At 68.4% G+C, this 48,859-nt stretch carries 34 protein-coding genes and 1 pseudogene; 21 read left to right on the plus strand and 14 right to left on the minus strand.

The genetic code is table 11. The features are described from left to right. Nucleotides 1–56 precede the first annotated feature (56 nt). Nucleotides 57–509, minus strand: a complete 453-nt coding sequence (locus QPK27_RS22855) for a CBS domain-containing protein (protein WP_290420473.1) — start codon at nucleotides 507–509, stop codon at nucleotides 57–59. 229 nt (nucleotides 510–738) lie between these two features. Between QPK27_RS22855 and QPK27_RS22860 the strand changes: the two genes are divergently transcribed. After that, nucleotides 739–2,049 carry an O-acetylhomoserine aminocarboxypropyltransferase gene (locus tag QPK27_RS22860; protein ID WP_290420474.1) on the plus strand — a complete coding sequence of 437 codons (1,311 nt, stop codon included), beginning with the start codon at nucleotides 739–741 and terminating at the stop codon, nucleotides 2,047–2,049. Between the two features lie 2 nt (nucleotides 2,050–2,051). Then, the gene (locus QPK27_RS22865; RefSeq protein ID WP_290420475.1) at nucleotides 2,052–2,873 is read left to right on the plus strand and encodes an alpha/beta fold hydrolase; all 822 of its coding nucleotides are present in this window, start codon (nucleotides 2,052–2,054) and stop codon (nucleotides 2,871–2,873) included. On the opposite strand, the gene QPK27_RS22870 is transcribed toward QPK27_RS22865, so the two are convergent. Then, the gene (locus tag QPK27_RS22870) at nucleotides 2,866–4,278 is read right to left on the minus strand and encodes a YihY family inner membrane protein (protein WP_290420476.1); all 1,413 of its coding nucleotides are present in this window, start codon (nucleotides 4,276–4,278) and stop codon (nucleotides 2,866–2,868) included. The two genes, QPK27_RS22865 and QPK27_RS22870, sit on opposite strands and share 8 nt — an antisense overlap. Before the next feature lie 80 nt (nucleotides 4,279–4,358). Here QPK27_RS22870 and wrbA point away from each other — a divergent pair, with 80 nt between their 5' ends. The 14 genes and pseudogenes from wrbA (at nucleotide 4,359) to QPK27_RS22940 (ending at nucleotide 26,343) form a co-directional block, all read left to right on the plus strand. Beyond that, entirely contained in the window at nucleotides 4,359–4,991 is a 633-nt protein-coding gene (gene wrbA, locus QPK27_RS22875) for an NAD(P)H:quinone oxidoreductase (protein ID WP_290420477.1), read from the plus strand. Further along, nucleotides 4,991–5,389 carry a DUF2069 domain-containing protein gene (locus QPK27_RS22880; RefSeq protein ID WP_290420478.1) on the plus strand — a complete coding sequence of 133 codons (399 nt, stop codon included), beginning with the start codon at nucleotides 4,991–4,993 and terminating at the stop codon, nucleotides 5,387–5,389. Before wrbA ends, QPK27_RS22880 begins: the two co-directional genes overlap by 1 nt. Beyond that, entirely contained in the window at nucleotides 5,382–6,803 is a 1,422-nt protein-coding gene (locus QPK27_RS22885) for an FAD-binding oxidoreductase (RefSeq protein WP_290420479.1), read from the plus strand. Before QPK27_RS22880 ends, QPK27_RS22885 begins: the two co-directional genes overlap by 8 nt. Nucleotides 6,804–6,817: 14 nt before the next feature. Next, the gene (locus tag QPK27_RS22890) at nucleotides 6,818–7,267 is read left to right on the plus strand and encodes a DUF4124 domain-containing protein (RefSeq protein ID WP_290420480.1); all 450 of its coding nucleotides are present in this window, start codon (nucleotides 6,818–6,820) and stop codon (nucleotides 7,265–7,267) included. After that, on the plus strand, nucleotides 7,255–9,816 hold the full coding sequence (locus QPK27_RS22895; protein ID WP_290420481.1) for an FtsX-like permease family protein: 2,562 nt from the start codon (nucleotides 7,255–7,257) through the stop codon (nucleotides 9,814–9,816). The genes QPK27_RS22890 and QPK27_RS22895 overlap by 13 nt, the downstream gene beginning before the upstream one ends. Next, nucleotides 9,816–10,898 (plus strand): carotenoid 1,2-hydratase, encoded by a 1,083-nt coding sequence (locus tag QPK27_RS22900; protein WP_290420482.1) that lies wholly within the window; start codon nucleotides 9,816–9,818, stop codon nucleotides 10,896–10,898. Before QPK27_RS22895 ends, QPK27_RS22900 begins: the two co-directional genes overlap by 1 nt. Before the next feature lie 46 nt (nucleotides 10,899–10,944). After that, the gene (locus QPK27_RS22905) at nucleotides 10,945–12,783 is read left to right on the plus strand and encodes an ABC transporter transmembrane domain-containing protein (protein ID WP_290420483.1); all 1,839 of its coding nucleotides are present in this window, start codon (nucleotides 10,945–10,947) and stop codon (nucleotides 12,781–12,783) included. 176 nt (nucleotides 12,784–12,959) lie between these two features. Then, nucleotides 12,960–14,747, plus strand: coding sequence for a methyl-accepting chemotaxis protein (locus QPK27_RS22910; RefSeq protein ID WP_290420484.1), 1,788 nt, complete (start codon nucleotides 12,960–12,962; stop codon nucleotides 14,745–14,747). Beyond that, a pseudogene (locus QPK27_RS22915) lies at nucleotides 14,639–15,106 on the plus strand (methyl-accepting chemotaxis protein); the annotation flags it as partial. The gene QPK27_RS22910 and the pseudogene QPK27_RS22915, both read left to right, overlap by 109 nt. A 129-nt stretch (nucleotides 15,107–15,235) precedes the next feature. Beyond that, a complete protein-coding gene (locus tag QPK27_RS22920; RefSeq protein WP_290420485.1) occupies nucleotides 15,236–16,324 on the plus strand; it encodes a low specificity L-threonine aldolase in 1,089 nt (362 codons plus the stop codon). Nucleotides 16,325–16,378: 54 nt separating this feature from the next. After that, nucleotides 16,379–17,173, plus strand: a complete 795-nt coding sequence (gene thyA, locus QPK27_RS22925; RefSeq protein ID WP_290420486.1) for a thymidylate synthase — start codon at nucleotides 16,379–16,381, stop codon at nucleotides 17,171–17,173. 181 nt (nucleotides 17,174–17,354) lie between these two features. Next, nucleotides 17,355–23,306 carry a DUF3320 domain-containing protein gene (locus QPK27_RS22930; protein WP_290420487.1) on the plus strand — a complete coding sequence of 1,984 codons (5,952 nt, stop codon included), beginning with the start codon at nucleotides 17,355–17,357 and terminating at the stop codon, nucleotides 23,304–23,306. Between the two features lie 81 nt (nucleotides 23,307–23,387). Continuing rightward, nucleotides 23,388–23,906: a dihydrofolate reductase gene (locus tag QPK27_RS22935; RefSeq protein ID WP_290420488.1), complete on the plus strand. Its 519-nt coding sequence runs from the start codon at nucleotides 23,388–23,390 to the stop codon at nucleotides 23,904–23,906. Between the two features lie 175 nt (nucleotides 23,907–24,081). Then, nucleotides 24,082–26,343: an arginine/lysine/ornithine decarboxylase gene (locus QPK27_RS22940; RefSeq protein WP_290420489.1), complete on the plus strand. Its 2,262-nt coding sequence runs from the start codon at nucleotides 24,082–24,084 to the stop codon at nucleotides 26,341–26,343. 86 nt (nucleotides 26,344–26,429) lie between these two features. On the opposite strand, the gene dcd is transcribed toward QPK27_RS22940, so the two are convergent. The 4 genes from dcd to QPK27_RS22960 all read right to left on the minus strand — a co-directional run bounded on the left by dcd (nucleotide 26,430) and on the right by QPK27_RS22960 (nucleotide 29,319). Next, on the minus strand, nucleotides 26,430–26,996 hold the full coding sequence (gene dcd, locus QPK27_RS22945; RefSeq protein WP_290420490.1) for a dCTP deaminase: 567 nt from the start codon (nucleotides 26,994–26,996) through the stop codon (nucleotides 26,430–26,432). A gap of 65 nt (nucleotides 26,997–27,061) precedes the next feature. Beyond that, nucleotides 27,062–27,871: an alpha/beta fold hydrolase gene (locus QPK27_RS22950; protein WP_290420491.1), complete on the minus strand. Its 810-nt coding sequence runs from the start codon at nucleotides 27,869–27,871 to the stop codon at nucleotides 27,062–27,064. Nucleotides 27,872–27,937: 66 nt separating this feature from the next. Further along, nucleotides 27,938–28,801, minus strand: a complete 864-nt coding sequence (locus QPK27_RS22955) for an intradiol ring-cleavage dioxygenase (protein ID WP_290420492.1) — start codon at nucleotides 28,799–28,801, stop codon at nucleotides 27,938–27,940. Between the two features lie 23 nt (nucleotides 28,802–28,824). Beyond that, nucleotides 28,825–29,319, minus strand: a complete 495-nt coding sequence (locus tag QPK27_RS22960; protein ID WP_290420493.1) for a Spy/CpxP family protein refolding chaperone — start codon at nucleotides 29,317–29,319, stop codon at nucleotides 28,825–28,827. Between the two features lie 132 nt (nucleotides 29,320–29,451). Here QPK27_RS22960 and QPK27_RS22965 point away from each other — a divergent pair, with 132 nt between their 5' ends. Both QPK27_RS22965 and QPK27_RS22970 read left to right on the plus strand, forming a co-directional pair. Continuing rightward, entirely contained in the window at nucleotides 29,452–30,138 is a 687-nt protein-coding gene (locus QPK27_RS22965) for a response regulator transcription factor (RefSeq protein WP_290420494.1), read from the plus strand. Between the two features lie 15 nt (nucleotides 30,139–30,153). Further along, nucleotides 30,154–31,551, plus strand: a complete 1,398-nt coding sequence (locus tag QPK27_RS22970) for an ATP-binding protein (RefSeq protein ID WP_290420495.1) — start codon at nucleotides 30,154–30,156, stop codon at nucleotides 31,549–31,551. A gap of 51 nt (nucleotides 31,552–31,602) precedes the next feature. Here the strand turns inward: QPK27_RS22970 and QPK27_RS22975 are convergent, their stop codons facing one another. The 8 genes from QPK27_RS22975 to QPK27_RS23010 form a co-directional block, all read right to left on the minus strand. Next, entirely contained in the window at nucleotides 31,603–33,969 is a 2,367-nt protein-coding gene (locus tag QPK27_RS22975) for a DNA internalization-related competence protein ComEC/Rec2 (RefSeq protein WP_290420496.1), read from the minus strand. 102 nt (nucleotides 33,970–34,071) lie between these two features. Beyond that, a complete protein-coding gene (locus QPK27_RS22980) occupies nucleotides 34,072–35,796 on the minus strand; it encodes a T6SS immunity protein Tli4 family protein (RefSeq protein WP_290420497.1) in 1,725 nt (574 codons plus the stop codon). After that, a complete protein-coding gene (locus tag QPK27_RS22985; RefSeq protein ID WP_290420498.1) occupies nucleotides 35,793–37,499 on the minus strand; it encodes a triacylglycerol lipase in 1,707 nt (568 codons plus the stop codon). The genes QPK27_RS22980 and QPK27_RS22985 overlap by 4 nt, the downstream gene beginning before the upstream one ends. Further along, on the minus strand, nucleotides 37,496–40,363 hold the full coding sequence (locus tag QPK27_RS22990; protein ID WP_290420499.1) for a type VI secretion system Vgr family protein: 2,868 nt from the start codon (nucleotides 40,361–40,363) through the stop codon (nucleotides 37,496–37,498). Before QPK27_RS22990 ends, QPK27_RS22985 begins: the two co-directional genes overlap by 4 nt. A gap of 139 nt (nucleotides 40,364–40,502) precedes the next feature. Next, on the minus strand, nucleotides 40,503–41,300 hold the full coding sequence (locus QPK27_RS22995; RefSeq protein ID WP_290420500.1) for a TatD family hydrolase: 798 nt from the start codon (nucleotides 41,298–41,300) through the stop codon (nucleotides 40,503–40,505). Between the two features lie 3 nt (nucleotides 41,301–41,303). Then, entirely contained in the window at nucleotides 41,304–42,020 is a 717-nt protein-coding gene (gene lolD, locus QPK27_RS23000; protein ID WP_290420501.1) for a lipoprotein-releasing ABC transporter ATP-binding protein LolD, read from the minus strand. Beyond that, a complete protein-coding gene (locus QPK27_RS23005) occupies nucleotides 42,013–43,296 on the minus strand; it encodes a lipoprotein-releasing ABC transporter permease subunit (RefSeq protein WP_290420506.1) in 1,284 nt (427 codons plus the stop codon). The genes lolD and QPK27_RS23005 overlap by 8 nt, the downstream gene beginning before the upstream one ends. Nucleotides 43,297–43,303: 7 nt before the next feature. After that, nucleotides 43,304–44,587, minus strand: coding sequence for a lipoprotein-releasing ABC transporter permease subunit (locus QPK27_RS23010; RefSeq protein WP_290420502.1), 1,284 nt, complete (start codon nucleotides 44,585–44,587; stop codon nucleotides 43,304–43,306). A 198-nt stretch (nucleotides 44,588–44,785) separates the two neighbouring features. Here QPK27_RS23010 and QPK27_RS23015 point away from each other — a divergent pair, with 198 nt between their 5' ends. From QPK27_RS23015 to QPK27_RS23025, 3 genes are all read left to right on the plus strand, one after another. Beyond that, the gene (locus QPK27_RS23015) at nucleotides 44,786–45,793 is read left to right on the plus strand and encodes a hypothetical protein (protein WP_290420503.1); all 1,008 of its coding nucleotides are present in this window, start codon (nucleotides 44,786–44,788) and stop codon (nucleotides 45,791–45,793) included. 44 nt (nucleotides 45,794–45,837) lie between these two features. After that, a complete protein-coding gene (recJ, locus tag QPK27_RS23020; RefSeq protein WP_290420504.1) occupies nucleotides 45,838–47,541 on the plus strand; it encodes a single-stranded-DNA-specific exonuclease RecJ in 1,704 nt (567 codons plus the stop codon). A 156-nt stretch (nucleotides 47,542–47,697) separates the two neighbouring features. Beyond that, nucleotides 47,698–48,807 carry a metallophosphoesterase gene (locus QPK27_RS23025; RefSeq protein WP_290420505.1) on the plus strand — a complete coding sequence of 370 codons (1,110 nt, stop codon included), beginning with the start codon at nucleotides 47,698–47,700 and terminating at the stop codon, nucleotides 48,805–48,807. Nucleotides 48,808–48,859: the final 52 nt, after the last annotated feature.

Raw genomic sequence — 48,859 nt, forward strand, 5'->3', positions numbered from 1 at the left:
TTGCGATGTAGGGCTTGACGGCCGAGACGGTATCTACGCGAAACCGCCTGGCCCGATCAATCCGGCGCGTTCTGCTCCGCCGGCCAGTCGCGGATATAGGCCTTGAGCATGCGGTTCTCGAAGCTTTGCGCTTCCAGCACCGCCTTGGCGACGTCGTAGAACGAGATCACGCCCAGCAGCGTGCGGGCGTTCATCACCGGGAGGTAGCGCGCGTGCTTCTCGAGCATGATGCGGCGCACTTCGTTCACCTCGGTGTCCGGCGTGACCGTGATCGGGCTGTCGTCCATGTGGCGGCGCACGGTGCCGGAACCGACCGAACCGCCGTTCGCGTGCAGCGCCTTGAGCACTTCGCGGAACGTCAGCATGCCGACCAGGTCGCCGTACTCCATCACCACCAGCGAGCCGATATCGTTCTCGGTCATGGTCATGGCCGCGTCGACCAGCGGCGTGTCCGGCGTCACGGTGTACAGGATCTCGCCCTTCACTTGCAGGATCTCGGAGACTTTCATGTTCGCCACCCCCGCTTCGTCAATGTTTTCAACACTGTTCGTGATACTGGATAATTTTGTATAAGGCATAACAACGACTGTAGCCTATGCCACGCGAAAAATCCAGCATTGCACCATACCTTTGCGCCACATCATGGTGCAGTCGTGTTTGCATCATGGTGCAGTGCAGATTGCGCAATAGTTCAACGATGCTACGATGCCGGCCATCCCAACCCTTCCAGAGCCCAGCATGAGCGGTCCCCGACTTCCCGGTTTCGACACCCTGGCCCTGCACGCCGGCGCTGCGCCCGACCCGGCTACCGGCGCGCGCGCCACGCCGATCCATTTCACCTCGTCGTACGCGTTTCGCGATGCGGACCATGCGGCCGCGCTGTTCAATATGGAGCAGGCCGGCCACGTCTACTCGCGCATCTCGAACCCGACCAACGCGGTACTGGAAGAACGCATCGCCGCGCTCGAAGGCGGGGTGGCCGGCATCGCCACCGCCAGCGGCCAGGCCGCCCTGCACCTGGCCATCACGACACTGGCCGGCGCCGGCGACCACGTCGTCGCCTCGCGCGCGCTGTACGGCGGCTCGCACAACCTGCTGGCCTACACGCTGCGCCGCTTCGGCATCGAGACCACCTTCGTCGGCCCGCGCGACATCGACGCCTGGCGCGCCGCGATCCGTCCCAACACCAAGCTGCTGTTCGGCGAAACCCTCGGCAACCCGAACCTGGACGTGCTCGACATCCCGGCGATTTCCGCGCTGGCCCACGAGCACGACCTGCCGCTGCTGGTCGACGCCACCTTCACCACGCCGTATCTGCAGCGTCCGTTCGACCTCGGCGCCGACCTGGTGTTCCACTCAGCCACCAAATTCCTGTGCGGGCACGGCACTGCGATCGGCGGGCTGCTGGTCGATGGCGGCAGCTTCGACTGGCAGGCGGCGCACGAGCGCAGCGGGCGCTTTGCCACCCTGTGCGAACCCTACGAGGGCTTCCATGGCATGGTGTTCAGCGACGAGTCGACCGTCGCCGCGTTCGCCTTGCGCGCGCGGCGCGAAGGCCTGCGCGACTTCGGCGCCGCCATGAGTCCGCACAACGCGTTCGCCATCCTGCAGGGCGTCGAGACGCTCGGCCTGCGCATGGAGCGGCACCAGGCCAACACCCGGCGCGTGGTCGAGTTCCTGCTCGCGCATCCGATGGTCGCTTCGGTCGCCTATCCCGAGCTGGCGTCGCATCCCGACCACGAACTGGCCAGGCGCATCCTGCCGCGCGGCTGCGGCGCCGTCTTCACCTTCGAGCTGAAGGGCGACCGCGCCGCCGGCCGCCGCTTCGCCGACGGCTTGCAGGTGTTCTCGCATCTGGCGAATGTGGGCGATGCGAAGTCGCTGGTGATCCATCCTGCCTCCACCACCCACTTCCGCGTCCCGCTCGAACAGCTGGCGGCGAGCGGCATCGGGCAAGGCCTGCTCCGACTGTCGGTCGGACTGGAAGATCCGGACGACCTGATCGACGACCTCAAGCGCGGCCTGAAGCTGGCGCAGAAAGGGGCTTGAGCATGCTGATCGACGTCCATGGCCAGAAAACCTGGTGCTACACCGGCGGCAAGCCATTCGATCCATCGCTGCCGGTCGTCGTGCTGATCCACGGCGCCCAGAATGACCACTCGGTATGGGCGCTTCAGAGCCGCAGCCTGGCGCATGCCGGCTTCGCCGTGCTGGCGCCCGACCTGCCCGGTCACGGCCGCAGCAGCGGACCGGCGTTGACCACGGTCGAGGCGATGGCCGACTGGCTGCTGGCCTTGCTCGACGCGGCGGACGTCGCCCGGGCCGTGCTCGCCGGCCACAGCATGGGTTCGCTGATCGCGCTGGAAGCGGCTGCGCGCGCGCCCGCGCGCGTGAGTGGCCTGGGCCTGGTCGGCACCACCTATCCGATGCGCGTCGCCGACGCCCTGCTGGAAACGGCACGCGACGACGAACCCACTGCGATCGAAATGGTGGCCAGCTGGTCGCATTCGGCCTGGCTGCCGGGGCCATCGACCGCCGGCCCCGGCACCTCGGTGGTGAACGTCGCGCGGCGCCTGATGCAGCGCATGTCGGCGCGCAATCCGGCCGGCTTGTTCCACACCGATTTCGCCGCCTGCAATGCCTACGCGAACGGCGAAGCGGCCGCCGCCGCGCTGACCTGCCCGGTCACCTTCGTACTGGGCAGGAAGGACATGATGACGCCGCCGCGCTCCACCGCGCTGCTGACCGGGGCCATCGGGCATGGCAAGGTCATCCAGGTCGACGCCGGCCACGCGATGATGGCCGAAGCGCCGGACGCGGTGCGCGCCGCCCTGCTCGACCTGGCCCGCGGCGCCAGCACGGTGCTCAGCTGACGCGCTCGTCCTGGACGGCGCCGAAGTGCGCCGCAAGGGTCTGATCGAGTCCCTGCTCGACGGTTTCCTCGACCTGGCGCGCCAGCGCCGCGCCGTCCAGCGCCAGCACGCCGTCGACGCCCTCCGCACCCGGCGCCCGATCGCGCCCCTGGCTCGCGCCGGCCGCGCAGTCGAACACGAACAGCCGGTACACGTCGGACAGCTGCAGCGCGTTCGGATCGACCAGCAGCACCCAGTGTTCGTCGCTGCCGCGCCGTGTGCGCTGCCAGCCGGCGCGCGCCGGGGCTTCGTCCAGCACCCGGCCGACCCAGCCGGCGGCCACCATCCGTTCCAGCAGTTCGCTCAACTCGTCGTAGCCGATCCGGGTATGGCGGCGGATCATGCTGCTGGTGACCAACGCCGTACCGCTCAAGCGCGCGCCGCCGTACAACACCTTGAGCACCGCCATGGCATCGATAAAGGCGCTGCCAGGCGCCGGCTGGTGCCACCAGCGCTCGTACTTGACCACCGGCAGCGCGGCGGTCAGCACCGCGCCCACCAGCGTGATCATCCAGCTCACGTACATCCAGAGCAGGAACAGCGGCAGTGCCGCCAGCGCGCCATAGATGATGGCGTAGGTCGGGAACTGGCTGATGAACAGCCCGAACACACGCTTGGCGATCTCGAACGCGATCGCCGCGCCCAGCGCGCCGACGAATGCGTCGCGCAGCGACACCCGGCGATGCGGCACGATCATGTACAGCAAGGTATAGCCACCGGTGGTCACCGCCACCGACGCCAGCGTAAAGAACAGCATGCCGAACCAGGTCGCCTCCTGTCCCAGGCCGCCGGTGGCGTCGAACACCTGGGTGGTAAAACTGATCGAGACCCCGAACAGCAGCGGGCCGAGCGTGATCAGGGCCCAGTAGACCAGGATCCGCTGCGCCAGCGGGCGCGGCTGGCGCACGCTCCAGATACGGTTGAAGGCGCGCTCGATCATGCTCATGGTGGCGCTGGTGGTGAACAGCAGCACCACCGCGCCGAGCGCCGACAGACCCTTGGCCTTGTCGGCGAACTGGGTCAGGTTGCCGCTGATCGTGCTGGCAATGGCCTTGGGCATCAGGTTCTGCACGAACCAGGCGTCGATCGCCGTGCGCAGCTGGCCAAAGGCCGGAAACATGGTGAAGATCGCCAGCACGATGGTGAGCAAGGGCACCAGGCCGAGGGTGCTGGTGAAAGTCAGGCTGCCGGCCACCTGCGGCAGCTTTTCCTCGCGCAGGCGGCGGATGGCAAAGCGCACCAGGTCGCGCAGTTCGGGCCAGGTCAGGCCGCGCCCGGGTTCGGCGCCATTGACGTACTCGGCTGCAGTGCGGGCTGCAGTGCGGGCGGTACTGCGCGACAGGTGGTCGACGGTCTTGGTCAGCATTGGGCTTTCGGTGCCCCGGCGTGGCGCAACAGGCCATCTTCGGGCATGTCATTTCAACAAACCGCTCTATAATACCAACGATGAAGCCGACCCTGACCATCCTCGTGTTGTACTACTCCCGTCATGGCGCCACGCGCAAGCTGGCCGAACTCATCGCCCAGGGCATCGACAGCGTGCCCGGGGTGGAAGCGCGCCTGCGCACCGTGCCCGCCATCTCGACCGTGACCGAGGCCACCGCGCCCGCGATTCCCCAGGAAGGCGCGCCCTACGTGGAGCCGGAAGACCTGGCCGAATGCGCCGGCCTGGCGCTCGGTTCGCCGACCCGCTTCGGCAACATGGCGTCGGCCATGAAATACTTCCTCGACGGCACCGCCACCGACTGGGTCAACGGCACCCTGGCCGGCAAGCCGGCAGTGGTGTTCGCGTCCACCGGCAGCCTGCACGGCGGCCAGGAAGCGACCCTGCTGTCGATGATGATCCCGCTGCTGCACCACGGCATGCTGATGATGGGCCTGCCGTACACCCATCCGGAACTGATGAACACCGCCAGCGGCGGCAGCCCCTACGGCGCGACCCACTGGGCCGGCGTCGACGGCAAGCGCGCCGTCACCGACGACGAGCGTACGCTGGCGATCGCGCTCGGACGCCGCCTGGCCGAGGCGGCACGCAAACTTGCAATCGAACTTGACGTGACACCGCATGGAAGTCGCTGATGGATACCGCAAAAGTCTTTCATATCGGCGCCATCACCAGCCTGATCTGGCTGATCGGCTGGCTGATCGCCTGGGAAGCCTTCGTCGCCCCGCTGCAGCCGGGTAGCTGGCTGCTGGCGCTGAAGGTGATACCGCTGCTGCTGCCGCTGCGCGGCGTGATCAAGCGCGACCTGTACACGCTGCAGTGGTCGTCGATGCTGATCCTGATCTATTTTGTCGAGGGCGTGGTGCGCGCCTGGGCCGACCAGTCCGCCGTGTCGCGCCAGATGGCGATCGGCGAGATCGCGCTGGTAGTCGTCTATTACTTCTGCGCCCTGCTCTACCTGCGTCCTTATAAAAAGGCGGCGCAGCGCATGGCCAAGGAACTGCTCGACAAGGTCAAAGTGCCGCATGGCTGACGCTGTAGCCGACAGCTTCATCGGCGCCCTGCGCGCGGCAGTCGGCCCGACCCACGTGCTGGTCGCCGAGCACGACGTCGCGCCGTTCCTGACCGACTGGCGCGGCCGCTTCACGGGCCGTGCGCGCGCGGTGGTGCTGCCGGCCGACACCGGCCAGGTGTCCGCCGTGGTGCGCGCCTGCGCCGCGGCGCGCGTGCCGATCGTGCCGCAGGGCGGCCGCACTGGCCTGGTGCTGGGCAGCGTGCCGGACGCCGGCGGCGACGCCATCGTGCTGTCGCTGCGGCGCCTGAACCGGATCCGCGCCATCGACGCGGCCAATCGCACCATGACGGTCGAGGCCGGGTGCATCCTGGCCGACGTCCAGGCTGCGGCGAGCGAGGCCGGCATGCTGTTCCCGCTGTCGCTGGCGGCCGAGGGCAGCTGCACCATCGGCGGCAACCTGTCGACCAATGCCGGCGGCACCGCCGTGCTGCGCTACGGGAACACGCGCGAGCTGTGCCTGGGACTGGAAGCCGTCACCGCCCAGGGCCAGGTCTGGGATGGCTTGCGCGGCCTTCGCAAGGACAACACGGGGTATGCGCTGCGCGACCTGCTGATTGGGGCCGAAGGCACGCTGGGCGTGATCACGGCCGCCGTCCTGAAACTGTATCCGGCGCCGCAAGCCGCGCTGACGGCCCTGGTGGCGCTGGACTCGCCGCGCCACGCGCTCGAGCTGCTCGGTCTGCTGCAGGCGCGCTGCGGCGCCGCGCTCACCGGCTTCGAGCTGATGTCGGCGTTCTGCCTGCAGCTGGTGGCGACCCATTTCCCCGATCTGCCGCGCCCGTTCGCCGCCCCGCATCCGCAGTATGCGCTGGTGGAATTATCGAGCAACGAGTCCGCCGAGCATGCGCAGGCCCTGCTCGAAGCGGCGGTCGGCGCGGCGCTGGAGAATGGCGTGGCGCGCGACGCCGTGGTCGCCACCTCGACCCAGCAGGCGCTCGGCCTGTGGCGGCTGCGCGAACACATTCCGCTGGCGCAGGCGGCGGCCGGCAAGAACATCAAGCACGACATCTCGCTGCCGGTGTCGCGCATCCCGGACTTCATCGTCCAGGCCGACGCCGCCCTGCAGGCCGCCTTCCCCGGCTGCCAGCCGGTCACCTTCGGCCACCTGGGCGACGGCAACCTGCACTACAACGTGGCGCCGCCCGGCGGCAGCGGCCACGAGGCCTTCCTCGCGCACCAGGGCGCGATCAACCGCATCGTGCACGACGCAGTGGCGGCGTTCGGCGGCTCGATCTCGGCCGAGCACGGCATCGGCGCGCTGAAACGCGAGGAACTGGCGCGCTACAAGTCGCCGGTCGAGCTGGACATGATGCGTGCCATCAAAGCCGCACTGGACCCGCTCGGCATCATGAACCCTGGCAAAATTCTTTGACCGGGAGAGTCACGATGCGCATCCTGTTCCTCTTCATTGCCTGCGTTCTGTGCCAAGCAGCCAGTGCCGGGACCATCTACAAATGCCGTGACGGCGAGCGCGTGAGCTACAGCGACCAGCCTTGCGCCGGCGCCGGCAGTACCCTGGCGGTGCCGGATGCGCCGCCGCCCGACCCGGCCACGCAGGAGCGGCTCGAACGTCAACGCGCCACGGTGCTGCAGCTGGAAAAAGGGCGCCTGACGCAAGCCACGCGCGACGAACGCGAGTTTGAACGCGCGCAGCGCACCTCGCTGGCCGAGCGCAAGCGCTGCGACCGCCTGCGCCTGCAGCGCCAGTGGGCCGATGAGGACCTGGCGCGCCAGCGCCTGGCCGGCAACGATCCAGCCAGGGCAGCGGCGGGCGAGGCGGCGCGGCTCAAGGCCAGGCGCCAGGCCGACACATTGGCGCTCGAATGCCCGGCCTGAACGTCCTGTCGCGCTGGCTGCTGCTCGGCGAATGGCGCGCCCATCCGGTGCGCGCGCTGGTGGCGATCGCCGCCATCGCGGTCGGTGTGGCGATGGGCTTCGCCATCCACCTGATCAATGCCGCCGCCTTCAACGAATTCTCGGCCGCCGTCAAAAGCCTGTCCGGACAGGCCGACATCCAGGTCGCCGGACGCGAACCGCTATTCGACGAAGCGGTCTATCCGCTGCTGGCTGCCGACCCCGACGTCGCGGTTGCGTCACCCATCCTCGAAGTCGCCGCCGGCGTGCCCGGCCAGGACGCGCCGCTGCGCGTCGTCGGCATCGACGCCCTGCGCGCCGGCTTCATCGCGCCCGACCTGATGGGCGTGCCGGGCGATGGCCGCATGCTCGACGTGCTGGCCGACGATGCGCTGTTCCTGTCGCCCGCCGCGCAAAGCTGGCTGGCCAAGTCGCGCGGCGAGCAGCTCCGCCTGCGCTCCGGCACCGCCGAGGTGGTGTTGCGCGTGGCCGGCCCGGTCCAGCGCGCCCGCGCCGGCCAGCGCCTGGCGGTGATGGACATCGGCGCCCTGCAATGGCGCTTCAACCGCCTGGGCCAGTTGTCGCGGGTCGACCTCAAGCTGCGCGACGGCGTCGACCGCGCCGCATTCCAGCGCCGTCTGGGCGCGCAGCTGGAACGCGCCTGGCCCGGCCGCTTCACGGTCGGCCAGCCGAACGACGCCGACCAGGAAAGCCGCACCGACAACATGAGCCGCGCCTACCGGGTGAACCTGACGGTGCTGGCGCTGGTGGCGCTGTTCACCGGCGCCTTCCTGGTGTTCTCGACCCAGGCGCTGTCGGTGATGCGGCGGCGCAGCCAGTTCGCGCTGCTGCGCGTGCTGGGCATGGAGCGCGCCACACTGCTGCGCCAGGTGCTGCTCGAAGGCGCCAGCCTGGGCGTGGCTGGCAGCTTATTGGGCGTGGCCAGCGGCTATGCGCTGGCCGCCGCCGCGCTGCACTTCTTCGGCGGCGACCTGGGCGCCGGTTACTTCCCGGGCATCCGGCCGCAGGTGGCGTTCACGCCCGGCGCCGCGCTGGCGTTCTTCGCACTGGGCCTGGGCGTCGCCCTGCTCGGCTGCCTGGCGCCGGCATGGGAAGCGGCGCGCGCGCGGCCGGCGGTGGCGATCAAGTCCGGCGCCGACGAAGGTGCGCTGGCGCGCCTGGCGCGGGTGTGGCCGGCCATGGTCTGCCTGGCGCTGGGCGCGGCGTTCTCGTTCGCCCCGCCCGTGTTCGAGCTGCCGCTGTTCGGGTATCTGGCGATCGCGCTGCTGCTGATCGGCGGCATCGGCCTGATGCCGCGCGCGGCCAGCATCGCCTTCCGCCTGCTGGAGCGCCTGGCCGAACGGCGTGCAGCGCGTTATCCGGTGCTGGCGCTGTCGCTGGCGCGCCTGGCCAACGCGCCCGGCCAGGCCTCGATCGCGCTGGGCGGCATCCTGGCCAGCTTCAGCCTGATGGTGGCGATGGGGATCATGGTGTCCAGCTTCCGGGTCTCGGTCGACGACTGGATGGGCCACATCCTGCCGGCCGACCTGTACGTGCGGACGGTGGATGCGGGCGGCACCGGGTATCTGAGCAGTCCCCAGCAGGCGGCGCTGGCTGCAGCGCCGGGCGTGGAGCGCATCCAGTTCCTGCGCACCCGGCGCGTGACGCTGGCCCCAAGCCGGCCGCCGGTGGTCGTGATCGCGCGCGACATCGACGCCGCCGACCCGGCGCGCCTGCTGTACCTGGTCGGCCCGAGCGCGCCGATTCCGCCCGGCGCCCGTCCGGCCTGGGTGTCCGAAGCGCTGCTCGACCTGTACGGCGCGCGCGTCGGCGGCACCCTGCGCCTGCCGCTGGGCGGCGCCCAATCCGAATTCTTCGTCGCCGGCGCCTGGCGCGACTACGCCAACCAATCCGGCTCGGTGGTGATCCAGCTGGCCGACTACCGCAAGCTCACGGGCGACGCCACCGTCACCGACGCCGCCCTGTGGAGCGCGCGTGCTCAGGGTCCCGAAGCGGGCGTCGACGCCCTCGAACAAGGCATCCGCGCGCTGCCCTTCGGCGCGGCCCTGAACCTGATGCGCCCCGGCGACATCCGCGCCGCCAGCCTCAGGATATTCGACCGCAGCTTCGCGGTCACCTACCTGCTGGAAGCGATCGCGATCGCCATCGGCCTGTCCGGCATCGCCGCCAGTTTTTCGGCCCAGACTTTGGCACGCTCGCGCGAATTCGGTATGCTGCGCCACGTCGGCGTCACGCGGCGCCAGGTGCTGCAGCTGCTGGCCTTCGAGGGCGGCCTGCTCACCTGCCTGGGCGTGCTGGCCGGTTTCGCGCTTGGCCTGGTCATCAGCCTGATCCTGGTGTACGTGGTCAACCCGCAGTCGTTCCATTGGACCATGGGCTTGCACTTGCCCTGGCCCTTGCTGGCCAGCGTCGCGGCGGTGCTGGTCGCGGCGTCGATCGCCACCGCGCTGGTCTCGGGCCGGCACGCGCTGTCCGGCGGTCCGGTACGCGCAGTCAGAGAGGATTGGTAATGCGTTTTGTCTTTGTGTTTGTTGTCCTGCTGGCCCAGCTGCTGGGCGCTTCGTTCGCGCGCGCGCAGCAGCCGGTGTACGCGCCGGTGACGCCGGGATCCGAACTCTCGTTCCCGCGCGACTACGGCGCCCATCCCGAGTTTCGCACCGAATGGTGGTACGTCACCGGCTGGGTCGACACGCCCGACAAGCGCGCGCTGGGCTTTCAGGTGACGTTCTTCCGCAGCCGCACCGGCGCGGACACCGGCAACCCGAGCGCGTTCGCGCCGCGCCAGCTGGTGATCGCGCATGCGGCGCTGTCCGATCCGGCGGTCGGGCGCCTGGTGCACGACCAGCGCAGCGCGCGCGAAGGCTTCGGCCTGGCCTGGGCGCGGCCCGGCAACACCGACCTGAAACTGGACGACTGGCGCATGGTGCGCGACGCCAGCGGCACCTACCGCGTCACGATCCGCTCCAACGAACTGACGCTGGAACTGCGCCTGAAACCCACGCAGCCGGTGCTGGTGCAGGGCCAGGGCGGCTACTCGCGCAAGGGTCCGAGCCCGCAGCTGGCCAGCTACTACTACAGCGAGCCGCACCTCGGCGTTTCGGGCAGCGTCGGACGCGCCGGCATGGCGCCGGTGGCGGTAACCGGCAGCGCCTGGCTCGATCACGAATGGTCGAGCGAGGTGCTGCAGCCGGACGCCGCCGGCTGGGACTGGGTCGGCGCCAACCTGGACGACGGCGGCGCGCTGATGGCATTCCGGATAAGAAGCAAGGGAGGTGATAAACTATGGGGGCACGCCACGGTGCGCGACGCCGCCGGACGCGTGACGCACCATGGACCCGAGGCGGTCGACTTCACCCCGCACACGCAGTGGAAGTCGCCCCGCACCGGCGCCACCTATCCCGTCGGCGCCACGATCAGCACCGGCGCCCAGCGCTGGCGCATCGTGCCGCTGCAGCCCGACCAGGAGCTCGATTCGCGCCGCTCGACCGGCGCGGTCTACTGGGAAGGCGCGGTCACCGTCGAGCAGGGCGGGCGCCGCGTCGGCCGCGGCTACCTCGAGATGACGGGCTACGTGCAGGCGATGAAACTATAAGCGGCCGCGCGCCGCCCACGACCAGCAACACGATCACCAACACCAGATGACCACCCGCTCCACCAGATCCACCGATATCGACCCCGACGCCGCATCGCGCAAAGGCAGCCTGGCCACGCTGCGCGGCCTGGCGCCGTTCCTGCGCCCCTACCGCCGCCAGTTCGTCCTGGCCGGCATCGCGCTGCTGTTCGCGGCCGGCGCCACGCTGGCGATCCCCGCCGCGTTCAAGAAGATGATCGACCTCGGCTTCGGCGCGGCCGCCGGTGCCGGTGCCACATCGGGCATCGAGCACGTCGACGCCACCTTCGCCGCCCTGTTCGGCGTGGCCGCGGTGCTGGCCGTGGCCACCGCCGCCCGTTTCTACATGGTGTCGTGGCTGGGCGAACGCGTCACCGCCGACATCCGCAGCGCCGTGTACCGCCACGTGGTGCACCAGAGCCCCGCCTTCTTCGAGACCACGCGCACCGGCGAAGTGCTGTCGCGCCTGACCACCGACACCACCCTGATCCAGGCCGTGGTCGGCACCAGCATCTCGCTGGCGCTGCGCAACACGCTGCTTTTCTCCGGCGGCCTGGTGATGCTGTTCGTGACCAGCCCGCGCCTGACTTCGATCATCCTGGGCCTCCTGGTGCTGGTGGTGCTGCCGATCGTGCTGTTCGGCCGCCGCGTGCGCAAGCTCTCGCGCGATTCGCAAGACCGCATCGCCGACGCCTCGGCGGTGGCGGGCGAGATCCTGAACGCGATGCCGACGGTGCAGGCGTTTACGCGCGAAGGCCATGAGGCGGGCCGCTTCGGCGCCTCGGTCGACAGCGCCTTCGCCACCGCGATCCGCCGCATCCGCGCGCGCGCCACGCTCACCATGCTGGCCATCGTGCTGGTGTTCGGCGCCATCGTGTTCGTGCTGTGGCTGGGCGCGCACGCGGTGCTGGCCGGGACCATGACCGGCGGCGACCTGGGACAATTCATCCTGTACGCCGGCATCGTGGCCGGCTCGGTCGGCGCACTCTCCGAAGTGATGGGCGACGCCCAGCGCGCGGCCGGCGCCACCGAGCGCCTGCTGGAACTGCTGGCGGCGCGTTCCAGCATCCAGGATCCACTGCAGCCGAAGGCGCTTCCTGCCCGCACCGCCAACGGCGCCCGCGTGACCCTGGACCAGGTCACCTTCGCCTACCCTTCGCGCCTGGACAGCGCCTCGCTGTCGCACCTGTCGCTCGACATCCGCCCCGGCGAGACGGTGGCCGTGGTCGGCCCCTCGGGCGCCGGCAAGACGACGCTGTTCCAGCTGCTGCTGCGCTTCTACGATCCGCAAGCCGGCAGCATCGCGCTCGACGGCGTCGACCTGCGCGACCTGGCGCTGCACACGCTGCGCGGCGCGGTCGGCATCGTGCCGCAGGATACGGTGATCTTTTCCAGCAGCGCGCTGGAGAACATCCGCTACGGCCGTCCCGAGGCCAGCGACGAGGAAGTGGTCGCCGCCGCGCGCCTGGCCGCGGCGCACGAATTCATCGAGCGCCTGCCGGAAGGCTATGCCTCGTTCCTGGGCGAGCGCGGCGTGCGCCTGTCGGGCGGCCAGCGCCAGCGCATCGCGATCGCGCGCGCCCTGCTCAAGAACCCGCCGCTGCTGCTGCTCGACGAAGCGACCAGCGCGCTGGACGCCGAGTCCGAACGCCTGGTGCAGCGCGCGCTGGAAGCGGCGATGGTCGGCCGCACCACCATCATCATCGCCCACCGCCTGGCCACCGTCCAGCGTGCCGACCGCATCGTGGTGCTGGACGAAGGCCGCATCGTCGAATCGGGCACCCATGCCGAACTGGTGGCGCTCGGCGGCGTATACGCCAACCTGGCGGCGCTGCAGTTCCAGACTCATGCGCCAGTTGCTGCCTGACCAACACCTCTGTACAAAAGTATTGCCTACGTAACATTACGTAGGCAATCGTACGAGTACGTACAGAGTGTTGCGCCAAGTGCCTAAACACGTACCAAAAATCACTAATTATTGCTTGTCGAAAAGTTTGCAAGGTATGATTCGAGGTTATATCTCCTCCCTCACTCAAACCTTACATGACCAATAACAAACTTCACCCAGCCAACTGGGGTGTCGGCACGCGGATCAGCGCAGTCACGTTCGCACTTGCGGGTGCGATCATTGCCATCCTGATCGCCACCATCACGATGTCGACGTCCAGCATGCTCGAGCAACGTGCGATGCAGAGCGTGAGCAGCGAATTGAACGGCGTCGTCAATACGGTCGAGCTGTTCAACAAGACAGTGAACAGCCAGGCGGTGAGTTTTGGGCGTATTTTCCGCGCCGGCCTGACGGGCGAATTCGCGTTGGATGAAGCGGCAACCGTCGATGTCGGCGGGCGCCAGGTGCCAACCCTGAGCGTGGGCGGCAAAGCCCTGAACCTGGACTTCAGTGCCCCCGACGCATTCACTGAACGCACCGGCGGCAACGCTACCGTCTTCGCCGCGGCCGGCGACGACTTCGTGCGCGTGACCACCTCGGTCAAGAAGGAAAACGGCGAACGCGCCATCGGCACCGCCCTCGACAAGACCTCGCCCGCCTACGCCGCCCTGCGCGAAGGCCGTACCTATGTCGGCCTGGCCACGCTGTTCGGCAAGCAGTTCATCACCCAGTACGAGCCGGTGCGCGGCGCCGGCGGCAAGGTGGTCGGCGCGCTGTACGTGGGCGTCGACATCACCAGGGACATCGCCTACCTCAAGGAACGCATCCGCTCGGTGAAGATCGGCGATACCGGCTACTTCTTCGTGCTGTCCGCAGTGCCGGGCAAGACCTATGGCGAGCTGCTGGTGCACCCGGTCAAGGAAGGCGACAACATCCTCGAGAGCAAATCGGCCGACGGCCATTTCTTCATCAAGAAGATGCTGGAAAAGAAGAACGGCACCGTCAGCTATGACTGGAAGAACCCGGGCGAGAGCGTGGAGCGCCGCAAGTTCGCCGCCTACGCCCACATGAAGGACTGGAACTGGGTCATCGCCGGCGGCACCTACAACGAAGAAATCACCGCCGCCGCATCGGCGCTGCGCAACCGCTTCATCGTGCTCGGCCTGCTGGCCCTGGCCGTGCTGGCGTCCGTCCTGTACTTCCTGGTGCGCGCCACCGTCACCCGTCCGCTGGCCGAAGTCCAGGGCGTGGCGATGCGCATCGCCGATGGCGACCTGACCGCGCAAGTGGCCACCCGCCGCGGCGACGAGATCGGCCAGCTGACCGCCGCCATCAACACCATCGGCGCGCGCCTGTCGGGCGTGGTCGGCCAGGTGCGCAACGGCGCCGAGCAGATCGCCAACGCCTCGCAGGAAATCTCGACCGGCAACCTGGACCTGTGCCAGCGCACCGAAGAGCAGGCCGCGAGCCTGGCCACCACCGCCTCGTCGATGGACCAGCTGACCACCACCGTGCGCCAGAACGCCGACAACGCGCGCCAGGCCAACGAACTGGCACGCAGCGCCTCGAACGTGGCCCAGAAAGGCGGCGACACGGTGTCGCAGGTGGTCACGCGCATGGACTCGATCACGCAGGCGTCGCGCAAGATCTCGGACATCACCGGCGTCATCGACGGCATCGCCTTCCAGACCAACATCCTGGCGCTGAACGCCGCGGTCGAAGCCGCGCGTGCCGGTGAACAGGGCCGCGGCTTCGCGGTGGTCGCCAACGAAGTGCGCAGCCTGGCGCAGCGCTGCGCCGCGGCGGCCAAGGAAATCAAGGCCCTGATCGANTCGAAGCCGCGCGTGCCGGTGAACAGGGCCGCGGCTTCGCGGTGGTCGCCAACGAAGTGCGCAGCCTGGCGCAGCGCTGCGCCGCGGCGGCCAAGGAAATCAAGGCCCTGATCGAAGCCTCGAACGGCGAAGTCGACGCCGGCAGCCGCCTGGTGAGCGAAGCCGGGACCACGATGCAGGAAGTGCTGGCCAGCGTGCAGCGCGTGACCGACATCATGGCCGACATCAGCGCCGCCAGCCAGGAGCAGACCCAGGGCATCGAGGAAGTCAACCGCGCGGTGGTCGAGATGGACACCACCACGCAGCAGAACGCGGCGCTGGTGGAAGAAGCCAGCGCGGCGGCGCAGGCGATGCACGAGCAGGCCGATTCGCTGGCGCGCTCGGTGCGTCAGTTCCGGATCGCCGATCATGGCGAAGGCGCACCTGCGGCGCTGGAAGCCAAGCGTCGTCCCGCGTTGACGCAGGGTTGATTGCTTGATATGCGGCCGCCGGCGTTGCTCTGCCAACGCCGGCGGCTGCACGAAAGCTGCATTACCCCTCCACCTTTCCCTCCCCGGCTCCCCAGTGTAGAGTAACCACCTCACACTCAGGAGCGCATTTTGTCCGACCCCGACCTGCAGCGCCGCTGCCACACGATCTTCCCCGGCCATCGCCCACGCCGACCGGCCGAGATGTTTGCCGCCATGGCCAATTGGTGCGAGCAGCACGACGTCGACCACGACGTCTACGGCAACGGCGCCCTGATCCAGGCCTTCGAAGCGAAGGTCGCGCAGTTGCTCGGCTTCGAAGCCGCCGTATTCTGCATCAGCGGCACCATGACCCAGGTCACTGCCCTGCGCCTGGCCTGCGACGACCGCCGCAGCCGGCTGGTCGCACTGCACCCGACCTCGCACATCTTCGTGCACGAACGCGGCAACCACCAGCTGCTCGACCACTTCCAGGCGCTGCCGACGGGTGACCGTCATCGCCCGTGGACGATTGCCGACCTGGCCGCCATCCCGGACCGCCTCGGCGCCGTCGGCCTCGAAATTCCGATGCGCGAGATCGGCGGGCAGCTCTCGACCTGGGAAGAACTGGAAGCGATCAAGGAACACTGCCGCGCGCGCGGCGCCCACCTGCACATGGACGGCGCGCGCCTGTGGGAGGCCGCCGCCGGCTACGGCCGTCCGGTTTCCGAGATCGCGGCCGGCTTCGATTCGGTCTACGTTTCGCTGTACAAAGGCATCGGCGGCCTGGGCGGCGCCATGCTGGCGGGTAGCCATGACTTTGTCGCACGCGGCGCGGAATGGTTCCGGCGCCAGGGCGGCAACGTGATCCATCGATCGCCCTACGTAGTGGCCGCCGCCATGCAGTTCGACGGGCGCATCGCGGCCATGCCGGACTACTTCCGCCGCACCGAATTCCTGTATGACGCGCTGCGCGCGCATCCGCAACTGCGCGTCAACCCGGCCGCGCCACAGGCCAACATGCTGCACCTGCACCTGCCGGTGAGCCGCGAACGCGCGCTGGCGGTGCGCGACACGCTGGCGCGCGAGCACGGCATCTGGATGTTCAACCGCGCCGTGCACGGCGCGCTGCCGCAATCCAGCGTGGTCGAGATCTACGTCGGCGAGAACCTGGTGGCGATGTCCGACGACATCCTGCGCGAGGCGCTGCGCCTGTTCGTGCAGCTCCTGCTCGGTGACTGATCGACAATGATAAAATGGCGCGCTGTTTCACATCAGTTTCATCCACTTACCGCAATGCGCCAATATCTCGAATTCATGCGCCATGTAAAAGAGCATGGCGCCGTCAAGACCGACCGCACCGGCACCGGCACCCGCTCGGTGTTCGGCTACCAGATGCGATTCGACCTGCAGCAGGGCTTTCCGCTCCTGACCACCAAGAAGGTGCATCTGAAGTCGATCATCCATGAACTGATCTGGTTCCTGCAGGGCTCGACCAACATCGCCTATCTGAAGGAAAACGGCGTCTCCATCTGGGACGAGTGGGCCGACGCCGAGGGCAATCTGGGCCCGATCTACGGCTACCAGTGGCGCAACTGGCCGGCGCCGAACGGCGATCACATCGACCAGATCAGCCAGGTGCTGGACCAGATCCGCAACACGCCCGATTCGCGCCGCATGATCGTCTCCGCCTGGAACGTGGCCGACGTGCCGTCCATGAAGCTGCCGCCGTGCCATGCGCTGTTCCAGTTCTACGTTGCCGACGGCAAGCTGTCGTGCCAGCTATACCAGCGCAGCGCCGATATCTTCCTCGGCGTGCCGTTCAACATCGCCTCGTACGCGATCCTGACCCACATGATGGCGCAGCAGGCGGGCCTGGAAGTCGGCGACTTCGTCTGGACCGGCGGCGACTGCCACCTGTATTCGAACCACATGGAACAGGTCGACCTGCAGCTGTCGCGCGACACGCGCGAACTGCCACGCCTCGTCCTCAAGCGCAAGCCCGATTCGCTGTTCGACTACCGCTTCGAGGACTTCGAGATCGAAGGCTACGACCCGCATCCGGGCATCAAGGCGCCGGTCGCAGTCTGACGCAGATGGCACCAAGCGGGACGCATACACGCTGTCCCGCTTGAACACGGGCTCGCGCTCCATTCGTCCTGCGCAAACGGGCCGATCTTTGGTATGCTGATGACAGCATGACCACACCCCACATCTTCTTCCCCATTCCTATCGGCCCGCTTGCGGGTCATTGTTTTTTCAGGACACCGACATGACCCCGGACCCGCTCGCGCAACCCTCGCAACCCGAGGCGGCGGACCCATTGCCGCAGGCGTCGCCGCGGCAGCTGACGCTGACGATCGAGGCCGACCCGACCACCGGCTACGCCGCGATCCAGAACAACCTGCCCGTCATGCGCACCGTCGCCCTCGTCAACACCGGGGCGACCGCGCTCCTGGATGTCGAACTGACCCTCGACTGCACTCCGGCGTTTGCCACCGGCGAACGGATCCGCTTCGAGCGCATCGAGGCGGGCGAGACGCGCACCATCTCGCCGGTCGACCTGAAAGCCGACCATGGCTACCTGTCCGGGCTCGACGAGGCAGAGCATGCGAATTTGCAGGCGACCGCGCGCGTCGACGGCGTCATCGTCGGCAGCGCCACGCGCCCGATCGAGGTGCTGGCCTACGACCAGTGGCCGGGCATGCGCGCCCTGCCCGAACTGCTGGCCGCCTTCTGCATGCCCAATTCGCCGGTGGTCGACCGCCTGCTGGCCAAGGCCTCCAACCTGCTGCGCGGAATTGACCAGCAGGCGCCCGGCCTCGCGCTGAGCGGCTACCAGACCCGCAACCGCGAGCACGTGTGGAAGCAGGTCTCCAGCATCTACAGCACGGTCGCGGGCGAAGAGCTGCACTATTCGAACCCGCCGGCGTCGTTCGGCAACGGCCAGAAGATCCGCACCCCGGAACGCATCCTCGATGGACGCATCGCCACCTGCCTCGACCTGGCCATGCTGTTCGCATCCTGTCTCGAGCAAAGCGGCCTGCACCCGGTGGTGCTGTTCAAGGAAGGCCACGCCTGGGTTGGCGTGTGGCTGGTCGAGCAATCGTTCCCGACCGGCTGCGTCGACGACGTGCAGGCGGTGAGGAAGCGCGTCGCTTCGGGCGAATTCCTGGTATTCGAAACCACCATGGCGACCCAGGCCCGGCACGTCAGCCTGCGCGCGGCCTGCGCCGCCGGCGACGCCCACCTGGCCGATGCCGCCGCCTTCGTGTGCGCGATCGACATCCGCCGCGCGCGCGAACTGCAGGTGCGCCCGCTGCCCTCGCGCGCCGCGCCGGGCACCGTCGCCCTGCCCGAACTCGACACGCTCGCACCAAAAGTCGAGGAGATGCCGGCGCTGCCGCCGCTCGACCCGGCCGCCCTGCCCAGCCGCGACGCCGGCACGCCCGACACGCCCGAAGGACGCCTGGCCAAGTGGAAGAGCCGCCTGCTCGACCTCACGCTGCGCAACCGCCTCCTCAACTTCAAGCCGTCCAAGACCACGCTGCGCGTGCTATGCCCGGACCTGGCGATGTTCGAGGACGCACTGGCCGAGGGCAAGGACTTCAAGCTGCGCGCCGCCCCGCAACTGATGACTGGCGCAGTGACACTCGATGCGCGCGACGCAGCCACCTACACCGCGCGCAATGCCGTCCATCCGCTCGACGCGCTGGCGTTCGATGCACTGAAGCGCGGCGAGATCATCGCCGACGTCGCCGAGGAGGCGCTCGACGCGCGCCTGCTCGACATCTTCCGCACTGCCTCGACCGGCCTGGAAGAAGGAGGCGCCAACACCCTGTACCTGGCGTTCGGCTTCCTGCAATGGAAAGAGGAACCGAGCGCCGAGACCATGCTGCTGGCGCCGATCCTGCTGGTGCCGGTCACGCTCACGCGCCAGTCGGTGCGCAGCGGTTTTCGCCTGACCCGGCACGACGATGACGCCCTGGTCAATCCGACGCTGCTGCAAAAGCTGGCCCAGGACTTCAGCCTCAGGCTGCCGTCGTTCGACGTGCTGCCGGTGGACGACAAGGGCCTCGACGTCGGCCTCATCCTGCAGACCTTCCGCCTGCACGTGGGCGACATCGCCGGATGGGAAGTCCGGGACACCGTGGAACTGGGCATCTTCTCGTTCACCAAATACCTGATGTGGAAGGACCTGCAGGACCGCCAGCAGCAGCTGATGCAGAACGACGTGGTGGCGCACCTGATCAACAATCCCGGCCAGGCCTTCGCCAGCGAGGGCATCGGCTTCGAGCCGCGCACGCTGGACGACACTTTCCGACCGCAGGAACTGTTCGCGCCGATGCTGTCCGACTCGTCGCAGTTGCGCGCGATCTGCGCCGCCAGCGGCGGCAAGAACCTGGTGATCGAAGGCCCGCCCGGCACCGGCAAGAGCCAGACCATCACCAACCTGATCACGCACCTGCTGGCGACCGGCCGCAGCGTGCTGTTCGTGTCCGAAAAGATGGCCGCGCTGGAGGTGGTGCACCGGCGCCTGTCCGGCATCGGCCTGGGCGCGTTCTGCCTGGAGCTGCATTCGTCCAAGGCGCGCAAGGCCGACGTGCTCAAGCAGCTCGGCACTGCGCTCGACGCGGCCGGCGAGCGCGGCGTGCGCGAATGGGAGCGCGAGGCCGAGCGGCTGTGGGCATTGCGCCAGGACCTGAACGGCGTGGCGTCCGCCCTGCACCGCATCTACGACAACGATCTCACCGTGTACGAGGCGATCGGCGCCACGGTCGCGCACCGCGACTGGCAGCCGGCCACGATGGCCTTCGGTCGCCACGACGCGCACACCCGCGCTGAACTCGAGCACCTGCGCGAAACCTGCCGCCGCATGGCGACCCTGGCCGGACGGCTCGACCTTCTGGCCGGCCATCCGTTGGCTGCCATCGGCTGGCGCAACTGGACCCCGGCGTGGGAACAGCAACTGCTGCAAGCCGCTGCTGCGCTGGAAACCTCGACCGCGCAGCTGCAGGACGCCGCGGCCCGGTATTTCAGCCTGCTCGACCTCGACCACGGCAGCTTGTCGCACGCGGATCTGGCGATCCTGGACGAACTGGCGGACATCCTGCTGGCGGCGCCGCGCATGCCGGCCGGCGTCGCCCGCGCCGCCCACGATGAGGCGGCCCGCGCGCGCCTGGCCACGCTGGCGCGCCACGGCGCAGCGCGCGCCGCCGCATGGAACACACTCGGCGGCGCTTACCGCGACGACTTCGCATCGCTGGACGCTGGCGCCCTGCGCCAGGAATGGGCGGCAGCGCAGCAGGCCTGGTGGCCCAAGAAATGGTTCGCCCAGCGCGCATTCACGGCGCGACTGCGCGCTTGCCGGGCTGACGGCGCCGCGGTCGCGCCAGACGCCGTGCCGGGCGTGCTGGATGCGCTGGCGGTGGTCAATACCGAAGACCGTGCCCTCGACCGCATGGCGGGCGAGGCGCGCGAACTGCTGCAGGATGATTTCAGCGGCCACGGCACCGACTGGAGCGCGGTCGACGACGCCGGCCTGTGGGCCGGCCGCTTCGCCGATGCCGTGCAACGCCTGGCCGGCGCCGACGTCGAATTGCTGGTTGCATTGCAGGCGCGTCTGGCGCCCATGGTGGCCGAGCGGCGCGCGCAGCTCAAGCCGGGCATGGCCGCGGCCAGCGTGATGCTGGCCTACCGCAACGCCTGGCGCACGTTCGAAGAACGCAGGGATGCGGTCGAACGTCTGGCCGCCAGCGATTCCCTCGCGGCTGGAACGATGGGCGTCGCCGGCTTCCTGGCACGCCTGCAGGCGACGCTGCAGGGCTGGCGCATGCACGCGCGCCAGTTGCAGCCCTGGTGCCTGTGGCAAGGCGCGCGCCAGCACGCCAGCGAACAAGGCTTGAACGGCATCGTCGATGCGCTGGAAGCCGGCCGCGCGCCACTGGCGCAGGTCGCCGAATACTTCGAATTCAGCTACCGCACCTGGTGGCTGCGCGAAGTGATCGGCGCCGAGCCGGTGCTGCGCACCTTCTCCAGCGCCGACCATGAACGCAAGATCGACGAGTTCCGCGCCGCCGACGCGCGGTTCCAGAAGCTCACCGAACAGTACGTGGCGGCCCGGCTGGCGGCCCAGGTGCCGGCCAGCGGCGGCCTGGCGCCGAGCGCCGATTCCGAAATGGGCAAGCTGCGGCGCGAGCTGCAGAAGCAGAAGCGCCACATGCCGATCCGCCAGCTGGTGCAGAACCTGCCGACGCTGATGCCGAAGCTCAAACCCTGCCTGTTGATGTCGCCGCTGTCGGTGGCCCAGTATCTGGACGCGAATCACGCCCAGTTCGACGTGGTGATCTTCGACGAAGCCTCGCAGATCCCGGTGTGGGATGCGGTCGGCGCGATCGCGCGCGGGCGCCAGCTGGTGTGCGTCGGCGACACCAAACAGCTGCCGCCGACCAGCTTCTTCAACCGTGGCGACAGCGACGATGGCGACGGGGAAGGCGGCGATCTGCAAGACCTGGAAAGCATCCTCGACGAAGCCCTGAGCATCGGCCTGCCCAAGCTCACGCTGCAGTGGCACTACCGCAGCCGCCACGAAAGCCTGATCGCCTTCAGCAACGCGACCTATTACGAGAACGCCCTGATCACGTTCCCGTCGCCGTTCACCGAAGACACCGGCGTGCGCTTCCAGCGCGTGCAGGGCGTGTACGACCGCGGCGGTTCGCGCTCGAACCGCGCCGAGGCCGAGGCGATCGTGCGCGCAGTCGAATCGCATTACCTCGATCTGGTCCAGCGCAGGCGCAGCATCGGCGTCGTCACCTTCAACCAGGCGCAGCAAAGCCTGATCGAACGCATGCTGGACGAGCGGCGGCGCGCCGTGCCGCAGCTGGACGCGGCGCTGGCCCAGGCCACGCAGGAACCGCTGTTCATCAAGAACCTGGAGAACGTGCAAGGCGACGAACGCGACGTGATCTACTTCTCGATCACCTACGGCCCCGATGCGGCCGGCAAGGTAAGCCTGAACTTCGGACCGCTCAATCTCGACGGCGGCCACCGCCGCCTGAACGTGGCGATCTCGCGCGCGCGCCAGAACGTGGTCATCTTCAGCACCCTGCTGCCGGAACAGATCGACCTGTCGCGCGTGCGCGCCAGCGGCGTGCGCGACCTGAAGCACTACCTGGAATTCGCGATCCGCGGGCCGCGCGCGCTGCTCGAGCAGAGCGTGCCGACCGGGCGCGAGCCGGACAGCCCGTTCGAGGCGCAAGTCATCCAGCTGCTGCGCCAGAGCGGCTGGGAGGCGCACCCGCAGGTCGGCGTGTCGGGCTACCGCATCGACATCGGCGTGGTCGACCCGCGCGCGCCGGGCCGCTATCTGCTCGGCGTCGAATGCGACGGCGCCAGCTACCATTCCGGCGCCACCGCGCGCGACCGCGACCGCCTGCGCCAGCATGTGCTGGAGGGCCTGGGCTGGGAGCTGCACCGGATCTGGTCGACCGACTGGTGGCTCGATCCGGACGCGCCGGCGCGGCGCCTGCTGGCGCGCCTTGACCACCTGGCCAGCCTGCCGTTGGAGCAGGAACAGGAACAGGAGCAGGCGCCGGTCGAGCAGATCGTCGAGCCCGAGCCGGCGCCTGCCGCGACTCCGGCCGAAGAACCGCCCGCACCGGCTCAGCCATCGAGCCTACCTACCTACCGCGTCACGCCGCTCGAGCGTGGCGACCCGGACCAGTTCCACGAGCGCGCCGCGCTGGCCACGCTGCGCGCCCAGCTGGTCAACACGATCCAGCTCGAAGGGCCGGTCATGCAGGAGCTGCTGTTCCGCCGCGTGTCCCGGGCCTGGGGCCTGACGCGCATGACGCGCCGCACCGAAGCGCTTTTGAGCCGCCTCGCGCCCTACCCGGCGCGTGTCGGCACGGACGGCATGAGCATCTATTGGCCGCGTGACGTCGACCCGACGCTGTGGGATGGCTTCCGGGTCCCGTCGGACGAGCCGGAATCGCGTCGTGCGATCGACGACATCAGCCTGGAAGAACTGGGCAATGCCGCCGTCTACATCCTGTCGCAGCAAGGCGGCACGGCGCTCGACAGCCTGGCGCGCGCCGTATGCCGGCTGTTCGGCATCGCCCGCACCACGGCCGACGCCGAAGCACGCATCGTCAGCGCCCTCGCGACCGGCCGCGCCGCCGCCTGCGTCACGGTCGACAACGGCGTCGCGCGCTGCAACGCCTGAGCGTCATGCGCCACCGTCCCGGCTTGACACCGGGACGGTGAACGGCCACCATGCGCTGCTTTCATTGATACGGAGTCCGGCATGTCCACGCAGATCGCACAACTTACCCTGGTCGTCGCCGTCGATGCGCAGAACGGCATCGGCATCGACAACCAGCTGCCGTGGCACCTGCCCGAAGACCTGGCGCACTTCAAGCGCGTCACGCTCGGCAAGCCGGTGATCATGGGCCGCAAGACCTTCGACTCGATCGGACGCCCGCTGCCGAAGCGCCGCAACATCGTCGTCACCCGCAACGCCGGGTGGTCGCACGAGGGCGTGGACAGCGCGGCGTCGCTGGACGCCGCGATCGACCTGCTCGGCGGCGAGCCGGCCAGCATCATCGGCGGCGCCCAGGTCTTCCATGAGGCGATGGCGCTGGCCGACAGCATGATCGTCACCCACATCGCCCACGTCTTCGAATGCGATACGTTCTTCCCGCCGATCGACCCGGCCGTATGGGTCGAAACCGCACGTGAAAGCCATCAGGATGCGGCGCAGGGCTTCGCTTACGCCTTCGTCACCTACGTGCGCAAGGACGCCGGCGCGGCCGCATCGAGCTAAAGTGCGCCGCCGATCGCGTTCTGTGGCTAAGCTGGCAAAATAATTGCACCGGAGTCCGCGATTTCTGCGAAAATCCGCTTCTCATTTTTACCCGGTGCCGTGCGGCGGCCGGGCCAGTGCCGGCCGGACCGGCGCCGGCCGGCCGCCGACACGGCGCTTCGCATTGGAGCTGTCGATGAAATTTCGTTTCCCCATCGTCATCATTGACGAGGACTTCCGCTCGGAGAACACCTCCGGTCTCGGCATTCGCGCGCTGGCTGCCGCGATGGAACAGGAAGGCATGGAGGTCGTCGGTGTGACCAGCTATGGCGACCTGTCCCAGTTCGCCCAGCAGCAGTCGCGCGCGTCCGCTTTCGTCCTGTCGATCGACGACGAGGAATTCGGCGGCGGTTCGCTCGAAGAGACCGACTTCGCGCTGCTCAACCTGCGCGCGTTCGTGAAGGAGATCCGCCACAAGAACGCCGACATCCCGATCTACATCTACGGCGAGACCCGCACCAGCCGGCACATCCCGAACGACATCCTGAAGGAGCTGCACGGCTTCATCCACATGTTCGAGGACACCCCGGAATTCGTGGCGCGCCACATCATCCGCGAAGCCAAGGCCTACCTGGACAGCCTGGCGCCGCCGTTCTTCCGCGCGCTGGTCAACTACGCCTACGACGGTTCGTACTCGTGGCACTGCCCGGGCCATTCGGGCGGCGTCGCTTTCCTGAAGTCGCCGATCGGCCAGATGTTCCACCAGTTCTTCGGCGAGAACATGCTGCGCGCCGACGTCTGCAACGCGGTCGAGGAACTTGGCCAGCTGCTCGACCACACCGGCCCGGTCGCCAAGTCCGAACGCAACGCCGCGCGCATCTACAGCGCCGACCACTGCTACTTCGTCACCAACGGCACCTCGACCTCGAACAAGATGGTCTGGCACTCGACCGTCGCCCCGGGCGACATCGTGGTGGTCGACCGTAACTGCCACAAGTCGATCCTGCACTCGATCATCATGTGCGGCGCGATCCCCGTGTTCCTGATGCCGACCCGGAATCACCTCGGCATCATCGGCCCGATCCCGCTGGAAGAGTTCACGCCCGAATCGATCGCGCGCAAGATCGAAGCCAATCCGTTCGCGCGCGACGCGGTGAACAAGAAGCCGCGCATCCTGACCATCACCCAGTCGACCTACGACGGCGTGGTGTACAACGTCGAGACCCTGCGCGAAATGCTGGACGGGAAGATCGACACCCTGCACTTCGACGAAGCCTGGCTGCCGCACGCGACCTTCCACGACTTCTACAAGAACATGCACGCGATCGGCCAGGACCGCCCGCGCGCCAAGGAGTCGATGATCTTCTCGACCCAGTCGACCCACAAGCTGCTGGCCGGCCTCTCGCAGGCATCGCAGGTGCTGGTGCGCGAATCGGAATCGGTCAAGCTGGACCAGGACGCCTTCAACGAGGCCTACCTGATGCACACCTCGACCTCGCCGCAGTACTCGATCATCGCTTCGTGCGACGTCGCCGCCGCGATGATGGAAGCGCCGGGCGGTACCGCCCTGGTCGAGGAGTCGATCCTGGAAGCGCTGGACTTCCGGCGCGCCATGAAGAAGGTCGACGCCGACTACGGCGACGACTGGTGGTTCCAGGTCTGGGGACCGGACAAGTTTTCGGAAGAAGGCATCGGCACCCAGGACGACTGGATGATCCGCGCCGAAGAGAACTGGCACGGCTTCGGCAAGCTCGCGCCGGGCTTCAACATGCTCGACCCGATCAAGGCCACCATCGTGACCCCGGGCCTGGACCTGTCGGGCCAGTTCGGCGAAACCGGCATCCCGGCCTCGATCGTGACCAAGTACCTGGCCGAACACGGCGTGATCATCGAGAAGTGCGGCCTGTACTCGTTCTTCATCATGTTCACCATCGGCATCACCAAGGGCCGCTGGAACACCCTGGTCACCGCCCTGCAGCAGTTCAAGGACGACTACGACCGCAACATGCCGATGTGGCGCGTGATGCCGCAGTTCGCCGCCGCCAACCCGCGCTATGAAACCCGCGGCCTGCGCGACCTGTGCACCGAGATCCACCGTTTCTACGCCGAGCGCGACGTGGCGCGCCTGACCACCGAGATGTACCTGTCGGACATGATCCCGGCCATGAAGCCGTCGGACGCCTTCGCCAACATGGCGCACCGCAAGATCGAGCGCGTGGCGATCGACGAGCTGGAAGGCCGCATCACGGCGATCCTGCTGACGCCTTACCCGCCGGGCATTCCGCTCCTGATCCCGGGCGAGCGCTTCAACCGCACGATCGTGGACTACCTGCGCTTTGCGCGTGACTTCAACGAGCGCTTCCCGGGCTTCGAGACCGACGTGCACGGGCTGGTCAAGCGCGAGGTCGATGGCAAGCGCGGTTACTTCGTCGACTGCGTGAAGCAGGACGAGGCGTGATCGTCGTTCGCTTGATGTAAAAAAGGCCCGGAGCGATCCGGGCCTTTTGTTTTTGCGGCCGTTATCGAAACGACCGTTTGCAGGACTCAGGTCTTCGGCAGCGTCACGCCATGCTGGCCCTGGTATTTGCCGCCGCGGTCCTTGTACGAGGTCTCGCACACTTCGTCGCTCTCGAAGAACAGCACCTGCGCGCAGCCTTCGCCCGCGTAGATCTTGGCCGGCAGCGGCGTGGTGTTCGAGAACTCCAGCGTCACGTAGCCTTCCCACTCCGGCTCGAACGGCGTCACGTTGACGATGATGCCGCAGCGCGCGTAGGTCGACTTGCCGAGGCAGACGGTCAGCACGTTGCGCGGGATGCGGAAGTATTCGATGGTGCGCGCCAGCGCGAACGAGTTCGGCGGGATGATGCAGACGTCGCTCTTGACGTCGACGAAGGAGTTCGAATCGAAGTTCTTGGGGTCGACGATGGTGCTGTTGATGTTGGTGAAGACCTTGAATTCGTCGGCGCAGCGGATGTCGTAGCCGTACGAGGAGGTGCCGAACGAAATGATGCGGCGACCGTCCTGCTCGCGCACCTGGCCCGGCTCGAACGGCTCGATCATGCCGGTGCTCTCCGCCATGCGGCGGATCCATTTGTCGCTCTTGATAGTCATTGTCGGTTTCCAGGCAGGGATGAAAATCCCGCGATTTTACGCGAAGTCGCTGTTCCCGCGCCAGATTAGCCGGTTGCCAGCAGCTTGCCGATCATCGCGTGCGCCAAGCGCGCCGTCTCGTCGGGTTTCTCGAGCGGGTACAGGTGGCTGCCCTCAATCATGACCAGGTTCTCGCCTACCAGCTTGCGCGTCGGTCCCAGCGTGGCCTGGCGCAGCTCTTCCGAGTCCGTGCCGGCGATGAAGCCGACCGGCACCGGGAACGGCTGCTTCAGCACCCCTCCCATGCGGTGCGGCAGCGTGGCGTAGATCGCGGTCTCGACCTCGCGCGTGAAGCGCAGCGTCACGCCCTGCTCGTGCGGCGCCAGGCCGTGCTCGAGATAGTCGTCCAGCGCGCCCGGGGCCCAGGCCTGGAAGATCGGTTTGGCCATGAAGTGGCTGTAGGCAGCCTCGCGGCTCGGCCACAGGAAGCGCCGCCTGTGCGAGAAACGCGCCGGCGACAGGCGCTCGCCGTAGCCGAAGCGCTTGGCCAGGCGCCACACCAGCGCGCGCCAGCCGGCCACCACCGGCGAATCGAGCATCACCACGCAGCGCGCCAGGTCGGGGCGGCGCGCCGCCGCCATCGCGCACAGCATGCCGCCCAGCGAGTGGCCGACCAGGATCGCGGGTTGTCCATAACCCTCCAGATGCGCCACCAGTTCGTCGACCAGGGTCTCCCAGCCGTCGCCGACCGGATAGCGCGGATCGTGGCCGTGCATGTCGAGCGTGCGCACCTCGTAGTGTTCGCCGAGCGCCGCCAGCAGGCGGCCGTAGGTGCCGGCCGGGTAGCTGTTACCGTGGGCGAAGTGCAGCAGCGGCTTGGATGCGTTCTGGGTCATGGATGCGGGACGGTGGCAAAATGCGTCGGGCCATTGTAATGGCTGCCACCGTCCCGCGAACCGGCATTAGAGTGAAACGCCTACTACCAAAGTCGCGACATAGCCCTGCGTCGCATTGCCGGTCACGCTTGCCATCTGCAGCGACGTGCCGTCGCTGAAGACGTTGTCGTTGGCGTAGCTGATGCGCGACAGGTTGCTCACGCTGCTGCCGTAGCCGCTGGCGGTGTAGGCCTCGTTCAGGGTCGCCAGCGGGAACGTGAACTGCGAGGTCTTGACCCGGTTGGCGGCGCTGCCGGCCTTGGCCAGGCTCGGATACACCTCGAAGTGCACGTGCGGCATGCGCCCGTCGTAGCAGCCCGGGAAGATGGTGGTGAAGGTCACCCAGCCCTCGCTGTCGGCTTCCTGCACGCCGCGCAGGTAGTTCTCGCCCACGATGCCGTTCGAGTACATCGAATAGCCGCCTTCGCGCGTGCAATGCCACAGGTACAGCGCGGCGCCCGGCGCCAGCGTGCAGCCGCCCGCCACGTTCACCAGCTGCAGGCGAATCGTCAGCGGCACACCGGCCGCGACGCCGCTGGCGCCGGCGATGCTGGCGCGGATGTCGCTTCTCACGATGCCCGACAGGACCAGCGCGTTGGCCACGCCGTTGGCGTTGCGGTTGGTGCCGTCGCCCGGATACGGGCCGCCGGTTTCTTCGGGGATCACCGCGCACGAGGCGCTGGTGCTGCCGGTGCTGCCCGATCCGGTGGTGCTGGTGGAGGTCGAGATGCCGTAGCTGCCGTCGCTGCTGCCGCCGCAGCCGGCCAGCGGCAGCAGGCCAGGTCCGGCAACGGCGCCGGCCAGCAGCCAGCGCAGCGACTGGCGCCGGCTGGCCGGCTGCGCCAGCATGCGTTCGAGGTCGGCGCCCAGGCCAAGGTCATGGTCGTGCATGTGGTCTCCTTCGATGGACGGGTTCACTGGCGCGTCCCCTCGTCCTTGTCTTGCCGGCGTTCGCGGCGCTCCTTGCCGCCGCCACGCGGCGGACGGCCTTCCGCTCCTTCGCGCAGCTGGGCGCGCTGTTCGGGGGTCAGCAGCGCCATCAGCTGGGCCTCGGTGCGCAGGTGCAGCAGTTCCTGGGCGGCGATCGCCTGGCCCAGCGCCTGCGCCTGGGTGCGCGCCGCAGCGCCGTCGAGTTGCGCGCTATCGGACATGGCGTGCAGCGCATCGTGCGCCTTGCGCTCGGTCTTTTCGAGTTCGCGCCGCTTGGGCGCCTGCTCGTGCAGGATCGCGAACACGCGGTCCTGCTGCGCTTCGCTCAGGTCGAGATCACGCAGGAACGGGGCCACACCGGGGCCGCGACCGAACGATTCGGGGTCGCCGGGCGGCATCGGTTGCGCCTGGACGGCGGGGGCAAGCAGGCAAGCTGCAAGAATCGCGGCAACGGCGCCGCGGATGGGATACAAGGTCATGGTGTCCTCCAGTGTTTCGACGGCGTCCATTCTGTTGCGCGCCGATGTAAAGCGCGGCCAAGCGGCGTAAATTGGCGTAAAACCCGCCACGACGGAGCGGACCGGGGCGCCGCGGTTTGCTATCCTGTCGCCATGACTCACGTATTACTCATCGACGACGACGTCGAACTGGTCGGCATGTTCGCCGAATACCTGGAACAGGAAGGCTTCCAGGTCACGGTCGTGCACAACGGCGAGGACGGCGTGCGCGAAGCGCTCACCGGCCGCCACGCCATCGCCATCCTCGACGTCATGATGCCGGGCATGAGCGGCATCGAGGCGCTGCGCCAGATCCGCGCCGCCAGCCGCATCCCGGTCCTGATGCTGACCGCGCGCGGCGACGACGCCGACCGCATCCTGGGCCTTGAGCTGGGGGCCGACGACTACGTCCCCAAGCCCTGCACCCCGCGCGAACTGACCGCGCGCGTGCGCGCCATCCTGCGCCGCACCCACGCCGCCCGGGACAGCGGTCCGGGCGTGACGCTCACGGTCGGCAAGCTGACCATGATCCCGGAGCAGCGCCGCGCCACGTGGGACGGCAAGCCGCTCGACCTGACCAGCACCGAATTCAACCTGCTCGAAGTCCTGGCGCGCAACGCCGGACGCCCGGTCAGCAAGAACGAACTGTCGGAACAGGGACTGGGCCGGCCGCTGGCGCGCTTCGACCGCAACATCGACGTCCACCTGAGCAGCCTGCGCCACAAACTGGGGCCCTTGTCGGACGGCCGCTCGTGCCTGCAGACGATCTACCGCCAGGGCTACCAGCTGATCCGGGAATGAGGACCGGCCTTTAGTATGGGACGCTTGTTCTGGAAATTCTTCCTGTCGATCCTGCTGGCCCAGGTGGCGGCCACGATCGGCATCGGCGGTGCGTTCTGGCTGCGCGACCAGGCGCGCCAGCGCCCCGCCGCCATCCTCGACAGCGGCCCGCCGGCCGCGATCGCGCTCGACGCCGCCTCGGCGACGCTACGCCACGGCGGCCTGCCTGCCCTGCGCGAGATGCTGGGCGAAGTGCGGCGCCCGCAGATCTGGGTGCTCGACGCCGCGCGGCGCGACCTGCTGGGCCGCAGCGTGCGCCCCGAACTGTTGGCCCAGGCCGAACGGATCCTGGCCGACGCCGATGGTGGCGACGAAGGCGCGGCGCGGCGCCTGACCGGGCCCGATGGCGCCCGGTACGTGGCATTCGTGTCGCGCACCTACGGCCGCCCGGAAGGCGCGCGCGGCCGCCGTCAGGGCGGGCCGGGACCGGGTCCGGGCCTGATGCCGGGCATGGACCCGGGCTTCGGGCGCCGCATCGGCCAGATCGCCGGGATCGTCGCCGCGGTGCTGGCCAGCCTGCTGTTCGCGGCGCTGCTGGCCTGGTATTTCTCGCGCCCGATCCGCGCCCTGCGCAGCGCCTTCGAGGCCGCCGCCGCCGGCGACCTGGCGCCGCGCTTCGGCCCGGCGCCGAAAGGCGGCGACGAACTGAGCGACCTGGGACGCGACTTCGACCGCATGAGCGGCCAGCTGCGCGCGCTGATGGATGGCCAGCGGCGCCTGCTGCACGACGTCTCGCACGAGCTGCGCTCGCCGCTGGCGCGGCTGCAGGCGGCGGTCGGGCTGGCGCACCAGCAGCCGGACAAGGTCGCCAACTCGCTCGAGCGCATCGAGCGCGAAAGCATCCGCATGGACAAATTGGTCGGCGAGCTGCTGACGCTGTCGCGCCTGGAGGCATCATCCGGCGTGGTGCGGCGCGAGCCGCTCGACCTGACCGAGCTGGTCGACGCCATCGTGGCCGACGCCCGCTTCGAGGTAGCCCAGGCCAGTGGCGGCGCGCAGCCGCGCATCGTGGTCGATGCCGCCGCGCCGCTGCCGGTCGAGGGCGACCCCGACCTGCTGTGGAGCGCGATCGAGAACGTGGTGCGCAACGCCGTCAAGCACGGCGCGCATGGCGGCCTGGTCGAGGTGGTGCTGCGCGCCGAGGGCGCGACGGCGCTGGTCGAGGTGCGCGACCGTGGGCCGGGCATCGCGCCGGACGACCTGCCGGCGGTCTTCGAGCCGTTCTTCCGCGCCGGCGCCTCGCGCAGCGGCGTCGACGGACACGGACTGGGGCTGGCCATCGCGCGCCGCGTGGTGCAGGCGCACGGCGGCGAGATCGTGGCGGCCAACCGTCAGGATGGCGGCTTACGGGTGACCATGACGCTGCCGCGCTGACTCGCCGCCGTATGCCGAAGCGCGACAAGGTCGGCGCGGCCGGCGATATGGTCAGCGGCCGTGCCAATAGCGGGCGTTGCTGTCGCGCCAGGCGCTGGTCTCGATCGCCGCGCCGGCGCCGAAACGCAGCGTGATGGCGCCGCGCTGGTCGGTGCGCATGCGCGCGATGCCCATCGCCGCGTAGCGCGCGTAGATTTCTTTCTTGGGGTGCCGGTAGCGATTGCGGTGCCCAACCTGGAAGATGCCGATCGACGGCGCTACCGCGCGCAGGAAACCGGGCGTCGACGAGGTGCCGCTGCCGTGGTGCGGCGCCAGCAGGACGTCGGCGCGCAGCCGTTCGCGGTCCGCTTGGAGCAACGCCGCTTCCTGCGCCGCCTCGATGTCGCCCGCCAGCAGGATCGCCTGGCCGGCGGCGGCGATGCGCAGCACGCAGCTGCGGGCGTTGGCCTTGAGCCCCGGGTTGGCGTAGCTGGCCGGCTCCGGGGCGAGCATCGCGAAATCGACGCCATCCCAACGCCATGACTGGCCCGCGGCGCAGCGCCGGTGCGGCGTCGTCCCGTGCAGCAGCGCGTGGCTGGCCGGCAGCGACGATGTCAGCATCCCCACCTGCACCGCGTCCAGCAGTTCGGCCGCGCCGCCGACGTGATCGAGGTCGCCGTGCGACACCACCAGCGCATCGAGCTGTCCGATGCCGCGTCCGCGCAGGTAAGGCAGGATCACGCGCGTGGCGCCGCTGGCGCCGGGCGCGTAGTGCGGGCCGGTGTCGTACAGCAGGCGGTGGCGCGGCGTCTCGACCAGCAGCGCCATGCCCTGGCCGACATCGAAAGCGGTGACGCTGAACTGGCCCACCGGCGGTGCGCTGGGCAGCTGGGTCAGCAAGGGCGTCCACGCCGCCAGTCCGGTCCAGCGCCGCGGCCAGCCGCGCGGGGCCAGCATCCACGCGGTGCCGGCCAGCGCCAGCAGCAGGATCCAGCCGGACGGCGCCGGCGCGGTCCATACGGCCAGCGACGGCGCGGCCAGCCAGGCCAGCAGCCGCGCCAGCAGATCGATCGCCAGGTGCGCCGTGCCCAGCACCAGGCCGGCCAGCGGCGCCGGCAGCACGCTGCCGATCAGGGCCAGCGGCGTGACGAACAGGCTGATGACGGGAATCGCCATCGCGTTGGCGATCGGGCTCACCAGCGACACCTGGCCGAACAGCAGCAGCGTCAGGGGCGCCAGGCCCACCGTCACCGCCCACTGGGTGCGCGCGCCTTGCGCCAGGCTGGCGCGCCAGCCGCGCGCGGCGACGCCAACGCGGCCGCTGCAGGCGTACAGGATCGCGGCGACCGCGCCAAACGACAGCCAGAACCCGGGCCACAACATGGCCCAGGGGTCGAGCAGGACCACCACGCCCAGCGCCAGGCACAGCACGTGCGAGGCGGCGGCGATGCGCCCGCACCAGAGCGCGAGCGCGACCACCGCCAGCATGTAGAAGGTGCGCTGGGCCGGCACCCCGAAACCCGCTAGCAGCACGTACAGCAGCGCGGTGACCGCGCCGGCCAGCGCCGCCGCCTTCTGCGCCGGCAGGCGCAGCGGCAGCAGGGCCTCGGTCCAGAACGAGCGGCGCCACAGGAAGGACATGGCCCAGGCGGCCAGCCCGGCCACCATCGTGATGTGCAGGCCCGAGATCGAGACCAGGTGACTGATGCCGGTGCGGTTGAAGACGTCCCAGTCGTCCTGGTCGATGCCGCGCTGGTCGCCGATCACCAGCGCGACGATCACGCCGGCGTAAGGTTGGCCATCCAGCGTATCGAGGATCCGCGCGCGCAGCAGGCCGCGTGCGCGTTCGACCGCGTAGCCGACGCCGAAGCGCCAGTCGTCGAGGCGCGTATTCCGGGCGCCGGCCGGACGCACGTAGCCGGTGGCGCGCACGCCCTGCTCCAGCAGCCAGGCCTCGTAGTCGAATCCGTAGGGATTGGCGTTCCCGTGCGGGCGCTGCAGGCGCACGACCAGGCGCCAGCGCTCGCCGGGGTGGATGTGGGTGGGGTCGCTCGCCTGTTCGCCATACCAGGACAGGACGATCTTCGGCGGAACGCCGGCGCCCTTCGTCTCGACCCGGTCGACGTCGAACTGGAAACGCACGCCGCCGTCGAAGCGGTGCGGCAGGCTGGCGACGATGCCGGTAACGGTGATGTCGCGCCCCTCATCGGCGTGCGGCAGCGCGTCGGCCAGCGCCAGGTGGGCGGCGGCGGCGGCCCAGCACACGCCGCACAGGCCGCACACGACGCCGATGCCGATCGACCTTGGCCAGCCGCGCAGCAGGGGCGCGGCCGCGCAGGCGGCGACAATGCAGGCCAGCAGCGCCGGCCATGTGGGCAATGCCGGCTGCAGCTGGATCCAGGACGCGCCGGCGCTGAAGGCAAGGATGGCGCGGCGCACGGGTCGGGACCAGGGTCGAGGCGCGACTGGGGAATCGCTGGCCGGGTGGGCGATCGCTGGCGGTCCGGTGCCGGGACGTTGCGGGCTATGCGCGCAGTGCGCTCATGCGGCCGATCCGCCCGGGCCGGCCTCGCCGGCCGGCACGTCGAAGGCGCTCCCGGCGAGAGGGCCATCCGCCGCATGGCGTACCAGATGCCATGCGCTGCGGCGATAAATCAGCTCGGTGTACCCCGCGCCACGCCCGTGCCGGGGGGTGCGGAATGTGGCCGCCGGCAGCAGGCTGCCGGCGGCAAACCACCGTGTTCCATCGAGCGCGTGGCTTTCCTCACAGCGCCACCACCCGCTTTCCGGGCACGCTGCCCCGGTCTTGACCACGCTGCCGATGGGAGTCTCGACATGGGCCGCGGGAATGCCGGTGACCGGCGAAAACGTCGGCGGCATGCGATGAATGGCAGGTTCGAGCCCGGCAGGCTGCGTGGTTCGCTGCACTGCCCGCCTGTCGGCGAGCGCCCAGATGGTGGGATTGACACTTTCGTAACTCGGCTGCACGCCCCGCAAGCGCTGCCACATCGTTGGCGGCGGGAGCAGCAAGGCTTGCGGCATGCGCTGTCCCTGCCTGACGAACTGGCGTTGGCCGCCGAATACGCCGATGCCAGCGCCACCATCGGCGCATTCCCACCAGCCGGTACACGGGCAGTCCTCGCCGGCAAAGGCATTGGTGCCGAGCGCCAGGTCCGGTGGCGGCGGCGTCGGTTCGGCGGCAGCGACTGTCGGGCGTAACCTGATCGTCGCGATGATGCGCTCCCACAAGTCGAACAGCGCCTCTTCGGACAGTGTCGATTGCAAGGGCTTCCCGCCCGCGGCAGGATTCACACCGGAAAACAACTCCAGCTTCAGCAGCGGGGCGTAGATGTCGTCCTGGCGGCCGGCCGATTCCCACTGAAATGAATACCCGGTCGTGAAGTTCGGCTCACGGACCCGCATGACCAGTTCGTCGCCGGCCAGGCCGTTCACGGTGCGCGGGCTTTCCCGCAAATGGTTGAACGCAAGGCGCATGAATACCGGCTGGCGCTCGACGACCCGCGTGTGACGTTCGAGCAGCCCGGGTCCGGGTTCCGTTCCGGCCATCGACGAGAATACGATATTGACATCGGGATGGCCGGGGATGCCGGCGAACAGCACGACGCTTTCATTGCCTTTGTGCTCGAACGGGTCACGGATAATCGCACGGTTGATGCAAAAACCTTCTTCGCCTGGTAGCTCCTCCGGGCCGAGCGGCCGGATTTGCCGAAACGTGCGTTCCAGCCTGGGCCCGACGTCGAGTGCCCGATGCTCGGCCCTGGCATGGATGGTCATGCCCTTGATGCGCAGAATTCCCTGGACGCTGACGTCTTCCACCTCGACGTCGCGCCCTTCATCGCGGAACTGGTACCGCTTGCGGTTATAGACAACGACCTTCGCCCGCGCATCGGCGATCACGGGAGTGCTGGTACTTTCGAGCCGTGGCGGATGAATATCCCGGACCGGATCCCCGATCTCTTGCTCGAAGCGCGCGAATCGTCCCTCGAACTCGAGATCCGACTCGCGCACCCGGCTGGACAGGTTGAAGCCGCCAACGAAGCCCTGCTGGATTCCGACCTGGCTGTCTGCCGGCAGATCGATCAGGAAGCGCCCTACGCACAGTGTCTTCATCTTGTTGGTCATGGTTGCCACCTTTCGCAGGTCCTGATCGGTCTGCACCGAATTGGCAAGGAATGAAACCAGCATCATCGACATCGCCAAGATGCCACCGATCCATTTCACTCGCCGGCTGCCAAGCCGCTTCATGTCACGTCCTGCACGATCTTGACAATGAGATGACGCGTCAGCAGGAGCATGTCTTCTTGCTGAAAACTGTCCTGATGACGAAATCCCTTCGGCGAGAAGATCGCACGCGCGTGCTTTTCCACGGCTGCGGCCGACACCACCGGCACCGTCTCGTCGCCATGCGCATCCTGCGGCCACATCATGAAGCGCAGCCGCAGCCCCTTTGCCACCTCGACTTCGCGGCTGCCATCGTCGGCAGTCGAAACGGGTCTGGCGCCACGGATGTTTGCAGGAGTCAGGGCCACGCCGGCCACCCCGGTTTCGCGCGCCGCCCAGCGAACCTGCCCGTATGCTTTCAGCGAAGCGTCGGCGCCATAGAAGGCGTAGGTGTTTGGATGGTAGTACGGCATCGACGACGCTCCCTTGCCGCCGCCAATCATCAGATCATGCGTGTGGAACCGTTCGGCTTCGTCGATGGCCGCGATGACCAGCGGCTTGATTCCGTTCGGGTTATCCTTGTGCGCGAGCGCGGGATCCGCAAGCCGGGGATCGATCATCCGGTACCATGAACTCATGTCGCGGTAGAAGTCGTACGGATTCCCGTCGGGTAAGGCGAGCAGATCACGTACTTGGTCTTCCTGATTTACCTTTCGGAGTGTCTTGATCGAGATCCATGGCCGTGGATAGTGCTGGTTCGGCAAGAGTTGCAGGACCCCCGGCGCCGTCGCCATGATCGGCGTCGTTTCGGCGCTGGTGAGGCCAGCGACCTGGGAAAATTTCCAGGCCTTGAAATTATCGAATGGACCGTTGGTGTACTGGCTTCCTTCGGTACCGCAAGCGATCCGCCGGTAAGCTACCGGGGCGCCAAGCGCAGGCATGACTGCATGAACGATGCCGGCAATGTCGGACGTGCCACTGCCTCCGGATTCGCTCAGCCGTGCACATGCGCGCGCGACAAGGCCTCCCATCGAGTGCGTGACCAGGATCACCTTGCGGCATTCGTGTTTGCGGTCGGTCCAGAATTTCTTGATCGCGTCGATGCGTTCACGCAGACGCCGGGCCGACACCGCGCCGGATTCGAGCCAGTTGTAGCCAAATGCATAGACCGGATATTGAAACCCGGCGTATTTTTCCAACTCGGCTTCCGTAACGGTCGCAACGGTCCGCGCCCCCCATCGCTCCGGTTCGCACTGCATCACGCGCCGCCAGTACTGGCGGACCTTGCGGATCCCATGCGGCGACACCTGGAACGTCTTGTCCAGATGACGCTGCAGATCCACGAGCAGCGAACCGTAGGACGATGCATGCACCTCGCCCCATCCACGCTCATGCCGCAATTTGTCATCCAGGGAAGCCAGAGGATAATCCAGCTCGCCGTCGGGATCGACTTCGAGGACATGCGCATCCAGTATCTTCTGCCTGTCCTTCGGCGGCCGGCCGGCCCACACCGCCGCTTCGCGATACGAATCGTAGGGGCCGTTCGGAGGACGCCACGCAGCCATGCCGGGCTTGATCGCTCCGTCTTCCGAAGCGTCGACGTCCTGCCTCACCCGCAGATTCGAGCCCATGATCCCCGGCACGAAGATCACCGGGATCACCTTGCGCGAACCGATCGTGACCCGCGCCCTCACCTTGAACGAGGTCGGCGTGGCGACAGTGTGGGCCACCAGGCTGCCATCGGCTTCGACGGTGGGCTGGTGGATCGGGCGGGTCGGCTCCTTCATGCCCGGCCCGCGCCTGGATTGGGTGGTGTGGGAAGGGACGGAGGATCGGGGACCTCGTCGTCGGCCAGCAGCCGCAGTTCGATGTCGCCCATGGCATAGGTATGCAGGATCTCGGTGCGGCCCTCGTCGTCGGTGACGCCTTCGATCTGGGTGCCGTCCTCGTGGCGCGCGATGTAGCGCTGTCCGCGCGCCGGCATGCCGGTCTGGCGGTCGACCACCACCACGCGCTCGTCGGTTTCCAGCGTGGTGGCCGGCAGCTGCAGGCCGGTCGGCACGCCGCCGCCGCCGGTCAGGTGTTCGACGCTGGCGGCCTTGATTACGTGCTTGCCGCTGCTCTGGTGGGTGATGGTGCCGGCGTCCCAGTCGGTCTGGGTGCCCTGCGACACCACCTTGACCGACGGCGCCTCGAGGTCGATGCCCTTGGCGGCGACCAGGCTGATGCGGCCGGACGATTTGATCTCGATGTCGCCCTTGTGGGTTTCGATCACCACGTTGCCGCGTCCGGCGATCAGCTTGAGTCCCAGTTCGTAGGCGAACAGGCTCAGGGCGCGCGAGGCGCGCAGGAATAGGCTGCGCCCGCTTGCCACCTCGGCGTCGCCGGCCGAGACGATGTCGATCTTGGCCTGGGCGCCGAGGGCGATGCTGTCCTCGCTGGCCAGCACCACGCCGGCCGGCGCCGTCACCGCCGCCATCGGCTGGGCGGCGTCGTCGCCGGCTGCGTCCGGCGCAACGTTGCTGCCGTCGTGCCAGCCGCGCAGGCGGCGCGCCAGTTCGGCCAGGCGCGGTTTGGCCTGCTCGTCTTCGCCATGGTCGGCCGCCAGCCGGCCCAGTTCGTCGAGCACACCGTGCATTACCTCGGCAATCCCGACCAGGCCGCCGCGCTCGAGCTGGGCCGCGCCATCGCCGGCGATACCGCCGGCGCTGATCAGGACGCCTTCGCCGCCGCGCACCGCCACCGCCTTGCTGCTGCGTAGTTCGGCGCCCTCGCCGCGCGGGGCGCCCTGGCCATCGGCGCGCGGCTCGGACATCCAGCCCAGGTTCAGTTCGGCGTCAGCATGTTCGCTCGCGAGCTGCACGCCGATCTGGCCCGGCGTGTCGTCGAACAGCAGCTGGCCGCCGCGCGCGCCACCGATCTCGCGGCTGCGCATCCCGGACAGGTAGCGATTGCCCGGCAGTTCGCCGGCCCGACTGAACGCCGGCGGCTGGGCACGGCCGTTGTAGAGCTGGGACAGGATTACCGGCCGGTCGGGGTCGCCGCCGAGGAAGGCCACCAGCACTTCGGTGCCGACTCGCGGCAGGCCGAGCGCGCCGGATTGCTGCCGGGCGCCGGCGCCGTTGCCGGCCCAGTTCGAGGCCACCCGTACCCAGGCCGAATCGGCGGCCGTGTCGGAAGCGCCCGCGCCTTGCGCGTGGCCATGATCTTGCGCACGCATGCCGGGAAAGCGGATCTTCACCCGGCCCAGCGCGTCGCAATGCACTTCCTCGCCGGCCGGACCGGTGACGACCGCGCTTTGCAGCTGCGGGTGCGGCAGGTCGACCTGCGGATCGAATGCCGGCACCAGGGGGATGCCGCGCCGCACGGCGTCGAAGCCGACCCGTACCCGCACCGGGTACAGCGTCGGCGTGGTGTCGATGAAGGCGGAACCTTCGCCATCGAGCCAGGCGCCCATCAACCGCCGCACCCGCCCGGCGACGTCGGCCGGCAGGTTGTTCTCGGCCTCGACCCGCAGCGCGGTGACCACGAAGTCGCGTTCAAGCGCAGGGTGGGCGTCGATCTCGGGGTGGCCGGTCAGCGTGAACCATTCGCCGGCGCGCAGGTCGCGCACCGTGCCTTCGCCGTGGAAGCACTTGGTCTCGAATTCGTGGCGCTGCATACGCACCTGGCCCAGGCGCCAGTGGTCGTCGACGTCGTTGCCGGCGTGCGGCATCTCGACCAGGTAGTCGTCCAGGCTGGCCGCCATCTGGTTGCCGCTACGGCCCTGGTCGGCGCTGCCGCGCGCGGTGGCGGTCATGAACTGGCTGCCGGCCGGATTGCGGTAGTCCCAGCTGTGGCGGGTGATGCTGCCCGGGCGCAGCCGGCGCGCCGCGCACCACGAGACGATGGTGTCGCGTTCTTCGGTAGGGCCGCCGCGATGGTAGCGCACGGTGCCGGCGGCATTGCGCGGCAGCGAGTGCGGGTCGCTGAACAGCACCAGGGTGTGGGCCGGCGTGGCGTCGCGCTCCACTTCCAGGCTGCTGCTGCGCGCGTGCCCGGGCCGGAAGGTCCAGGCCACGCCGCGCCGGCGCAGCAGGCGGCGCACGAAGGCGGCGTCGGATTCGTTGTGCTGCATGGTCTGTTCGCGCGCCGGAAACTGGCGCATGTCGAACAGCGGATCGAGCTCGTAGTGGAAAGCGCTGGCCAGCACCGGATTCGATTGGCGCCACTCGTCGAACAGCAGCTGCACGATGGCCAGCTCGCTCTGGCTGCGGAACACCCGGCTGTTGATGCGCTTTTCCATGATTGCCAGCGCGTCGCGCACCACCAGCTGGTACACCGCCATGCCGCCGTCGAAGTCGCCGGCGCGCGCCTCGGCCACGATGCCGCAGGCGCCGCGCAACTGGCCCTGGTCGGTGACGAACTGGATTTCGGCCGGCAGCGCGATCAGTTCCTTGAGTGGCAGGCGCGGCGTGCTGGCGATGCAGGTGACGACGTATTCGATGCCGCCACAGATCGATTCGACGCCGGCCACCCGTTGCGGCAACAGCACCTCGTCGGCGAAGGCGCCGCCGTCGGCCAGGCCCAGGCGTAGCCGGATCGGACGATGGGCGGTGGTGAGCGAACGCTCGTGCTGCAACATGCGCAGGAATTCGCTCGCGCTGTCCAAGGGGTTCTCCTGTCAGGTAGCCGCTTGCGCAGCGAGGAAAACATCTTGGCATGGCAGCCCCGGCGCTGCCTTGCTGAGGCTCAGCGAATGTCGAGTGAACTTCTCGGAATGACAGCTGTCGCGCCGCCGCGACGCCCGTTTACACCAGGGCGGTCAGACGCGGAATTGCCTTTAGCGATGCATCCCAGGCAGCCTGGCGTACCTCGTCCAGCGGCAGGCCGCGCAGCTCGGCCAGCGTGGCGCCAATGCCCGGCAACTGCTCCGGACTGTTGCGGCCCGGATGGATCCAGGCCGGGGCGATGTCGGGCGAGTCGGTTTCCAGCACGATGGACGCGAGCGGCAGCTCGGTCGCCAGGCGCCGGATCTGCAGTGCGCGCGTAAACGTCATGTTGCCGCCGAAACCCAGGTGGAATCCCAGGTCGATGAAATTCTGCGCCTGCTGGAAGCTGCCGTTGAAGGCGTGGGCGATGCCGCCCGGTGGGCGGATCTGGCGCAGGTGCTTGAGCACCTGGTCCTGCGAACGCCGCACGTGGGTCAGCACCGGCAAGCCGAAGTCGCGCGCGATGCGCAGCTGCTCGCGGAAGAACCGCTCCTGCTTGTCGCGCATCTCCGGCGTGCACAGTTCGGGGATGAAGAAATCGAGCCCGACTTCGCCGATGCCGACAAAGCGCGGATCCTGCATCGCCTCTTCCACCGCGGCCCGCATGAAGACCAGGTCTTCGTCCTGCGCCTGCGGCACGCAGATCGGGTGAATGCCGAGCGCATAACACGCGTTCGGGCTGCCGTGGGCCAGCGATTTCACGGCCTCGAAGTTGCCGCGTTCGACCGCCACGATCACGATCATCGACACGCCCTCTCCTGCCGCGCGACGCGCCACGCCGGCGCCGTCGCCCGCATATTCACGGGCGTCGAGGTGGACGTGGGTGTCGATCCACATGCTTCAAGCCTCCATCGGCTGCAGGCCGTGTTCGGTCATGCGCAGCACGCGGTCGCAGCGGCGCGCCAGTTCCATGTCGTGGGTGACGATGACAAAAGCCGTGCCGAGGGTCTGCGCCAGTTCGAGCATCAGGTCGAAGATCACCTGGGCCGTGGTCTGGTCCAGGTTGCCGGTCGGTTCGTCGGCCAGCACGCAGGCCGGCTGCGTCACCAGCGCGCGCGCCAGCGCCACCCGCTGGCGCTCGCCGCCGGACAGCTCGCCCGGGCGATGCACCACGCGCCGTCCCAGCCCGACCCGTTCCAGGATCGCCTGGGCGCGCTCGAGCGCCACCGGGCGCGCCTCGCGCCGGATCAGGAGCGGCATCATGACGTTGTCGAGCGCCGAGAATTCCGGCAGCAGGTGGTGGAACTGGTAGACGAAACCGAGCGCACTGTTGCGCAGGTCGCCGCGCCGGGTTTCGGACAGGCTGGCGAAATCCTCGCCCTTGAGCGTCACCGTGCCGCTGCTCGGCGTATCCAGCCCGCCCAGCAGGTGCAGCAGGGTCGACTTGCCGGAACCGGACGCGCCGACGATGGCCACCCGCTCGCCGCGATGCACGGCGAAGTCGATGTTGTCGAGCACCCGCACCTGGGCGTCGCCCTGGCGGAAGGTTTTGCCCAGGCCACGGCAGGCCAGGATCGGCGCGCCGTTCGGCGCACCGTTATTGATCACATCACTCATAGCGCAGCGCCTCCGCCGGTTTGACGCGCGACGCCGCCCAGCTCGGGTACAGGGTCGCGGCGAAGGACAGCAGCACCGAGACGATACCGATGATATGAACATCCGGCCAATGCAGGTCGGACGGCACGGTACTGAACACGTAAATATCTTTGGACAAGAACTCCACTCCCAACAGCCGTTCGATGAACGGGACGATCACATCGATGTTCAGGGCCACGCCCACGCCCATCCCCACACCGGCCAGCGTACCGAGCAGGCCAACCACCGCGCCCTGGATCATGAAGATTTTCATGATCGACGCGGGCGACGCGCCCAGCGTGCGCAGGATCGCGATGTCCGGCTGCTTGTCGGTCACCGTCATCACCAGGCTCGACACCAGGTTGAAGGCGGCCACCGCGATGATCAGGGTGAGGATGATGAACATCATCTTCTTTTCGGTCTGTACGGCAGCGTACCAGTTGGCGTTGAGCTTGGGCCAGTCGCGTAGCGTCAGGTCGCCGCTCATGGTCTTCTTCAACTCGGCCGCCACCTCCGGCGCCGCGCGCATATTGGCGATGCGCAGGCGCAGGCCGGACGGCGCCGGCAAGCGTTCCAGGCGCTGCGCATCCTGCACGTGCACGAAGGCCAGCGTGGCGTCGAAGTCGAAGTGGCCGGCCTCGAAGATGCCGGCCACCGTGAAGCTGCGCGTGCGCGGCACGATGCCGGCCGGCGTGATCTGGCCCTGGGCCAGCACCATGGTCACCTTGTCGCCCAGGCCGACGCCGAGCGCGCGCGCCAGCGCGTAGCCGAGCACGATGTTGAAGCTGCCCGGCTTCAAGGCATCGAAGCTGCCGGCGCGCACCTGCCGCGCCACGTCCGACACCTGGTCTTCCACGCCCGGCAGCACGCCGCGCACCACGCTCGGGCGCATCACGCCGTCCTTCAGCAGCAGGCCTTGCGTCTCGACGAATGGCGCGGCGCCACGCACTGCCGGGTTGCGCATCGCCTCCTTCGCCTTGGCTTCCCAATCGGACATGCTGCCCGAGGAGTCGAACACCTCGATGTGGGCCAGCACCGACAGCATGCGGTCGGTCACCTGCTTCTGGAAGCCGTTCATCACCGACAGCACGATGATCAATGCCGCCACGCCCAGCGCGATGCCGGCCACCGAGATCAGCGAGATGAACGAAATGAAGCCTTTGCCGGCGCCGTCGCCGGAGTCCGATGAACCCTTGCCGCCGCGCGTGTAGCGCAGCCCGACCTGCCATTCGTAGGGCAGCTTCTGGATGAAACGCATGGTGGCCTTACTCATAACGCAATGCCTCGGCCGGACGGGTGCGCGAGGCCGACCAGCTCGGATAGATCGTGGCGAAGAAGGACAGCAGCACCGCCACGCCGCCGATCCAGGCCACGTCGTTCCATACCAGCTCGGACGGCATCTCGCTGATCAGGTACACCTCCTGCGACAGGAAGTGCACCCCCAGCACGCGCTCGATGAAGGGCACGATCACGTCGACGTTCAGCGCCACCGTCACGCCCAGCAGCACGCCCAGGCCGGCGCCGAGCAGGCCGACCAGCGTGCCCTGCACCATGAAGATCTTCATGATCGAGCGTGGCGACGATCCCAGCGTGCGCAGGATCGCGATGTCGGCCTGCTTGTCCTTGACCGTCATGACCAGGGTCGAGACCAGGTTGAAGGCGGCCACCGCCACGATCATGGTCAGAATGATGAACATCATGCGCTTTTGCGACTGGACGGCCGCGAACCAGACCGCATTGACCTTGGTCCAGTCGCGCAGGAACAGCTCCTCAGGCAGCAGCGAGCGCAGTTCGAGCGCCACGCGCGGCGCCTCTTGCAGGTCGGCCAGGCGCAGGCGCAGGCCGGCCGGCGCATGCACGCCGGCGGCGGCCTGCACATCCTCGACGTTGGCCAGCGCCAGGGTAGAGTCGAATTCGAAGTGGCCGGCCTGGAAGATTCCAGAGACGGTCAGCGCGCGCGTGCGCGGCAGCGGGTTCTGGCCAGAAGCTGCCGCGCCTCCCAGCGCCTCGCCGTTGGCGATCAACAGCGTGACGCGGTCGCCCACCTCGACCCCGAGCGAGGTCGCCAGCGAGCGCCCCAGCACCACGTTGAAGGAGCCGGGCCGCAGCGAATCGAAGCGCCCTTGCTTCATCTGCTGCGCGATGTTGGAGACTTTGCTTTCCGCCTCAGGATCGACCCCGCGCAGCAGCGCCGGTTTCATCACGCCGTCGACCAGCAGCATCGACTGCGCATCGAGGAAGGGCGCGGCGGCGCGCACCTCGGGGTGACGCAGCGCCTGGGCGGCGCTGGCGCGCCAGTCGGGCATGGCGCCGCGCGCGTCGAACACCTCGACGTGGGCCAGCACCGACAGCATGCGGTTGGTGACTTCTTTCTGGAAGCCGTTCATCACCGACAGCACCACGATCAGCGCCGCCACGCCGAGGGCGATGCCGGCGACCGAAGCCAGCGAGATGAAGGAAATGAAGCTGTTGCGGCTGCTGCGCTTGCCGGCGCGCGTGTAACGCAGGCCGACCTGCCATTCGTAGGGAAGTTTGTGGGTGATGCTCATACGGTCAAATAGCAGATGAATCGGTCCGGACTGCGCGCTCCTGGCTGCGCCAACCCGGCAGTTTGCCAGACAAACCACTTTCGTGGCGCGAATTTCAATGTTTCAAGCTTGAAAACGGTCCGAACGACGGCCCGGGCCGGCGTGGCGAAAGCGCACGCCGGCTGCCCCTCACCCGGCCATTTGGCCTAAAATAGCGGGATGGCTCATATTACGCTTGTCCTGCCTTACGCCCTTCCGCTCCCCGAATTCGCCCCCGACCTGGTTCGCGCCCTGGACGCGCCGGCCCTGGCCGCCCTGCTCTCGCGCGGCGCGTCCGTGCGCCAGGCCGCGCCGGCGCATCCGGGCGCCCAGCCGCACGAAGCCTGGCTGGCGCGCACGCTGGGCGTGAGCGACGGGCGCCCCGCTTTCGCCGACGCCGCCATGCGTGGCCTGCAGCTCGATCCGAACGGCGGCGCCTGGCATCTGGTCACGCCCGGCCACATCCAGGTCGCGCGCAGCCACCTGATGATGGCCGACCCGCGCCAGCTGCACCTCAACGACGACGACAGCCGCGCCCTGTTCGACAGCGCGCGCCAGCTGTGCGAGGAACTGGGCCACGCCGTGGTGTACGGCAGTGCCGACACCTGGTTCCTGCGCGCCGACGGCTGGACCGCGGTCGACATCGCCAGCCCGGACACGGTGGTCGGCATGGACCTGACCGATTTCATGCCCAAGCACCTCGACGCGCGCCCGCTGCGGCGCCTGCAGAACGAAGTGCAGATGGCCTGGCACGCGCACCCGGCCAACGCCGCGCGCGAGGCGCGCCGGCTGCCGGCCGTGAACGCATTCTGGATCTGGGGCGCGGGCGGCGACGAAGTGCCGATGCCGGCCCTGACGACCTACGCCGCGCCCGGCTGGCTGGCCGCGCTCGGCCAGCGGCAGCTGCCGTCGCTCGACGGGCTCGACGGCCTGTTCGAGCACGATGGCCTGCTGGTCGCCGGCAACCTGGCCGAAGCCGCGATCGCCGCCGACTGGGGCGCCTGGCTGCAACAGATGCAGCACCTGGAAAGCGCGCTGTTCGCGCCGCTGCTGGCCGCCGTCAAGGATGGCCGCGTGCGCGCATTGCGCCTGGTGCTGAGCAGCCGCGAAGACTTGCTGGAATCGAGCACGACGCCGCTGGCGCAGCGCAAATTCTGGCGCCGCCCGACGCTGGACGCACTGACCTGATACCGCCGTTGTCATACCAAGCAGACACCGATACCGAGACCGATTTGACCCAGAAGACCCGCATCACCACCCGCCCCTGCCCGTTCCGCACTTCGGAACTGCTGCGCCAGGAAGGCGTGCACCCCGTGCTGGCGCGCATCTACGCCGCGCGCGGGCTGGAACACACGCGCGAACTTGCCAGCGAGCTGGCCGCGCTGTCGCCGCCCGCCGGCCTGAAACACATCGACGCCGCCGCCGCCTTCCTGGCCGACTGCATCCAGTCCGGCAAGCGCATGACGATCGTCGCCGACTACGACTGCGACGGCGCCACCGCCTGCGCCGTGGCCCTGCGCGGCCTGCGCGCGATGAACGCCCAGGTCGACTACTTCGTCCCCAACCGCGTGATCCACGGCTACGGCCTGACGCCCGAGATCGTCGAACTCACCGCGCGCGAAAAGTCGCCCGACGTCATCATCACGGTCGACAACGGCATCGCCAGCATCGAGGGCGTGTTGGAAGCCAACCGGCGCGGCATCGAGGTCGTGGTCACCGACCACCACCTGCCGGGCGACGCGCTGCCACCGGCGCGTGTGATCGTCAATCCGAACCAGCCCGAGTGCGGCTTCCCGAGCAAGAACCTGGCCGGTGTCGGCGTGGTGTTCTACGTGCTGCTGGCGCTGCGCGCCGAACTGCGCAAGCGCGGCGTGTTCGACGCCCAGTCGCAACCGAAGCTGGATCACCTGCTCGACCTGGTGGCGCTGGGCACGGTGGCCGACGTGGTCAAGCTCGACGCCAACAACCGCATCCTGGTGGCGCAGGGGCTGAAGCGCATGCGCGCCGGCCGCATGCACGCCGGCGTGGCGGCGCTGTTCCGCGTGGCGGGACGCGAAGCGCGCTGCGCCTCGCCGTTCGACCTCGGTTTCGCGGTCGGCCCGCGCCTGAACGCCGCCGGCCGGCTCGAAGACATGTCGCTCGGGATCGAGTGCCTGACCACCGACGACGAAGGCCGCGCCTGGGCCATCGCCCAGCAGCTCAACGAGATCAACCTCAAGCGGCGCGAGATCGAAGCCGAAATGCAGGACACGGCGCTGCTGCACCTGGACAGCTTCGAGCCGACCAGCGCCAGCACCATCGCGGTCTTTGACGAAGGCTGGCACCAGGGCGTGATCGGTATCGTCGCCTCGCGCCTGAAGGAAAAGTTCTATCGGCCGACCATCACCTTCGCGCCGGCCGGCGACGGCTGGATCAAGGGCTCGGGACGCTCGATTCCCGGCTTTCACCTGCGCGACGCGCTCGACCTGGTGTCGAAGCGCGTGCCGGGCCTGATCGACAAGTTCGGCGGCCACGCGATGGCGGCCGGCCTGTCGATCCGTCATGACGCCTTCGAACACTTCTGCAAAGCGTTCGAGGCGGTGGGCCAGGCCTGGCTGACGGAGGCCCAGCTGGAACGCATCATCGAGACCGACGGTCCGCTCGAAGACGAGTTTTACTCGACCGGCTTCATCGAGCTGATGGACGGCCAGGTCTGGGGCCAGGGTTTCGCGCCGCCGGTGTTCTGCGACGAATTCCGCGTGGTCAGCCAGCGCGTGCTGAAGGAACGTCATCTCAAGCTGCTGCTGGAACGCAATGGCCGCCGCTACGACGCGATTTGGTTCGGACATACCGAGGGGCTGGGCGAACGGGCGCGGGTCGCCTTCCGGCTCGACGCCAACGAGTACAACGGCGTGACCAAGGTGCAGCTGCTGGTCGAGCACGCCGAAGCGGCGTAAGCCTCCCTCCACGACCTGTAAATATGCCATCGGGAATCATCCCGGCGACAGTCATTCCGCTTTGCCAATATCATTGGCGCGCCGCGCCGTGCCCGCCACGGCGTGCCTCACTCCCTTTCGACCCACGTCGCCGGCCAGGGCCCGGCAGGAGCACGCATGTTTTCGATCATCCTGAACGTCATCGGCACGCTGATGCATCTGTACGTCGCCCAACGCCTGTACGCGCTGGCGCCGGTGCGCGCACGCATTCCGGCACGCGCCTGGTGGGCCGGCGCGGTCGTGCTGTGGCTGGTGTACATGTTCGGCCTGCGCACGGGCGACGCGGCGCTCGACTGGCGCTGGTGGCCGGGGCAGTTCGCGCTGACCTGGCTCGGCATCCTGTTCGTGACCACCCAGTGGCTGCTGCTGGCCGACGTCATCACCGGCTTTGGCTTCTGGCTGCGCAGGCACGGTCCGCGCATCCGCCTGGCCGGCGCCGTGGCCGGCGTGGTGATCAGCGCCTTCGCCATCTTCCAGTCGGTGCGCGCTCCAAACATCGTCGAACATGAACTGGTGCTGCCAGGCTTGCCGCAGGCACTCGACGGCACCGTGATCGCGGCCATCAGCGACACCCACCTCGGTGCCCAGCGCCGCGCGAAGTGGCTGGGAGAACGGGTGGACCAGATCAACGCCTTCGATCCGGCGGCGGTGCTGATGCTGGGCGACCAGGTCGAGGACGAGCCGATCAACGACGACCAACTGGCGCCGGTGCTGCGCCGCCTGCATCCGCCGCTTGGCGCGTGGGCGGTGACGGGCAATCACGAATACTACGGCGATGCCGGCGGCACGATCGAGGAATTCGCGGCCGGCGGCGTGCGCTGGCTGCGCGACGAGCGGGTCGAGATCGCGCCGGGCCTGCACCTGGCGGGGCTGGACGACATCGGACGCGCGATGCGCGGCGGCGGCGATATTTACGCGGGACTTGGACGCACCATTCCGAACCGCAGCGAAGGGGCAACGATCCTGATGTCGCATATTCCGGCGCCGGGGCTGGTCGAACGTGCTTCGCGCGAAGGGGTGAGCCTGATGCTGTCGGGGCACACGCACGGCGGCCAGATCTGGCCGTTCAACTACCTGGTGGCGCGCGAGTTTCCGCATGTGGTGGGCTTGCATCGCGAAGGCGACATGCAGCTCTTGATCAGCCGCGGCGCCGGTGGCTGGGGCCCGCGCATGCGCTTGTGGAAGCAAGGCGAAATTCTCAAGATCACCTTGCGCTCGCCGTCGTAGGGTTGGCGGCTCTGTATGGCACAGGGACATAGGTAACAGTTGTCTAGGGACA

The organism is Massilia sp. YIM B02443 (genome assembly GCF_030411955.1).
Lineage (GTDB): Bacteria > Pseudomonadota > Gammaproteobacteria > Burkholderiales > Burkholderiaceae_D > Telluria.

Excerpts from the sequence above, each read along its gene's own strand:
- QPK27_RS22970 (WP_290420495.1), top strand. The coding sequence starts at position 30,154 with ATGGGACGCTTGTTCTGGAAATTCTTCCTGTCGATCCTGCTGGCCCAG.
- QPK27_RS23025 (WP_290420505.1), top strand. The coding sequence starts at position 47,698 with ATGTTTTCGATCATCCTGAACGTCATCGGCACGCTGATGCATCTGTAC.
- QPK27_RS22985 (WP_290420498.1), bottom strand. The coding sequence starts at position 37,499 with ATGAAGGAGCCGACCCGCCCGATCCACCAGCCCACCGTCGAAGCCGAT.
- dcd (WP_290420490.1), bottom strand. The coding sequence starts at position 26,996 with ATGACTATCAAGAGCGACAAATGGATCCGCCGCATGGCGGAGAGCACC.
- QPK27_RS22980 (WP_290420497.1), bottom strand. The coding sequence starts at position 35,796 with ATGAAGCGGCTTGGCAGCCGGCGAGTGAAATGGATCGGTGGCATCTTG.
- QPK27_RS23015 (WP_290420503.1), top strand. The coding sequence starts at position 44,786 with ATGGCTCATATTACGCTTGTCCTGCCTTACGCCCTTCCGCTCCCCGAA.
- QPK27_RS22940 (WP_290420489.1), top strand. The coding sequence starts at position 24,082 with ATGAAATTTCGTTTCCCCATCGTCATCATTGACGAGGACTTCCGCTCG.
- QPK27_RS23010 (WP_290420502.1), bottom strand. The coding sequence starts at position 44,587 with ATGAGCATCACCCACAAACTTCCCTACGAATGGCAGGTCGGCCTGCGT.
- QPK27_RS22935 (WP_290420488.1), top strand. The coding sequence starts at position 23,388 with ATGTCCACGCAGATCGCACAACTTACCCTGGTCGTCGCCGTCGATGCG.
- QPK27_RS22860 (WP_290420474.1), top strand. The coding sequence starts at position 739 with ATGAGCGGTCCCCGACTTCCCGGTTTCGACACCCTGGCCCTGCACGCC.
- QPK27_RS22960 (WP_290420493.1), bottom strand. The coding sequence starts at position 29,319 with ATGACCTTGTATCCCATCCGCGGCGCCGTTGCCGCGATTCTTGCAGCT.
- QPK27_RS22950 (WP_290420491.1), bottom strand. The coding sequence starts at position 27,871 with ATGACCCAGAACGCATCCAAGCCGCTGCTGCACTTCGCCCACGGTAAC.
- QPK27_RS23005 (WP_290420506.1), bottom strand. The coding sequence starts at position 43,296 with ATGCGTTTCATCCAGAAGCTGCCCTACGAATGGCAGGTCGGGCTGCGC.
- QPK27_RS22905 (WP_290420483.1), top strand. The coding sequence starts at position 10,945 with ATGACCACCCGCTCCACCAGATCCACCGATATCGACCCCGACGCCGCA.
- QPK27_RS22930 (WP_290420487.1), top strand. The coding sequence starts at position 17,355 with ATGACCCCGGACCCGCTCGCGCAACCCTCGCAACCCGAGGCGGCGGAC.
- lolD (WP_290420501.1), bottom strand. The coding sequence starts at position 42,020 with ATGAGTGATGTGATCAATAACGGTGCGCCGAACGGCGCGCCGATCCTG.
- QPK27_RS22885 (WP_290420479.1), top strand. The coding sequence starts at position 5,382 with ATGGCTGACGCTGTAGCCGACAGCTTCATCGGCGCCCTGCGCGCGGCA.
- QPK27_RS22900 (WP_290420482.1), top strand. The coding sequence starts at position 9,816 with ATGCGTTTTGTCTTTGTGTTTGTTGTCCTGCTGGCCCAGCTGCTGGGC.
- thyA (WP_290420486.1), top strand. The coding sequence starts at position 16,379 with ATGCGCCAATATCTCGAATTCATGCGCCATGTAAAAGAGCATGGCGCC.
- wrbA (WP_290420477.1), top strand. The coding sequence starts at position 4,359 with ATGAAGCCGACCCTGACCATCCTCGTGTTGTACTACTCCCGTCATGGC.
- QPK27_RS22955 (WP_290420492.1), bottom strand. The coding sequence starts at position 28,801 with ATGCACGACCATGACCTTGGCCTGGGCGCCGACCTCGAACGCATGCTG.
- QPK27_RS22895 (WP_290420481.1), top strand. The coding sequence starts at position 7,255 with ATGCCCGGCCTGAACGTCCTGTCGCGCTGGCTGCTGCTCGGCGAATGG.
- QPK27_RS22965 (WP_290420494.1), top strand. The coding sequence starts at position 29,452 with ATGACTCACGTATTACTCATCGACGACGACGTCGAACTGGTCGGCATG.
- QPK27_RS22995 (WP_290420500.1), bottom strand. The coding sequence starts at position 41,300 with ATGTGGATCGACACCCACGTCCACCTCGACGCCCGTGAATATGCGGGC.
- QPK27_RS22890 (WP_290420480.1), top strand. The coding sequence starts at position 6,818 with ATGCGCATCCTGTTCCTCTTCATTGCCTGCGTTCTGTGCCAAGCAGCC.
- QPK27_RS22870 (WP_290420476.1), bottom strand. The coding sequence starts at position 4,278 with ATGCTGACCAAGACCGTCGACCACCTGTCGCGCAGTACCGCCCGCACT.
- QPK27_RS22865 (WP_290420475.1), top strand. The coding sequence starts at position 2,052 with ATGCTGATCGACGTCCATGGCCAGAAAACCTGGTGCTACACCGGCGGC.
- QPK27_RS22855 (WP_290420473.1), bottom strand. The coding sequence starts at position 509 with ATGAAAGTCTCCGAGATCCTGCAAGTGAAGGGCGAGATCCTGTACACC.
- QPK27_RS22880 (WP_290420478.1), top strand. The coding sequence starts at position 4,991 with ATGGATACCGCAAAAGTCTTTCATATCGGCGCCATCACCAGCCTGATC.